General features: G+C 51.2%; 41 protein-coding genes and 3 pseudogenes (2 of these 44 cut by a window edge). 11 read left to right on the top strand and 33 right to left on the bottom strand.

The features are described from left to right. The 4 genes from ABIE48_RS06360 to ABIE48_RS06345 form a co-directional block, all read right to left on the bottom strand. Positions 1–671, bottom strand: partial view of a carbohydrate ABC transporter permease gene (locus ABIE48_RS06360; protein WP_192715363.1) — the 5' portion only. It extends 193 nt beyond the left edge of the window; only the first 671 of its 864 coding nucleotides appear in the window; it begins with the start codon at positions 669–671; the stop codon falls past the left edge of the window. 13 nt (positions 672–684) lie between these two features. Next, positions 685–1,644, bottom strand: a complete 960-nt coding sequence (locus ABIE48_RS06355; protein ID WP_192715039.1) for a carbohydrate ABC transporter permease — start codon at positions 1,642–1,644, stop codon at positions 685–687. A 12-nt stretch (positions 1,645–1,656) separates the two neighbouring features. Then, positions 1,657–4,539 carry an extracellular solute-binding protein gene (locus ABIE48_RS06350; RefSeq protein WP_192715040.1) on the bottom strand — a complete coding sequence of 961 codons (2,883 nt, stop codon included), beginning with the start codon at positions 4,537–4,539 and terminating at the stop codon, positions 1,657–1,659. A gap of 94 nt (positions 4,540–4,633) precedes the next feature. Beyond that, on the bottom strand, positions 4,634–6,028 hold the full coding sequence (locus ABIE48_RS06345; protein WP_145024796.1) for an ABC transporter substrate-binding protein: 1,395 nt from the start codon (positions 6,026–6,028) through the stop codon (positions 4,634–4,636). 285 nt (positions 6,029–6,313) lie between these two features. Between ABIE48_RS06345 and ABIE48_RS06340 the strand changes: the two genes are divergently transcribed. Then, complete coding sequence (locus ABIE48_RS06340; RefSeq protein ID WP_145024799.1) at positions 6,314–7,084, top strand: helix-turn-helix domain-containing protein; 771 nt, start codon at positions 6,314–6,316, stop codon at positions 7,082–7,084. A gap of 127 nt (positions 7,085–7,211) precedes the next feature. Here the strand turns inward: ABIE48_RS06340 and ABIE48_RS06335 are convergent, their stop codons facing one another. From ABIE48_RS06335 to ABIE48_RS06290, 10 genes and pseudogenes are all read right to left on the bottom strand, one after another. Continuing rightward, the gene (locus ABIE48_RS06335; RefSeq protein ID WP_192715041.1) at positions 7,212–9,947 is read right to left on the bottom strand and encodes an endo-1,4-beta-xylanase; all 2,736 of its coding nucleotides are present in this window, start codon (positions 9,945–9,947) and stop codon (positions 7,212–7,214) included. 105 nt (positions 9,948–10,052) lie between these two features. After that, a pseudogene (locus ABIE48_RS06330) lies at positions 10,053–10,947 on the bottom strand (ABC transporter ATP-binding protein). 3 nt (positions 10,948–10,950) lie between these two features. Beyond that, on the bottom strand, positions 10,951–13,833 hold the full coding sequence (locus tag ABIE48_RS06325; protein WP_354518526.1) for an ABC transporter permease: 2,883 nt from the start codon (positions 13,831–13,833) through the stop codon (positions 10,951–10,953). 42 nt (positions 13,834–13,875) lie between these two features. After that, positions 13,876–14,943 carry an efflux RND transporter periplasmic adaptor subunit gene (locus ABIE48_RS06320; protein WP_152401528.1) on the bottom strand — a complete coding sequence of 356 codons (1,068 nt, stop codon included), beginning with the start codon at positions 14,941–14,943 and terminating at the stop codon, positions 13,876–13,878. Beyond that, entirely contained in the window at positions 14,897–15,628 is a 732-nt protein-coding gene (locus ABIE48_RS06315) for an ABC transporter ATP-binding protein (RefSeq protein ID WP_192715043.1), read from the bottom strand. Before ABIE48_RS06315 ends, ABIE48_RS06320 begins: the two co-directional genes overlap by 47 nt. A 337-nt stretch (positions 15,629–15,965) precedes the next feature. Next, the gene (locus tag ABIE48_RS06310; RefSeq protein ID WP_192715044.1) at positions 15,966–17,426 is read right to left on the bottom strand and encodes a glycoside hydrolase family 43 protein; all 1,461 of its coding nucleotides are present in this window, start codon (positions 17,424–17,426) and stop codon (positions 15,966–15,968) included. Positions 17,427–17,530: 104 nt separating this feature from the next. Then, positions 17,531–19,162 carry a response regulator transcription factor gene (locus ABIE48_RS06305; protein ID WP_192715045.1) on the bottom strand — a complete coding sequence of 544 codons (1,632 nt, stop codon included), beginning with the start codon at positions 19,160–19,162 and terminating at the stop codon, positions 17,531–17,533. After that, entirely contained in the window at positions 19,140–20,903 is a 1,764-nt protein-coding gene (locus ABIE48_RS06300) for a sensor histidine kinase (protein WP_354518521.1), read from the bottom strand. Before ABIE48_RS06300 ends, ABIE48_RS06305 begins: the two co-directional genes overlap by 23 nt. Before the next feature lie 18 nt (positions 20,904–20,921). Further along, on the bottom strand, positions 20,922–22,553 hold the full coding sequence (locus ABIE48_RS06295) for an extracellular solute-binding protein (RefSeq protein WP_192715366.1): 1,632 nt from the start codon (positions 22,551–22,553) through the stop codon (positions 20,922–20,924). A gap of 269 nt (positions 22,554–22,822) precedes the next feature. Then, on the bottom strand, positions 22,823–23,647 hold the full coding sequence (locus tag ABIE48_RS06290) for a sugar phosphate isomerase/epimerase family protein (RefSeq protein ID WP_192715046.1): 825 nt from the start codon (positions 23,645–23,647) through the stop codon (positions 22,823–22,825). A 98-nt stretch (positions 23,648–23,745) separates the two neighbouring features. Between ABIE48_RS06290 and ABIE48_RS06285 the strand changes: the two genes are divergently transcribed. Continuing rightward, on the top strand, positions 23,746–24,579 hold the full coding sequence (locus ABIE48_RS06285; RefSeq protein ID WP_260869385.1) for a helix-turn-helix transcriptional regulator: 834 nt from the start codon (positions 23,746–23,748) through the stop codon (positions 24,577–24,579). A gap of 49 nt (positions 24,580–24,628) precedes the next feature. Here ABIE48_RS06285 and ABIE48_RS06280 read toward each other — a convergent pair whose 3' ends face one another. The 9 genes and pseudogenes from ABIE48_RS06280 to ABIE48_RS06240 all read right to left on the bottom strand — a co-directional run bounded on the left by ABIE48_RS06280 (position 24,629) and on the right by ABIE48_RS06240 (position 37,249). Then, positions 24,629–26,002, bottom strand: a complete 1,374-nt coding sequence (locus tag ABIE48_RS06280) for an ABC transporter substrate-binding protein (protein WP_192715047.1) — start codon at positions 26,000–26,002, stop codon at positions 24,629–24,631. Between the two features lie 308 nt (positions 26,003–26,310). Continuing rightward, positions 26,311–27,081 (bottom strand): alpha/beta hydrolase, encoded by a 771-nt coding sequence (locus ABIE48_RS06275; RefSeq protein WP_192715048.1) that lies wholly within the window; start codon positions 27,079–27,081, stop codon positions 26,311–26,313. 65 nt (positions 27,082–27,146) lie between these two features. Next, a pseudogene (locus ABIE48_RS06270) lies at positions 27,147–28,334 on the bottom strand (SGNH/GDSL hydrolase family protein); the annotation flags it as partial. Between the two features lie 232 nt (positions 28,335–28,566). After that, complete coding sequence (locus ABIE48_RS06265) at positions 28,567–30,105, bottom strand: response regulator (protein ID WP_192715050.1); 1,539 nt, start codon at positions 30,103–30,105, stop codon at positions 28,567–28,569. Then, on the bottom strand, positions 30,098–31,918 hold the full coding sequence (locus ABIE48_RS06260; protein WP_192715051.1) for a sensor histidine kinase: 1,821 nt from the start codon (positions 31,916–31,918) through the stop codon (positions 30,098–30,100). The genes ABIE48_RS06265 and ABIE48_RS06260 overlap by 8 nt, the downstream gene beginning before the upstream one ends. A 24-nt stretch (positions 31,919–31,942) precedes the next feature. Further along, positions 31,943–33,481, bottom strand: a complete 1,539-nt coding sequence (locus tag ABIE48_RS06255) for a response regulator transcription factor (protein ID WP_192715052.1) — start codon at positions 33,479–33,481, stop codon at positions 31,943–31,945. Positions 33,482–33,603: 122 nt separating this feature from the next. Then, positions 33,604–34,515 (bottom strand): carbohydrate ABC transporter permease, encoded by a 912-nt coding sequence (locus ABIE48_RS06250; protein ID WP_192715053.1) that lies wholly within the window; start codon positions 34,513–34,515, stop codon positions 33,604–33,606. 14 nt (positions 34,516–34,529) lie between these two features. Then, positions 34,530–35,510 carry an ABC transporter permease gene (locus ABIE48_RS06245; RefSeq protein WP_145024830.1) on the bottom strand — a complete coding sequence of 327 codons (981 nt, stop codon included), beginning with the start codon at positions 35,508–35,510 and terminating at the stop codon, positions 34,530–34,532. 80 nt (positions 35,511–35,590) lie between these two features. Next, positions 35,591–37,249 (bottom strand): ABC transporter substrate-binding protein, encoded by a 1,659-nt coding sequence (locus ABIE48_RS06240; RefSeq protein WP_145024832.1) that lies wholly within the window; start codon positions 37,247–37,249, stop codon positions 35,591–35,593. Between the two features lie 314 nt (positions 37,250–37,563). Between ABIE48_RS06240 and ABIE48_RS06235 the strand changes: the two genes are divergently transcribed. After that, a complete protein-coding gene (locus tag ABIE48_RS06235; protein WP_192715054.1) occupies positions 37,564–38,349 on the top strand; it encodes a helix-turn-helix transcriptional regulator in 786 nt (261 codons plus the stop codon). On the opposite strand, the gene ABIE48_RS06230 is transcribed toward ABIE48_RS06235, so the two are convergent. The 6 genes from ABIE48_RS06230 to ABIE48_RS06205 all read right to left on the bottom strand — a co-directional run bounded on the left by ABIE48_RS06230 (position 38,346) and on the right by ABIE48_RS06205 (position 46,291). After that, on the bottom strand, positions 38,346–39,890 hold the full coding sequence (locus ABIE48_RS06230) for a carboxylesterase/lipase family protein (RefSeq protein ID WP_192715055.1): 1,545 nt from the start codon (positions 39,888–39,890) through the stop codon (positions 38,346–38,348). The two genes, ABIE48_RS06235 and ABIE48_RS06230, sit on opposite strands and share 4 nt — an antisense overlap. A gap of 53 nt (positions 39,891–39,943) precedes the next feature. Further along, entirely contained in the window at positions 39,944–41,710 is a 1,767-nt protein-coding gene (locus ABIE48_RS06225; RefSeq protein WP_192715056.1) for a type 2 periplasmic-binding domain-containing protein, read from the bottom strand. A 39-nt stretch (positions 41,711–41,749) separates the two neighbouring features. Then, positions 41,750–42,658: a carbohydrate ABC transporter permease gene (locus ABIE48_RS06220; RefSeq protein WP_145024840.1), complete on the bottom strand. Its 909-nt coding sequence runs from the start codon at positions 42,656–42,658 to the stop codon at positions 41,750–41,752. Continuing rightward, positions 42,655–43,575 carry an ABC transporter permease subunit gene (locus ABIE48_RS06215; protein ID WP_145024842.1) on the bottom strand — a complete coding sequence of 307 codons (921 nt, stop codon included), beginning with the start codon at positions 43,573–43,575 and terminating at the stop codon, positions 42,655–42,657. Before ABIE48_RS06215 ends, ABIE48_RS06220 begins: the two co-directional genes overlap by 4 nt. Before the next feature lie 391 nt (positions 43,576–43,966). Then, positions 43,967–45,247, bottom strand: coding sequence for a glycoside hydrolase family 27 protein (locus ABIE48_RS06210; RefSeq protein WP_145024844.1), 1,281 nt, complete (start codon positions 45,245–45,247; stop codon positions 43,967–43,969). A 129-nt stretch (positions 45,248–45,376) separates the two neighbouring features. After that, positions 45,377–46,291, bottom strand: coding sequence for an AraC family transcriptional regulator (locus tag ABIE48_RS06205; RefSeq protein ID WP_192715057.1), 915 nt, complete (start codon positions 46,289–46,291; stop codon positions 45,377–45,379). A gap of 513 nt (positions 46,292–46,804) precedes the next feature. On the opposite strand from ABIE48_RS06205, the gene ABIE48_RS06200 reads away from it, so the two are divergent. Genes ABIE48_RS06200 through ABIE48_RS06180 form a run of 5 tightly spaced genes read left to right on the top strand, consistent with a single transcriptional unit; the run spans position 46,805 to position 51,411 of the window. Further along, entirely contained in the window at positions 46,805–47,926 is a 1,122-nt protein-coding gene (locus ABIE48_RS06200; protein WP_260869387.1) for an ABC transporter substrate-binding protein, read from the top strand. Positions 47,927–47,956: 30 nt separating this feature from the next. Then, positions 47,957–48,871, top strand: coding sequence for a carbohydrate ABC transporter permease (locus tag ABIE48_RS06195; RefSeq protein WP_192715058.1), 915 nt, complete (start codon positions 47,957–47,959; stop codon positions 48,869–48,871). 15 nt (positions 48,872–48,886) lie between these two features. Beyond that, positions 48,887–49,732 carry a carbohydrate ABC transporter permease gene (locus ABIE48_RS06190; protein ID WP_192715059.1) on the top strand — a complete coding sequence of 282 codons (846 nt, stop codon included), beginning with the start codon at positions 48,887–48,889 and terminating at the stop codon, positions 49,730–49,732. Positions 49,733–49,766: 34 nt separating this feature from the next. Next, a complete protein-coding gene (locus tag ABIE48_RS06185) occupies positions 49,767–50,456 on the top strand; it encodes a PIG-L deacetylase family protein (protein WP_192715060.1) in 690 nt (229 codons plus the stop codon). Positions 50,457–50,484: 28 nt separating this feature from the next. Next, the gene (locus tag ABIE48_RS06180; RefSeq protein WP_163877909.1) at positions 50,485–51,411 is read left to right on the top strand and encodes an AraC family transcriptional regulator; all 927 of its coding nucleotides are present in this window, start codon (positions 50,485–50,487) and stop codon (positions 51,409–51,411) included. Positions 51,412–51,486: 75 nt separating this feature from the next. On the opposite strand, the gene ABIE48_RS06175 is transcribed toward ABIE48_RS06180, so the two are convergent. The 3 genes from ABIE48_RS06175 to ABIE48_RS06165 all read right to left on the bottom strand — a co-directional run bounded on the left by ABIE48_RS06175 (position 51,487) and on the right by ABIE48_RS06165 (position 53,783). Next, positions 51,487–51,852 (bottom strand): YmaF family protein, encoded by a 366-nt coding sequence (locus tag ABIE48_RS06175; protein WP_105444000.1) that lies wholly within the window; start codon positions 51,850–51,852, stop codon positions 51,487–51,489. Between the two features lie 210 nt (positions 51,853–52,062). Continuing rightward, on the bottom strand, positions 52,063–52,638 hold the full coding sequence (locus ABIE48_RS06170) for a hypothetical protein (protein ID WP_145024856.1): 576 nt from the start codon (positions 52,636–52,638) through the stop codon (positions 52,063–52,065). Between the two features lie 113 nt (positions 52,639–52,751). Next, positions 52,752–53,783 (bottom strand): Cfr family 23S rRNA (adenine(2503)-C(8))-methyltransferase, encoded by a 1,032-nt coding sequence (locus ABIE48_RS06165; protein WP_145024858.1) that lies wholly within the window; start codon positions 53,781–53,783, stop codon positions 52,752–52,754. 481 nt (positions 53,784–54,264) lie between these two features. On the opposite strand from ABIE48_RS06165, the gene ABIE48_RS06160 reads away from it, so the two are divergent. Both ABIE48_RS06160 and ABIE48_RS06155 read left to right on the top strand, forming a co-directional pair. Beyond that, complete coding sequence (locus tag ABIE48_RS06160) at positions 54,265–54,684, top strand: DUF1259 domain-containing protein (RefSeq protein WP_105444003.1); 420 nt, start codon at positions 54,265–54,267, stop codon at positions 54,682–54,684. Between the two features lie 54 nt (positions 54,685–54,738). Further along, positions 54,739–55,159: pseudogene (locus ABIE48_RS06155) on the top strand (DUF1259 domain-containing protein). Positions 55,160–55,268: 109 nt separating this feature from the next. Here the strand turns inward: ABIE48_RS06155 and ABIE48_RS06150 are convergent. Then, a complete protein-coding gene (locus ABIE48_RS06150; protein WP_145024862.1) occupies positions 55,269–56,879 on the bottom strand; it encodes a GMC family oxidoreductase in 1,611 nt (536 codons plus the stop codon). 465 nt (positions 56,880–57,344) lie between these two features. Here ABIE48_RS06150 and ABIE48_RS06145 point away from each other — a divergent pair, with 465 nt between their 5' ends. Next, on the top strand, positions 57,345–57,671 hold the 5' portion of the coding sequence (locus tag ABIE48_RS06145) for a hypothetical protein (protein WP_260869388.1). The gene runs 78 nt beyond the window's last position; the window shows 327 of its 405 coding nt (coding positions 1–327); it begins with the start codon at positions 57,345–57,347; the stop codon falls past the right edge of the window.

Genomic DNA, 57,671 nt, shown 5'->3' with positions numbered 1-57,671 from the left:
CCGTCCGAGCCCCACAGCATCGGAAATTGCAAAATCATCAGCGTTAGCCAAGCGGGCTTCACATTGGGCATGACGATCGTCCAATAAATCCGGTATTCGTTCGCCCCGTCAATTTTGGCCGCCTCCAGCAGGGCATCCGGAATCTGTTCCATAAACTGCTTCATCAGGAATAAACCTAACGGGAACGCAAGTGACGGGACGATAATCGATGCGTGCGTATTGATCCAGCCCAGCCATGACATCACCATATAGTTGGGAATCGCCGTAACGTGTCCGGAAAACATCAAGGACATGACGACGATCGAGAACAGGATCTTGGACCCGGGGAAACGGTATTTAGCCAGCGGATAGGCCGCGGCGGACGACAGCAGAATATGGCCGACGGTCCCTACAATCGTAATGAAGAGCGTATTCACGATGTACCGTGACAGCGGCACCCAGGAATTTCCCATTAACGCCACCAGATCGTAAAAGTTGTCCATCGTCGGATTGTTCACGAAAAAACGCGGCGGAAACAGGAACAGTTCGTTCAGCGGTTTAAAAGCATTATTAACGGCATAGATCAGCGGCAGCGCCATGAATGCGCCGAATACGGCCAGGAACGCGAACAGCATAAAGCTGACGGTAAAAGAGCGGTTCAGCCTTCTCGGCATGCGAAAGGCAGCCATCATTCTCGTAACCAAATCACTCCCCTACCTTTCTTAGTAATCCCTGCGTCAATTTGTTGGCGCCTAGCATCATGGCGAACAGCACTGTGGCAATCGCGGACGCATACCCCATTTCAAAGCGGATTGTTCCGTAATCCATCAAGTGCGTGACGATCGTATGCCCCGCGTAGTTGACGCTCGGAAATCCGGCGAGCGCCACCGAGATATCGGCTACCGCAAACGAGCTCGTAATCTGCATGACTGCGCCGAACATCAGCTGCGGTCTCATGGACGGCAGCGTAATGAACCACAGCTCCTGCCAGCGGTTGCGGATGCCGTCGATCGCTCCGGCTTCAATCAGGGACTTGTCGATTGTCTGCAGTCCCGCGATAAAGGCCAGGAAGCTGGTGCCCAGGCTGAGCCACAGCTGGACGATCATGATGATCGGCAAGATGTACTTCTCGTTCGTCAGCCATTGAATCGGTTCCAGCATAAAGCCGAATTTAATTAAAAAGCCGTTCAAGTAGCCGTATCTGTCGCCCGAAAAAATAATGAGCCAAATAAAGAAAACGTTGCCGGAAATCGACGGCGCATAGAAAACAAGCGTCATGAACGCGCGGACTTTCGGGGACAGCTCATTGATAATCCATGCAAACAGAAAGCAGGCAAGGTAGCTGATCGGTCCGCAAATGACCGCAAACAGCAGCGTATTTTTCAAAGCGATCATAAAGACGTCATCATTCAAAAACAATCTGGAGTAGTTCTGCCACCCGACAAACCGGGGGAATTCCAGCATATTGAAATAAAAGAAGCTGAGAACGATCGAGAAAACGACCGGAACCACCGTAAAGGCAAAAAAGATCAGCATGTACGGACTCATCAGGATGTAATAATGCTTGTTTATCTTCAGCTCTCTCCAAACGTTGGCCAGCCGCGACTGCTTTTTCGGCTGCACGAGGCTCGAAACGGCGGCCTTGCTGGTTGTTTCGGCTTGCATCCGATTCCCCCCTTACTGTTCAGGTAAATTGAATTCCTTCCGCTTGACCGCAATTTCGTCATTGATGTACAAGAGGTAATCCGACAATGCCTCGCGGGGATTCTCGCTGGCGTTGACGACTTTGCGGAATGCGTTGTCCAGATGCCGGCCGGTAAAATAGCCACCCGGGACTTGCGGGATTCCCCGGACCCATTTCCACTGATTCTCCAAATTGCGATAGTCTTTAACCGGCCAAGGCAGCTCCTCGAGCGCTTCGACGTTGGCTGTCGGATAACGGGCAGCCTCGCCCATCAGCCCTTCCATCTCGCGGCCGTATGCGATTTGGGTATCCTTATCCGTCCACCATTTCATGAACTCCCAAGCCGCCTCTTGATCCCGTGCGCCCTCGAGCATCATCACGCCGGTCGTGTGGCTGGCCACTTCATGATGGATCGTGCCGTTCTTCTCCGTGCCGGGCACCATGGTAAATTCCCAGAGCCCCTTGATCTCCGGCGCGAGGACGGTCAGCATGTTGTATGTCGTATAATCCGCGATGCCGATCGGCATTTCGCCGGTACGGAACCGGTTCGGAAAGTCGGCAAGCAGCGGGAACTTGTAGCTCGTATAGAACTGCGTCCATTTCTTGAAGGCATCCATGGAGATTTCGGAATCCAGCGCGCTCTTTCTGCCGCCGTCCCGGTAGAATTCGCCGCCGTTCTGGTACAGCAGCATGGAGAACGTCGGGTTCGGCACCAGGCTCGCGTTGGCGGCCTCGATCGGCAGATAAAATTCCATGTTGTGCTTCTGCAGAACCGAAATCATGTTGTAAATATCCTGCCACGTTTGGGGCGGCTCCAGGTTAAGCTCCTTCAGGATATCCTTGCGGTAAAAGAGCATCGGGAACGACTGCTGCTCCGGCAGCGCATAGACGCCCCCGTCATATTCGTAAGGCACCAATCCGCTGTCGCGAAAGCGGGATGCCACAGTGTCATAATCGGCAAACTTCGACAAATCGGCGGCCGCCCCCCGCATGGCATAGTTCACGGGCACATCTTCGCCGATCTGCATTGCCACGTCCGGCCCTTCCCCGGCGAGCGTCGCGGGCAGAAGGATGTTGGCGGGTACGAGCTTCAGATTGACCGAAATGCCTGATTTCGGGGTAAACGAATCATCGATCAGGTTTTTCAACACCTGCGCCTGATCCCGTCCCGTCGTAATCCAAACGGTCGTCGACCGCTTCTGCTTGCCGGTGTTGCCGATGCTGTCGTAATCCTCGGTATAAGAAGCGGTGAGCGCCCCGGCTTCATGCTTCACCACTTGCAGAAACGACGCATCCGCTCTCGGCAGCTTGTGATCCGGCGAGGAAACGACCAGATAATCCAGCGTAAGCGGCTGTTCCCGGACGGTCAGGATCCAGGTACCCAAGCCGCCGACGTTGGTCTTGAAGGCCTCCAAACGGTTCGCAACCGTATCCGGCCGTTTGGCCATCTCTTGGAGCTGCTTGACCATCGTGTGCAAAATGGCCACCTTGTCGCTCTGTTCGCCTGTCGTTTGTTCCAGGTAATCGGCCACGCTTTGGATCGTTTCGGCTTGTTTGCGGAATACCTCCGCCATTTCCGGGATCCGCTTCTCCAATTGGTAGTCCCGGTACGGATCGGGCGAATTGGACGTGATCATCAAAATTTTGCGGTACATTTCGTTCAGCTGCAGCACGCTTGACTCGATCGTCTGGATCAGCGGGGCCAGCTCGCCAAGGGAAACCGTCATGCGAATCCGGTGCTTGCCTTGGGTCAAGTGAAACAGGTACGGCTCATCCTCTCCCAAGACGTACATGCTCCAGTCCCTGCTGAATTCAAAAGGGATCCGCTTCATCTCCTTGAACGGAACCTTTCCGTCAATCGTCAGGCTCCGCGTGGCGAAGACGCCGCGCAGCTGATCCTGCTTCTCTTTTAAAGCGATCTGGTACAAGCCGTCCTCCGGCGCTTCGAATTCCCACTCGATCCATTGTCCGGGCAGCTTCCAGTTCAGCCCTCCGATCGTGTTGATCCGAATTTTGGACACATCGTATGGAATAACCGTCGGGCTCGATCTGTCAGAAACCGGGTACAAGGTCGGAGAGGACTTATACACCGCATCCTCTGCCTGAATCAGGGTGTATTGGTCTTTGACTGGCTGCAGCCCTTCGGTTGAATAATCGCTCTTGATCTCTGCGTACGTCTTTAATGCTTCTTCCTGGTACAGCTCGATATAATCGATGGCCATAGGCTCACGCAATGCCGTCAAGGTCACGCTTTGATTGCCTTTGTCAAAATAGAACAAATAGGGTTCGTCATAATAACCGCTGCGGTCGGTGACGGATTCGACCTGCCAGATCGGCTTCTCTACCTGACTCGGACGCAGATCGTTCCCTCTGTCATCGCGACCGATCTTGTCGTCCCGGTTGCCCCAGACCCGGTCAAACGTAACCAGGTCGGCGCCCTTAAAGGGCAGCTGTTGATTGATCGTCAATCCGCGTTCGATTGCGGAACTTTTGCCTTCTACCGGCAAATACCGGATTCGGATGTTGTACAGGCCCGCCTGTTCGATGGGCACGTTCCAGCTGATGGAACCCGACTCCGGCGTGAGGACGGCGGTTTCCCCTGACGGATGGACAACCTCGAATCCCGGCCCGTCGGTTTGGGTAAAGCTCTCGCCCTCGATCCGGATAACCTGATCCGGGCGTTTAGCATCCGAATGGGCTTTCACATATGCATCGTAGCCACCGTCATCCCCGCCCGATCCCGTAACAGCCGCAAAATCGGCCATGGCTTGAACGCTCCGCACTTCGGATGAACCGGAAGGGTAGAATGCCCAAATGGACACCAGTATGGCAAGGACGAGCAGGACAGCGACGTAGCTCTTCTTTCGGTTGTTCACGCTTCTCCCTCCTGAAGCAAGAGACATGTCATGTCAATAACAGTCCCCGTTAGAAAAAAATTTCTAATAGGGACTGCTGCTTCAACATGTGAAATTATTTCGATCCGTATACCTCATCAATGGCTGCCTGGAACGGCGCTTTGTACTTTTCCACTACCGTAGACACTGAGGTTCCGCTGGTGATTTCGCCGAGGAAATCGTAGAACTTCAGGTTCGGGAATGTGAAGTGGTCGAGGACAATCAAATTGGCGGCGACTTCCTTCGCATTGTTAATGTCGTTTTCGTCCGTGAACGACGTTTCATAGTAACCCTGATCCGGATAGTCATACATCGAATCGATGTCGTTGATTTTCTCCCAAATATAGAGCAGCTTATCCGGATCCTTTACAGCCTTAGGGATGAACAAGGATTGATAGAGGCCTTCGTAAGAGTGGTACGAGCTTGCACTAGGCCCTTTAGGGAATGGCACAAATCCGATATCCGCGTCAGGCATATCCTTTTTGAAACCGCTAAGTTCGTAGAGCGCTCCCGTGTACATCAACGTGTTGCCTTGGCGGAAAAATTGGCCCGGCTCCGTCCAGTCACCGCCTTCCGTTGGTCTGGCCACTTTTTCGGTCGCAATCTTGGAAATAAAATTAAGCGCTTCGGTCGTTTTCGGATCTTCCAGGTTTTGCTTGTTGTCCTTCGTCAAGCTCGTTTCGTTGGAAGCGAGCGCAAATTCGAGCGGCGCCGGGTTAGCGAGCCCCCAGGAGTCAAGCTTGCCGTCATTGTTTGTATCTTTGTTGGCTTCTTTGGCCACTTGCAAAAACGTATCCCAATTCCAGCTGTCTTCATTGACATAATCTTGAAGCGACTTCAAGCCAAGCTTGCTCATGAGCGTCCGGTTGTAAAAAATACCCATGACATTGTTGCCCTGTCCTTCCGAGAAACCGTAACCCCTACCGTTATATTGCATGTATTGGTTGGTCACACTTTGGTTAAAGGCTACCGGATTTTTCGTATACTCATCGACGGGCCACAACAAGTCCTGTTTCACAAGTGCCGGAATCGTGTAGGTTTTGCCCAATCTGACGATGTCGCCAAGCGGTTCGCCGGCCAGCAGGGAAGCCGTCACTTTTTGCTGGTATTCGCCGTAATCGATCGCGACGTATTCCATTTTGAAGTTATGCTTCTTCTCCAGCTCCTCCAGATTTTTTTTGCGCTGGATGTTATCCGGGTTATCCTCCGGAATCGTCATATCCCACCACGATACGACCTTGATCGTTCTTCCGCCCATGTCGAAATCCATGTCAGGCGTCTTGTACGTTTGCTCGGCATCCTTCTCTTCCGCACCTTTATTGTCGGTGTTGGTTGCCGCAGTCTCGGTACTCGTCTCCGTACTCGTCTCCGCCGTACCGGCGCTTGACCCGCTTTTGGAGCCGCCGCTGCTGCAAGCCGAAAGCACAAGCAACAGTGTGCAGAGCAGCAGCATCATTTTTCCCATACGCATTCCTCTAATCCCCCCGTTAAAGTGATTTGCATCCCAATTACATTCAAAGTGTAGCGCTTACATTGAAAGGGCAACAACCTGTGGTAAGTTAGATATTCTACCCGTCAAAATATAGATTGCTTGTAACCCCTTACATTACAAATGGCCAATAAGTAAACAATGGATAGCAATATAAAGAAAAGCACATTGTTTGGGTACCGGGTTCTTTTTCATAATGAGAGATAAGCAGCTTCACCGGAGCCAATGATCCAATGATTTACGAAAAAGAAACAGGGGGGGAATATCGTGTATAAGGTGCTGCTTGTTGATCCCGATCATCATGCGAAGGAATGGATAAAGCGTATGCTGGACAGACACCAAGCGGAATTTGAATTGGAATGCCATGCCGCTGCAGCTGCCGAGGCGATGTCGATGCTATCCGCCCAGGATCATCAGCTGGTGCTGATCAGCATGAGAGCCTCGGAGGAAGAAGGACTTCAGCTCTGCGGCCGCATCCGGGAGAAAAGCCGTGTCCCGATCGTTCTGATCGGCGGGCGCAATGAGTTTCAGCTTGCCCGGAAGGCTTTGTATTATCAGGTGAACGACTACCTGCCCGACCCCGTATCGCCGGAGGAGTTCGCGGCTAGCCTGAAGACCGTGAAGCGGGAAATGGATGAAGCGCCGTATTCCGGACATCAACCGGTCTCATGGGCAGGAACCGTTCAGGAAGCTGCCTCCGCCATCTCTTCGGCCGGTATCATCGACAAGGTGAAGGCGTATGTGGAAGAGGCCCTGCATCAGAACATCACGCTGAAGGAAATCTCCCATGTATTTCACTTCAACTATTCTTACCTCGGCCAGAAATTCAAAGTTGAAGAGAAGATGACCTTCAAGGAATATCTGCTTCAGCAGCGCATGGAGAAGGCAAAGTTCCTGCTGGAAAATACCGACATGAAGGTGTATGAAATCGCTAATGAAGTCGGTTATACCGAGATGGACTGGTTCTATAAGAAGTTCAAAACGTATACCGGTGTAAGCGCTAACAAATATAGAAAGACACTGATCATAACGGCGTGATTTAAGCATACTTCGGCGTACATGGCGCACATTCGATGAAGCCTGACCACCTGATCCCTTAAACCAAAGGCCGCTTCCCGGTTGTTTATCCGGGAGCGGCCTTTATTCGTTCCCCCACTCGCTGGGGTTATTCCAATGTTAACATTCCGATGTTAGACAGGTTTTGCCACGTTCTGTCCGACGTATCATTCCAGATCGCCACGCTGTCGCGAACCCCGTCGTCATTCCCGTCATTATTGACCTGCACGTCAAACCCTATGAGGCTGCCCGCCTTAGGAGGTATTCCGACCCAATCGACAGCGGCCTCAATAATGTAGCCAGTCGAGGTCCGCTTTGCGGCGGATGTCAAATTGGCGCCGAGCGATCCGGGGCTGACAGACGGCTCGTTATCGAAGTTCACACGATACTGCCCGTCGTCGCTGTCATAAGAGGCGGCTCTTGCGTTGTTCTGATCGATGAAGATTTCGACCGAATCCTGCTCCCATGCATTGGCGCTCCGCTTGGTCACCAGAGAGTCGGTCACCTCGGCCAGCACGTACAGACGGTGATCGTCCCAGAGCGTCCGGACCTTGGCCGTTGAACCCGAAGATCCGCTGACCCAGCGGTCGGTTACGATCTGCTCGGCCTTGTTCCAAATGTCATCGATGTCTCCGTCGATGACCGCCGTTCCTTTTACAGCCTTAGCGGTTCGCGGACCTTCTACCATGGTCAATACGCCAAACCCGGACGTATCCGTATCCTGCCTGTGATGAATATCGTTCCAGGACGCCAGCTCTTCCGCTGAACCGGACCGGTCGCGAATACGGACGTCAAAGCCGATTTCCTTTCCGGTTTGCGCACCGTCGACCGGGATCGAGGCTTCGATCCGGTATCCCTTCTCCGTTTTCACCACGTTATACTCGGCCGGTTTATGCGGATTCGCGCCGCTGCGCCGAAACGTATACTTTTTGTCGTCCGCTTCATAAGCATTCGTTTTGCCGTTATTGCCGTCAATGTACACTTCGACGGAGTCGTTGCCGTTCACCGTGGCATCATCGACATCGACCCATAGGTATAGATGTCCTGCGTCCCATAATGTCTTATATGTGGCTGCCGCTTTGCCGCCTGTCTGGATCGGTACCGCCTGCGCCACATTCCAAACTGCTTCCGCCTGGCCGTCAATCTTTACGCCGGCCTCCAGGGCTTTCGTGCGCTTCGTTTCAACCGGAACCTTCGCCGGATCGACGAGCGCCCAGTATGCGTATTTGGCTTGCAGCCGTTCATCGAACAGCAGCGGCCAATTGTTGCGAACGACCGGGAACGTGCGCAGCCAGGTGTTCAGGTCATCCTTGCCCCAGAATATGACGGCGCTGAGCTGATCCGAGTGCTTCCTGAATACGTCGAAGATCTCCCTGTAGCGGTTGGCCTGCTTGATTTGCAGCTCGATTGGGAACGTCTCATAGGCCTCCGTGTCATTCGTATAGATGCTCATGTCCATTTCGGTGATTTGCTGATCGATGTCAAGATCCCGGAACGCCTGAATCATATCATCTAATTCCTGCACCCGGGGATATTCGATCCCGATATGCGTCTGATGGCCGACGCCGTCAACCGGAATCCCCTTGGCCTTCAAACGCTTAATCAGATCATGCAGAAACTGCCGTTTCACGGGATCATTCGTGTTGTAATCGTTGATGAACAGCTTGGCGTCCGGATCGGCCTCATGTGCATAAATAAACGCCTTTTCAATGAATTCCTCGCCTGCAATTTGATACCATAAGCTGTTGCGGAGGCCCCCCGGTTTCTGATCGCCGGGCTCAATGACCTCGTTTACAACGTCCCAAGCGTAAATTTTTCCCTTGTACCGGCCGACGACGGCATCGATATGCTTTTTCATCCGCGCATATAGAAGCTCCTTGCTGGCGAGGTTGCCGTTGCTGTCGTAAAACACCCATTTCGGCGTCTGGGAATGCCAGATGAGCGTGTGGCCCCGCATGGCGATCCCGTTATCCATAGCAAAGCTTACAATTTTATCGGCTGCCATAAAATTGAATTGACCCTCCGTGGGCTCGGTGGCGTCCCATTTCAGCTCGTTGCCGGCCGTCAGACTGTTGAAATGCTTCCGGACCAGCTCCGCATCAGGGCTGTTCGGATTCTGGATTTCATTGACCAGCACAGCCGTCCCCAGCTTGAATTGGCCGGCAAACACGTCCTTCAGGCTCGGAATGTCCTTCTGAATCTCGATCGGAACCGGATCCGGAGCGCGCTCAATCACGACATCGTCCACGTAAAAATCAAGCGTCGGAACATCGAAGGATTCGATATAAACGGCTAGGCTTTCAATCGGGTGTTGCAAGGTATATTCTCCGCTGAGCTTGACCCATCCGCTGTCGCTCGCCTGGACCGATTTGACGAGTTCATAGGCATTGGCGCCGTCCGTCGTGCGTTGGACCACAATCGATACCGGCGAGCTTGCCGTGCCGGCAGGCAGCTTGACCCAAGCCGATAAATGGTACGTCTTTCCCGTTTCCATGATTGGCGTCACGTCGAGCTGCGGTCCGTTCCAGCCCTGGGTTCTACCGGTGACCTGCAACCCGTAAGACCCCGTATGGGCTGCATTCGGGGAAACCGTCAGGACTTCGCTGCCGCCCCGCCCGTACCAGCCTTGAAGCGTCCCGTCCTCAAAATCTTTTGAAATGCTTACCGGAACGCTTGCTGCCGCATCGCTCGTCCCGGCTGTTCCCATGCGGCCTTCAGATAGCGGGCCGGCCGACTCCTGCTCAGCACGGGCCAGACCCGGGCGTGTACCGAGCGATAAAGGGGCCAATACGAGAACAAGCGCGAGCATCAGCAGGATGGAACGTTTGATTCGATGCTTTTTCATGAATCCACCTCTCCTCATGTCATCTATTCCATTAAAACGCCATTTAACGGCGTTCTATGGTCATGTTATGGATCGCTTCATTCCATAAATAAAACCAGGTTAAGTTCAGACCGTCTGCCTTTCATTTGCCGGGTACAGAACGATTCGCCCGTCTTCAAGCTCGACACGCACCTTATTGCTGTCCTTGAAGCTCCCCGTGTCGAGGTAACCGGCAGGAATTTGCAGCCGGCCAGCCTTGTCGAGCACTGCATACTCGATATGGCTCTCGGCTTCCCGCCGGGCGGTGTCGGCGTCCATTTGCGTCAGCACATCGGAATAAGAGATCCTGCGGATCATCTCGGCCGACGTCTTGCCGTCGCGAATCTGAACAACCCGGTCCACCTTGCGGGCCAACTCCGGATCATGAGTCACGATCACAATCGTGATGCCGATCGCCCGATTCAACGTCCGGAACAAATCGAGAACCTGATTCGAAGTGCCCGTATCAAGTGATCCGGTTGGCTCATCGGCCAGCAGCAGCCGCGGTTCGTTCGCCAGCGCGATGGCGATAGCCACCCGCTGCTGCTCACCGCCGGACAATTCGCTGAGCTTGTTCTTCACCCTGTGGCTCAGGCCGACCGCTTCCAGGAGCTCGTGCGCGCGGGCCCGGCGTCTTCGGCCCCGCAGGAGAATCGGCAGCTCGACATTTTCGATCGCGGTCAAATAGGGAATCAGGTTGCGCGCGTTATTTTGCCAGACGAACCCGACCGATTCCCGTTTATATTGCACCAGGTCGCGCTCGCTGAACGCGAGCAGGTCCTTGCCGTCTACGAACAGCTTGCCGCGCCGAAGGTTTGTCGAGGCCGCCCAGCATGTTGAGCAGCGTCGATTTGCCGCTGCCGGAATTGCCGATGATCGCCATGAATTCACCGTTCTCCACCTGAAGGTCCAGGCCCTGAAGGGCGACGACTTCCAAATCCGCCGTTTTATAGATTTTGACGAGCCCTTCGCATTGAATCATGCTCTATTCCTCCCCGAGCTTCAGCGCCTGCGCGATGCGGATTCGTGTCAGCCGGTACCCCAGAATGAGCAGCCCGGCCGCCAGCGTGAATCCGATAATGCCGTACAGCTGCAAATAATCGCTGAGCTGATATGTAATCGTGAATGGAGGGACTTGTTCTTTGGACGCAAACGACATTTCGAACAGCGGCACGAATTTCATGCTCGTGACGTTGCCGATGAACACGCCGGTAAGGACCGCGGCCCCCGACGTGAGCAGCTGTTCGCTGACGAGCATGCCGATCATTTGCGGGAAAGAGATGCCCATGGCCCGCAAAACCCCGTATTGAAGCGTCCTGCCGGATAAGGTCAGAACCCAGAACAGCAGGAACCCGATGAAGCTGACCAGCATTGAAATGGAAAAACCGAGTGTCATTACGCCGTTCATCGCTAAACGGAAAGGATCATTTCTGGACTGGACCAGCTCCTGCGTTGCGTCCCGCAGGCTCGTCACCTGCAGCTTCTTCTCCTGCAGCTCCCTATAGATTTGTTCGCTGTTCGTGCCGTCCGCCAGCTTCAGCCACACCTCATACGGCTCGACGGCCAGCCTGTTCTGAATCGTGCCCAGATGTCCGACAACGAGATGCGGCTGCTCGGGTTTTCCGCTTCCTTGATCGGACGGCAGCGGGTTCCAGCTGGGCCAATAATCGATGATGCCGTACACCGTGAACGTCGCTCCGTCCAGGCTGTCCCAGTAAACCCGGATCGGATCGCCGGGCTTCAGCTTGGCATCCTCTGCGAGCGACCGCGAAATGAGCACGGCCTCCGGATTCGGGGCGATCAGATTCAGGTAGCTGTTGATCGGATACTGCAGCAGCCCCTCCTTCATCCAAGCGGTACTGCCGAAATCCTTTGTGTCGATGCCAAAGAGAGCCGTTTTGCCGGACTTTTCATTGCCGCCGGAACTGAACCGGGCCTCCTGCTTCTTGAACACCTTTGCTGTCGCTTGCACGCCGTCCAGCTCCTCAAAGGGCTCGAAGGGCGGCTCCGTATACTGAACCCGTTTCTGCACGGTTGTCGTTGCCGGCTCAGACTGAGGCTGCCCTCCCGCACCCGGGGATACAGGTGGAGGCGCATCGCTTTCCCATTTTGTCGTCAGCGCAATGTCCGTGCCGACCGCATACCGAACCTTGCTGTCCATGTTGTCGTTGATCGTCCTGGCCGCGTTCGCGCTGAACAGGCCCGTCGCCACCGTCATGATCAGGAACACCTGAATGGTCAAATACTGCCCGGACGAGCGGCTGATCTGAACGAGCGTATGATACAGTGCAGGCGGCCATCCGTTCCGGCCCAGCCAATAAACAAGCCGGACGAACCAGGGGTATATCCGCAGCACCAGCAGGCCGCCTCCAAGCGCGAACAGAGCCGGGGTCAGGAACAGGAGAGGATCGACCTGCAGGTCGGCAGATCCCAGTGCAAGCCTCCGCAGATCTTCCTGGCGCTGGTTGAAATTGTACAGCAGGTAAGCTGCCAGGCAGACGAGAACAAAATCCAAACCTGTCCTGTGCCAGATCGACAGCCGGGTGAGACGCGCCGTCTGCTGTTTGTGGCTTACGATGCTGACCCGCGTTGCGAGGAAGGCCGGAATGAGGATCAGGATGATCGCTCCCGCCACAGCGGCTGCAGCCACTTGATAGGCGCTGCTCGTCATGCTGACCTTCAGCGCGGAGCGCTGCACGAACTCCAGAAACCCATTGGAAGCGCCAAGCAGTTTGGTAAACCATACGCCGAGAAAAGGCCCGGCGGCCAGCGCGCTCAGCCCGAGCAGCAGGCTCTCCAGCAGGTAGGCAGCCATGATCTGCAGCCGGCTTGCTCCCCGGCTGCGTAGCACGGAAATTTCCGTCTTTTGCCGGTCAATGATCAGATTGGCGGTCATATATAAATAGAATGCCAGCATCAGCATGACAGGGGTATACAGCGAAAGCGTCACCGTATCGAGCTTCTCCTGTTTGCCCTGGTACGATGCGATGGTCGGGCTCGCCGGAATTTTGATTTCGGCTACCCCAAGCTTGCCTTTGAAATAACGCCGGACCTCCCGGTCCGCCTGGGTGAACGCATCGACCTTGCCCAGCGACAGCTGTTCGTAATTGAGCGCGAGCCGCCATTCCATGCTGGAGACCCTGGCTTTTCCGCCCTGCGTAAATTCGCGCTCGAACTGCTGGAATGGGATCAGGAATCCGTCCTCGTTCTCCGTGGTCAGAAACGGCAAATACCGGTCCGCCTCCGGATTCGTCTCTACGATGCCGACCGGGATGACCCGAAAGCGGGTACTTCCGCCATCCTGGGGCTCTACGGTCAGTTCTTCACCAAGCTTCCGCTTGGTCGCCAGCTGAAACTTCTGCGTGACCAGCGCCTCGATGATCCCGTCCGAACGATCCGCAGGCATCCGCCCCTCGATCAGCCGGACCCGTTTCTCCAGATCAGACAGCGACATAAAGCTTCCTAACGTCTTTTGCGATTGCTTCTCTTGAGCCGAAGCATCGGCGCCGTATACCTTCATCTTCGGCGTGAACCGCTGCTGATAGAACGACAGTGCTTCCAGCCCCATGCGCTCCGGAATCGTCTTCACGAACCGGTCGGCGTTTTCGACGGCTTCCTTCGTCTTTGCGTCCATGGATGATGCCGAGACCGTCGTGCTTATCCGGAGAAAGCCCGGATACACGCCGTTCCCGGTCTGCACGGACTGCAGCTCCTTCAGTAATGTCCGCTGCAAAATGGCCTGCGAGTAGAGCGGCATGGAGCTGAACAGGGCCACGCATACGGTAAGGCCGATCCACAAATTCAGCTGCAGCCACTTGTTGTTGGCCATCTTGCGCAGGATCATCGTCCACAAAGCCAATACATACACCCCATCCCTCATGCCCGGTCGGCCCGGGCTATAGCTCTTCGGTTAATTGTTCAGAATGACCTTCTGGCCTTCCTCAAGTCCTTTGACAATCTCGACTTCCGTCGGCGTCGTCAATCCGATCTCGATGTCAACCTCCTTGCGGCGTTCTCCTTCGGCGATTTGAACATAGGAACGCCCCATATAGGAGCGGATTGCCGAGCGGGGTACAATGATGGCGTTATCCCGCTTCTGAAGCTCGATCGTCAGCTCGGCGCTGTCGCCGACCTTGACGTCTCCCGGAGCGTTGTCCATGCTCATGAAGATCGTTACCCCGTTCTTCTCGGCCTTCGAACTGTCGGCGGCTGCCGGCAAATCCGAAGGGGCTTGAAGGACCTTTCCCTTATAGTCCTTGCCTTTATACTTGAGGCTCACAGGCATGCCGGCTTTGACCGGGTTCAGATCCTTGCTGTCCGCTGCAACATAAGTCAGCTGCACTTTGGACGGATCGGAGACAGTGACAATCGCTTGATAAGCGTTCACGTTGTCTCCCGCATTCAGCTTCTCGACAAACGTCACCGTTCCCGAGACGGGAGCGTACAAGCGTGATTGGCCAAGCTTGGCCTTCATCTCCTGCAGCGACATCCGCTCGCGCTCCAGGTCGATTTCCTTGAGCCGCAGGTCTACGGCGCCTGCGCCGGCATCGCGTGCCTGTTTGTACAGCAACTGTGCGCGCTCTACATTCAGCTGCTGCAGACGCACCTGAAAATCGAGGTCGCCCGTCTCCAGCTCGGCCAGCAAATCGCCCGCCTTCACCTCCTGGCCCACCGTCACCGGAATCGATTTGAGCCTTCCGCCCATCTCCTTGAAGGACAGCGCTTCGGATTGGGCAGACACAAAGTAAGCCGTCCCCTTCAGGAAGGTCTGAATCTTCCCGCGGCTGGCCTGCACGAGGTTAAACTGTTCTTTGGCCGGCTCGACCAAGGGCGGCTGCAGCGTTTCCGGTTCGACCGGAAGGAGCGAACAGCCCGAGAGCAGCATCAGCGTCGTCAGAAGCGCGGCTATTCGCCGCAGACGCCGGTCTATTTTAGATAAGGGGAGATTCGTTCGTTGTCTGCGATACAATATTTCCATCCTCCAATGCGATAACGTGATCGACAAGCTCCATCATCCCGGGGTCATGCGTCGTGAGAACGACCGTCATCCCCGATTCTTTTACCAGCTCGCGAAAAATGCGGACGACCTGCAGCCCCATCCGGCTGTCCAGTTCGGCGGTCGGCTCATCCGCAATCAACAGCTCAGGCTGGTGCACGATTGCGCGGGCAATGGCTACGCGCTGCTGCTCGCCGCCCGACAGTTCGGACGGCCGATGCTTCATCCGCTCCCGCATGCCGACACGGTCAAGCGCATGCTCCACCACCTCCCGGTTACCCTTCAGTCCCGCGATACGCAGCCCGAATTCAACATTTTCGTAAGCCGACATCAGCGGAATCAAGCCATACGACTGGAACACGAGGCCGATCTCCTTGCGCCGGATCTGGCTGCGTTCGGAGCCGGATAAACCGGTGATTTCCCTCCCTTTGAAATACACCTGTCCCTCCGTCGGATCGTCTAATGCGCTGAGAATGTTCAATAGCGTGGTCTTTCCGGAACCCGAGCGTCCTCTCAGAGCCACGATTGTTCCAGGCGGAATGTTCAGATGGATATTTTCCAAAGCGGTAACGGCGGTATTCCCCCTGCCAAAAATCCGTGTGATCCCGCTTGCCTGCAGAATCGGTCCGCCGCCCGTATCCTTCGTCTCCGATTCCTTACCGGTCATTGCACTCGCCCCTTTGTTCTGACCCGATTCACTTTCACCAACCTCATTGTAGCGCTTCCATTCAGGGGGAAGTACCCGCCAGTTCCCGTTCGTTTACCTGAGAAAATGTAGATATGTGCAGGCTGCAAATTGTGCGGCCGCGTGTTTGCAATAAGAAAAACGTCTATCGACGTACTCTCAAAGGAGACAGACCGCGTTTAGATGTTGTTTTTCTTGCGATATCAGGAAGGTCTCGCTTCGAATTTTATACTTTCTGATATCTTAAAAAATGCCGCCCGATGAAACGGACGGCATTTCTTACAACGACCTTACCTCTCACATCTTCATTACCGGCGCATTATCGAAATTGCCAATAGTCGATCTGGAACAGCTCGATATCCGGCTTCCCTTTGAAGATCAGGAACAAATCATGCACGCCCTCAGCACCGCTGACGGGCGCCGCCATTTCGCTCCACTGTCCGCCGGTCGAAGACACTTGAAGCGTACCGATCGATTTGCCTTCAGGGCTGTCCAGGCGGAGCTCGATGACTCCGCCGTCATTCGCGCACGATACAGACGCCGAAAACGCTGAGGCCCCGGCGCCGAAATCAACGCCGGACACGGCGGTCCAGTCCCCATGATGAATGTCTGTCAAAACCATGAGGTCTTCGGCCTGTTCCAGTCCATCCGTCTGAAGCTTACGCACATTCACGCCTGCGCACCATGCGATCGTCTCCGCTCCAACGCGGTCATATGGATTCAGCGGCTTGATCTGCTCAACGCCGGTCATGTCCGCTTCAATGGATTGGATCGCACCATCTTCGTCCAAGATCACCCGGTTAAGGTGGGTCGACCGATACCCCTTCACCACGCCCATGGCCTTCGACAAGGTCTGGGCGTGATAAGCGATATACCAATCCCCATGAAACTGGAACATGGCATGGTGGTTGTTGCCGCTGACACCGAAAAAATGGCCGGGATTTTTAAGGATCGACCCCTGGTACGTCCATGGCCCCATTGGACCGGTGCTGGTCATATAGGCAATCTCCCCTGCCGGAGGACTTCCCTCCGGCCGAACGCCATTGTAGAAGTTGGAGCAATACGAATAGTAATATTGGCCGCCTTCCTTATGAATGCCGGCATCCTCAAACATAAACGGAGCCGGGATCGGCTCGGCTTCGCCGATCACGCTGATCATATCGTCACCCAGCCGCATCATCCGAGCGGTCCCGGGATTCTCATCCTGGCCTTCCGGAACGCCCCCGCCAAAGTAAATATAGCCTTTGCCGTCATCGTCCACCAGCACGGCCGGATCGAAGAGCCATACGACGCCTGGAACGCCCGGCGTGTCCCTTGCAATAAGCGGCCTGCCGATTGGATCGATCCATGGGCCGGTCGGGCTGTCGCTCGTCAGCACACCGATGCCGCTGGCGTTGTTCGCAAAGTACAGGAAGAAGCGGTCTTTGCCGTCTATTCTTTTGTGAGCCGCTGCAGGGGCCCAGGATTGCGTCGCCCATTTGGCTGCTCCATCCGGACCTGCCACTTGAATGGCTCCATGGTCCGTCCAGTTCGCCAGATCATCCGAGGAAATTACCGATATGCGGTTGATGGAGCTATAGCTGTTGTCCTTGACCGCTCCTTGCTCGTCATACTCTAATACATCGTCTGTATTGTAGAGGTATACGCGCCCGTCGAACACCAGTACATAGGGGTCTGCTCCAAATTTATGGGCGACAAGCGGATTTCCGTTTCGCGGCAGCTTGCCGATCGGTGCATGTACGAGTTCATTCATTTTTGTGTCAACTCCCGTATTCAGCATTTTTTGTATAACCAAACTCTCTTAAAAAGAGTAAGGCTTGCGTTCAGCGGGAACAACCTGTCTGATCCGTCCGGATCACCCGCCAAACTCTAGTTCCCAGAGGTTCAATTCAAAGAAAGTGTATCCCGGTATTCCTGTGGCGTGAGCCCCGCTGCTTTTTTGAAAAAACGGGTGAACGAATGGGCCGCCTCGTAACCGACGGATAACCCCACCTCACGCACTTTCAAATCGTTGTCCCGCAGCATCTCCTTGGCTTTCTTCACCCGGCACTTGTCGATAAAATCGGATAAGTTGATTCCTTTCTCCTGCTTGAAGAACCGCGACAAATACGAGGGATTGAAATAATGGATTTCCGCTAGGCGCACCAGGGACAAATCCTCACTCAAGTGCTCTTCGATGTACTGGCAGATCCGGTCGACAATCAGCGAGGCCCTGTCCCTCTCCTGCGTTTGTTTGCTTAGAAAAATGGATTCCGCCACGCGTTTCAAATAACCGAAGGCCTCCTCCATTGAGAGATGATCGTTCAGCCGCATCAATTTTCCGGTATCGCCGATATGCCCGTGCATTCCCATACGGCCTATGCAGGAATGCAGCATCAGCGCAATCGTATAATACGTCTCGATCGTTAACTGAACCTTACAGCTCATCTTCAGTGCACTGGCCGTTACCTCCTCAAGCGCTTGGATAAATTCATCGTGTCTCCCCGACCCCAGATAAGCCCTCAGCACCTCCGCTGCCTGACTGTCCGCAAAGCTCGCTTTGCAGTCCATTCCATCGAGCGGCTCGAAGCCGTCGCGTACAATGATGGCTCCCCCGCTGCCGCTCCTTAACTGCTGCAGCTCCCGCAGCCTTTCGTATTGGCGCGTCAAGCTTTCCCACCTGCATGCTTCGCTGCTCAGCGCCAATCCGATGCTCAATCCAAGAGTACCGATGCAGGATTCCTGAACCAGCTCCAAGGTCCCCTCCACGAATCGGATGAAATGGCTGTCGGTCCCGCCCTCGGCCAGTTCAGACGGTTGCAGAAACCAAAAGGCGTCGCCATGCTTGTCGGTGATCCCCATACTCCGGGCCCTGCCCGAAAAATAGGTATCCCATATCCTTCTGACGGACGACAGGATTTCGCCTCTTTCCGTATACGTCCTGCCCTCCGGATACGAGATGCGGCCAAGGACCAGCACGACAGGCTGGGCGGGATCGAGGCCGATGTCCAGCTTGCTGAATTCGCGAGCCAATATGTCTGTATCCTCGCTCAATACACGGCTGTTCTGAAGAAGGTGCCTCATATAATCGCCCTGCGCCATGAATTGGAACGCCAGCAGCTGCTCGCGGGACTGTTCCAGCAGCAGACTGTCGTGATGCGCGCGTTCTATATCGTCCAAGACATCCTGCACGGTGTCGGTCACCTTGGCGTACCCTTCCGTCTTCAGCACATAACGGGCATTTGTCATTTGGATCGCGCGGTACGCATATTCGAATTCACTGTGGCCGGTCAAGAACACGACTCTGCATCTGGGCCAGTACTTCCGGATTTCTTCGGATAATTCCAGCCCGCTCATGCCGGGCATGGCTATATCGGTCAAGACGATGTCGATTCTCGTGCGCGACATCCAATCCAGCGCTTCCTTGGCGGAATAGGCTTTGCACACATCTAGCCGCTCCGGCTGATAGCGGTTGAACACTTCATACAGTCCGTCCGTAATGATATCTTCATCGTCAACGATTAGCAGTCTGTACATCCCCGTTCTCCTCCCTGATCTTGATACGAATGGCGGCCTGAAGCCCGCCCAGGCTGCTTCTGGACAAGAACAGTCCGCTGCCTTCGCCGTAAGTAAGCAGAATCCGCCGATGGATGTTGATCATCCCGGTCATTTCGTGGGATTCGGCAGGACCTGTTACCCGATGCTGGAGGGCTTCGAGCCTGGCATCGTCGATGCTGTTCCCGTTATCCTCCACCTTGATGACGCATTCGGAGCCGGTTCGCTCAAACGTAACGCGGAGAAACCCTTCGTTCGGCATGCTCTCCAGACTGTGCTCATAGGCGTTCTCGATCAACGGTTGGACGATCAACCTCGGCACCTTGATGCGCTGCATGTCCACAGGTAATTCGTCGAACTGGACACGGATGCGCCGGGAGAAGCGGAGCTGCTGGATTTCCGTGTACATTCTCGCATGCTTGATTTCTTCCGACAGCGTGGCATGGTCCTCGCCGTTGCGGGCGATGAACCGGTAATACTCGCCGAGCATAATCGTAAACAGCTCGATCCGGTCCGTATCGCCCGTCTTGGCCAGCGAATTCAGGATAAAGAAGCTGTTATACAGGAAATGCGGTTTGATTTGCGACTGCAGCTGCTTCAGTTCCGCCTTCTGCATCATCAATTTCTGTTTAAAATCTTGATCGATCAACGTCTGCAGCTTGACGAGCATCTGATTAAACCGGTCATATAAATAGCCGAACTCATCCTTTTGCTCATGCTGGATTGGAATATCAAGGGTCCCTCCTTCCATCCTGCGAAAGCTTTGGACGAGCGACAGCAGCGGACGATGAACGTAACGGTAAGTGGAATAGGCATATACGATAATGGCAAAAACCGAAGTTACCGCAAACACCCATGCCCACAGGTTGAATTTGATCAGCGGTCTCTTGACCGTTCCCTCCGGTAAGTACGAAACGAGCGAGAGGGCCAGCTTGTCGGAATTGGCGATATTGAAATGGTACTCCCTTCTCCCGATATCGAGCAGCATCGTACTGTCATCCAAGCCCTTGGCCGCCTTTATAAAATCCTCCAGCAGCTCTGGCGGCGTGCCGGTGCTGGACAATGTGAATCCAGCTTCCCTCGCGATCAGAATCGAGCCGCTTCCGGGATACACGCTGAGCGGTTTCAATGAGTCCTTCAGCTTGTCGTTATCCAATTCGATTTGAACGAGGTACAGCGGATCCTCCACATTGTTCCCGCCAAACTTCGAGGCGGTGAGCTGAAGCGAATCCCCCTGCCGCATCAGCCGGGCGCCGCTTCGTTCTCCGATGGAGCGTATTTCATCATATCTCTGCTGGTCCAGCGTACGGACAGCATTACTGGCCGAAATCGTTTTACCGATCGAATGAATATGGACATAAATATCTTTGATGTACGGGCTGCTGTTTTTTATGGAAGTCAGACGGTGGAGCAAGTAATTTACGCTGGACCTTTTCTCGGCGCTGTCCATCATCCCCCAAGTGACGGCAATTTTATGGAGCTCGCTTTCCTGCAAAATGTCGAACTGCTGAATTTCAAGCCATTCGATTTCCCGGTTCAGCCCCTCGAGATAGGACGATAACTGCGCCAGTGAATTTCTTGATATTTCTTCGCTTGCGTTGGTATAGCTCCAATTGTACAGGTATACGCCGAGCAGAATAATCGGGAGGATCACCACCAGATACATCAGAACGAGCCTGGCCAGGATGGTATGACGCAATGAATTCACAGGAATCCTAATCAAAACAACGCCTCCGATGCACTAATCTTTCTGTTTGTTCGAGTACCATTCATTGACTTCGGCTGTCATTTTATCACCGCCCAGACGATGCCATTCGTGGGCGAAACGGTCAAATTCATCGATGGGATGCCCGAGGATAATGTTGGTGAACGTATCCATCGTCAGAGAGTCGAGAATCGATTGTTTTTCGATCATCGTATCGGTTGGCGCACCCACAAAGCTCTCATACAATAACTGGTTGTTCCTTTTATACTGGTCAAGGATGGAAAACGCTCCCGACGGGCCATAGGTTCGTTCCCAGCCCCAGCCGGACGGATTGCCACGGGTCAGATAAGCCTCGATGTTCTTTTGAATCGACCTTGCCTCATCCTTAAGCACATTAGGGTTTCCGGTTCGGCGTGCCTCTTCAATTTGGTAGTAGGCGTCCAGATTCTTCAGTGCAGGGTACGGAGTAACCGGAGAAAGCTGCCAAGCCGGATAAGGGGTGCTGTAATAGATTTCGTACTCGGCCGTCGCTCCCCAGTTCTTTTCCAGATGCAAATTGAACAGCTTTACGATGGCCTCAGGATGCTGGAATCCCTTACGGACGGCAAGAAATTGATGGGTAGCGAAGCGGAGCGGCACTTTCGCCGGTTTCCCTGTGGCCGAAACAATGGGAAAAGCCTGCCATCTGGCTTCCGGGTCCTGCTCATGATTGCCCTGCACGACAAACGATCCCCACTGTTCGCCGTACATCATCCCGTATTTACCTGCCGTAAGCTCTGCTTTGGCCTTGATGCCGTCTTTAAACATAAATTCCTCGTCAATTTCTCCGTTCCGATACATGTCCTGAAGGACTTTCAGCGCAGTCTTGACTTCAGGTTGAACAGCTCCGTATACGAGCTTGCCGGATGGATCGCGAATCCATATATTGGGGAAGGCGTCGTAACCGGCCATAAATGCCGACAAGCCCATCACGGGATCCCACAAATATTGGGTTACCGGGAGCCCCAATGTATCGTTTTTTCCGTTTCGGTCGGGGTCATTTTCTGTAAACGCTTTCGAAATGTTCAGGACGTCATTCATCGTTTGTGGCGGCTGTAATCCGAGACGGTCCAGCCAATCCGTCCGGATCCAAATATACTGTGCTCCCTCGATCGATGCGCTTGTCTCGGGAATTCCCATCAATTTGCCGTCTACCGTAGCCGCTTCAAACGGCCCCGTCCCCTCCTGGCCTAAAATTTCCTTCGTGAACGGCGCCGCATATTTCTCATAGGCTTCGGTCAAATCCTGAATCAGGCCTGCATTGCTCAGCTGACGCAGCTGATCTGCATCGACTCTCACGACATCAGGCAGGTTTCCCGAGGCAAGCGCAACGCCCAGCTTCTGGTTATAGAGGGCGCCTTTGGCTGTCCAATCATATTTGATCTGGATGCCCAGAACTTGCTCATACAGCCGGGTCCACCGGTTATCTTCCAGCGTTTCTCCCGAAAACGTTTTGATCAGGTTGTCCAAATCATCGCTCGTCTCCCGCACGAAAGTGAGCTCAATCGGGGGATCATACTTCTCCAGGCCGGGTTCCGAGTAGATGTACTGACCATCGGTCTTCCCTGTTACCTCCTCACCGTCAGACACCCCGACCCGGTCGCACGACGCCAGCATGGACAAGGGCATCGTGACCGTCAGGACTAGACCAACTACACTCCATTTGGGAATACGCAATGCGCCAACCCCATTTCGATTAGATTCATTAAAGCGTATCAAGACTATTATCTTGATGTCGTACGCACACAAGCAACCCGCATCTTTTTACTTGCTCACCCGTTTTTTACTTTTCAATGTAAGCGCAAACATTTTCTCTATTTATTTTAAATCAGTTTTTATGATCCCTCCTATTCATAAACTAAAGAAATACCCCCAATAAATGCAGGACTTTGCGTCAGTCAATTCCACTTCATTTCCTGCTCGGCCAGCAGTTTCTTAATTGCTTTCGCGGCTACTACGAATAGTTCAGGTTGGCTGAGCCCCGCAAGCTTTCCGGTTGCTTGCAGGTGCGGTTCCAAAGACATAAATCCGGAATATCCCGTCTGTTTCAATTGCTGGAGAAGCAGACGCAGCTGCCCGTCTCCCTCACCGGCAGGAACCACTGAACCATTGTCCATCCGTGCGTCCTTCACATGAATATAAGAGATGTAGCCGGCGAGCAGCGGGTATGCCTCAGACATGGGGTGTACCCTGCATTGCACAAAATTTGCGGGATCAAAGGCCGCTCTCATGCCGGGCGACGAAACGGCCTCCAAAATGTCCTTGCAGCGTTCTCCGGTATCGCCGTAAATGTGGCTTTCATTCTCATGCAGCAGTACGATTCCGGCATCATTCGCCAGCTGAACGAGCCGCTTCATGCGACGGAATACTTCCTCTCGGAATCTTTCATGTTCTCCCTCCGGAATATAAAAGGAAAAGATGCGGACAAACTTGGTTTGAAAAAACGCTGCCAAACGAATGGCGTGCTCGGCCTTCGTAAAATGCGGATCAAAGTCATCGGTGATCTTGATTTTTCCCAGAGGAGAGCCGATCGCGGAGACGCCGAATCCCCGCCGGGTCAGCCGTTCTTTAATCTTCACCGTTTCCTCCTCGGTTAAATTCAATACATTTTTCCCCCAGACTCCCCGCAGCTCCAGATAACGAATATTTTCCGATTCGAGGACATCCAGCTGTTCTTCCAAATCCGATGAAATCTCGTCTGCGAATCCAGTTAATGTAATCATAATTAATCCCCCTTCATTTGCTGAACTGAAATGAAATACTTCATCATGTATGAGTCATACAATCTCGATTTTCTCTTGAAATTTCTGGAGCGAAATCTATGATTAGCTTAAAGGAGGCGGTGTACTTGGAAATTGAGCATCATCCTCATCTTGTTCCGAATATCTTTCTGTTCATCGACCGTAGATGCTTTCCCGAGTGGACGATCCAGAAAGCGAAAATCGGCTTCCACGATCTAACGTTTGTGGTTGAAGGCATGGCGAATTACTATATTAATGGAGAGAAATTCACAGTGGAAGCAGGTGACATGATCTACGTCCCCGGGGGAAGCATCAGGGAAGCCCATACGTTCAAGGAGTCCCTCATGCATTCGTATCCGTTCAACTTTTTTTGGGCCGAACCGCATAATCATATCCATCTCCCGTTTAAAGGCGTCACCAAGAAAGTGATCACCAAGGAGATTCTGGGGTATATTCGTGAATTCAACCATGTATGGATGAGCAAGCAGCCGTTTTACCACATCCAGGCACGCGCTTTGTTCGAGCTTATCCTCCACCGTCTGCTCACCAACTATTACCGGAAAGCGCCCATGCCGATCGATCCGCGGATCAAGAAATTAACCGAATACATTTCAGAGCATTATTCGGAAAATCTCTCGATCGCCGAATTGGCGGAATGGCTGCATCTGAGCCCCGTCTATTTGGGCAGGTTATTTAAGCAGAATACCGGTACGACACTCAAGGAGTACATCAAACGCATTCGCATCAACAATGCCGAAATGATGCTGTCATCCGGTGACTTTACCGTGAAGAACGCAGCGGAAATGTGCGGGATTGACGATATTTACTATTTCAGCAAGCTGTTCAAGGAAATGAAGGGCTATCCTCCATCCGCTGCAAGGAAGCAGGCAGGGCAGAAGCACCTCCTTGAATAAGGCGTCCCCACTTCGGATATTTTCTTCGTGGGGACGGTACATATCACCGCTACTTTTTCCAAACCTCATCAATCGAAGCCTGGAACGGCTCTTTGTATTTTCCAATGACCGTGGAAACGGAATTTCCGTCAATAATGTCTCCGACTAGCTCGTAGTAAGGCATGGAAGGATACCCGTCTTTGCCGTCGACGACGTTGATGCTTTCCCCTGCCATTTTTGCATTGTTGATGTCGTCTTCGTTCTTGAATAACGTTTCGAGCGAAGCTTGTTTCGGGTAGTCGTAGATGGAGTCGATATCGTTGATTTTTTCATAAATGTAAACCAATTGCTCGGGGTGTTCGACCGCCTTCGGGATCGTCAAGTAATTCGGAATCGTAAGATGGGAGTGGTACTCTGTCGCGCTGGGCCCTTTAGGGAAGGGCAGGAAGCCTATATCCAAATCAGGCATATCCTTTTTGAATCCATCCATCTCATAATCGCTCCCGGCATACATCAGCGTGTTCCCTTGACGGAAAAATTGGCCGGGTTCGGTCCAATCACCGCCTTCGGTCGGTCTGGCGATGTTTTCCGTTGCGAGCTGGGATATGAAGTTTAAGGTTTCTTTCGTTTTCGGATCCTCCAGATTTTGCTTATCTCCCGACACGATATTTGCGTCGTTGGCCGCCAGAGCCTGAACTAAAATGGAAGCGGAAGCGAGCCCCCAGGTGTCCAGCTTGCCGTCATTATTCGTATCTTTGTTCGCCTCTTTGGCTGCCTGGATGAAGGTCTCCCAATTCCAGTCGTCTTCGTTGACGTATTCCTGCAGCGGCTTGAGGCCCAGTTTCTCCATCAAGGTTCGATTATAAAAAATACCTGATGAAGCACCGTTGATGCCTGCCCTGAACCCGTAGCCCCTGCCCTCAAACTGCGAATAATCGTTCGTGTACTGCTGAATAAATACGTTCTGATTTTTTGTGAATTCATCAACCGGGGAGAATAAATCCTGCTTCACGAGCGTTGGAATCATCCAAGGTCTGGCCATCCGGATCATGTCGCCGAGCGGCTCTCCCGCGAGCAGCGATGACGTCACTTTATTCACGTACTCGCCATAGTCGATCGTAACGTATTCCATTTTAAAGTTATGCTTCTTCATGAGTTCGTCCAGGTTCTGCTTCTTTTTAATATTGTCCGGATTATCTTCCTTGATCGATTCGTCGTACCAAGATACCCATTTGATCGTCCGGCCACCCATGTCGAAATTCATTTCCGAAGTACCGCTCTCTTCTTTTTCGTCCGTCTTCGCGGGTGCATTCGTGCTTTCCTCAGCGGCATTTCCGCCGCTCGAACCCGTGTTGGATGCGCCTCCTCCGGAACCGCTGCTGCAAGAGGCCATCAGGATCAGAATCAAACACCAAACCAGCACCATTGACTTACGCTTCCTCATAAATACCCCCCTTTGGATATCGCTGCACCTCAAAATACAGCGCTTTCAAAACATGAGCTTGCACGCGTATGCCTCCGTGATGACCGAAAGAATCGGTTTTCGATGCCGGTGGTTCCTGATGAACGGCAAGCACACGGATCATGTTAAATGGATTTCCGGCAAACGACCATAGATAATCTAAATGGCATTTGTAAGTTTTAAACATCATTTCGGATTTTCAAAAATCCATGTTGGAATATGCGCTCAAAAAAAAAAAAAAAAAAAAGAAACCTATCCGTAAAGGAAAGGCTTCTTCCTGATCCATGATGCTAAACTCGAAACAGCAGCTGCGAGAAATGGTACAGATCGTTTTTCCAAACCGGCCAATCGTGACCGCCGCTTTCCTCGTACCAGACATGAGGAACTCCGTGATTTGACAAATACGAGTGCGTCCGGTCACTGATATGCTTCAGGTCATCCTGGTCTCCGCAGGATAGCCAGAGCAGTCTAAGCAGATTTGCTGCCTCTTCGGGATTCGGTACGAGCAGCTCGGGTACCTTGGTATTCGGGGCCGGAGAAAAAGCTCCTACCCAGGCAAAGCGGTCGAGATGATTCAATCCGATATTCAGCGCCTGCCCTCCGCCCATGGACAAACCGGCGATACTATAATTCTCTCTGCCTGTTAATACCGGGTATTTCGATTCAATAAAAGGAATCAGATCATGAAGCAAATCGAACTCGAAGGTCTCGAAGGCTTTCACCTTGTCGGGATCGAATATGTCTCCTTCCGCCCTGTCGTTCGGCATCGCGCGGCCATTAGGGAGTACGACGATCATGGGCTCAAGCTTGCCGTCGGCGTAAAGATTATCGAGCAAGACCTGTATACTGCCGTGATTCTTCCATTCGGCTTCATCCCCGCCTATTCCGTGCAGGAGAAAGAGCACGTTATACTTGTGTTGCTCTGAGTACCCGGGTGGGGTGTATATGAACATATTGCGGTCACAGCCGACTGTTTCTGAATAATATTTCACAAGTTCGATTTGTCCGCGGCTGATATTTTCCCTATATTGGTCAAAGCCCGTTGGCGCTGTTTCTATCAATTTCGTTTCCTCCCCTGTTATGGACTCACATGATTAAATAGAACTGTACCAAGTACAAACAAGCTTTACAGCACGTAACCAAACCCAAGAATAGTAAACCGTTTATGTTCGCTGCCCGCCGCCATACTGATCTCGACGGTATGCTGCCCTGATTCCGGCTCATCGTACAAAATAACCGCACTGCAGTGCGTCCAGTTCACTTCATGCGGATCAGCGGTCAGCTTGTGCTTTCCGTCCACCCGAATCTCCGCGGATCCGAAATCGCTGCTTCCCGAGTCTTTAAATACGAGAATGAGACGCTTGCTCCTGATGGTCATTGTAAAATGGCCCTCTCCCGATCCGGCTGTATGCATCCAGTTATGAGGAAACTGGGGCGTGCCATAATCGTGATCGTCCATTTCCGCGAGCTGCAGATCGGTATCGGTCTCCCAAAAACCACCAGTATCGATCTGAGCGATACGGTCACCGTTCTGGCGATCCAGCAGCCGGGTGTGGACGTAATCGTTGCCGATCAACGGCGGTTTATCGGTCAGGACATCCTCCTCATCAGGTGCGGACCGGTCCGTGACTTCGAACAGCCAGTCCAAACAATCCGCCATGATCTGATGGCCGCTATTCGTCGGATGATAGATATCATAGAAGAACTGCCTTTTGGAGATGACGCCTCCTTGGTCCCTGGCCAAACTGAACTGTTCGACGACGGCATCCTTTATGCTGACCATGGGAAGGTCGTAGTGCCACCCGACCGGAGCCAGCCGATCCTGAAGATTCCAGTCGTTCAGGAACACGCTGAACAGCAAGATCACCGCAGGCCGGCTATCGCCGCCAAGCGCCTTGAGCACCAGGCTTTCGTAGCAATTGCCCCGCGTCTCATCGCCGGCGTCATTGACGGCAAACTCCACGACCACGATATCGGGATTCTCCGTACCGTCCCGGAGCACATCCCGATCATAACGTACGATCCCCAGCTCTGACGGCGTCCCGCCTACTCCCGCTTTGATCAGACGGATCGGACTGCCTTCAGAGGAGGCGAACCGCTTCCTAAAAAGATCGTACGACCTGTAGGCGTAACCATTTGCAGGAAGCGGGATAGCCCCAGCTCCATGGGTGATGGAGCCGCCGATGTAGGCGATGGTGACCGGCTCCCCTCTCTTCGCTTTTTCGATGGCCGCTTTCAATCTCTTGTTGTTGCCTCGATTCAAAAGAGATTTGGCGACCATGTTACGGTAGGACTGCCCTTCAAAGTCAATCGGAGGATCGATCATGTCTTCGGCAGCTTGATCATCTTCACGCCGGTTTTCGGGGTCCCGCGGGGCCGCAGGGCCGCGAGCTTCGTTCGTGGATGCAGCTGGATGGTCTGTCATGGAAATCCCCTTTTCACTGTGATTAGGAATTTGCGTTTCGATTTATCAAACTTCATTATCCCTGCAGCGGACGGATAAACTCAATCCGCATCTCTTTACATACCCACCCGATGTTTACTGCTTACGGGGCAGAAATACCTAACCGATCTCCCGGTTGATGCCGTTTTCTGTAAGCTACAGGTTTGAGAGACGTCCGCTTCTCGAATTCTCTTAAAAAATGGTGATAGTGGACATATCCGAGATCCTCTGCGATCACCCGCACCGTTTCTTCGGTGTCGCACAATCTTCTTTTGGCTTCGGCAATCCGCAGATCGTGGATGTATTCCAGAATGCCGACACCGTTCTTTTTGATAAACGCCTGCCCTAAATAAACCGGATTGATAAAAAATCGCTCCGCAATCTTCTTGATCGTCAGATTCTGATGGAAATTCTCTTGCAAATAACGCTCGATTTGCACCAAGGGATGCTCGGAATTCATTTCTTTGTAGTGCTTGACGGTTCCCATGCATAATTCTAAAAACGTGTGCAGCGACTGCTTTAACGCAGCAACGGAACCCGGCTTCGTTTTTAAAAAATGGAACACATCCCGCCATAAATCCATGGTCCCGCCGAATTCCCTGAGCAGCTCGATACTTTTCATGACGATCTGAATGCTTGCCATGTACGCCACTTCAGGGGAAGTCTTGTTATCCTTAAATGTTTCGAACAACTGATGGAGCATATCGCAAACTTTCTGCTCCTGTGATCTCTCAACAGCGATGAGCAATTCATCCAAGACAAGGGACGGAGGAAGAACGTAACTCATTTCAAGCGAGGAATCCGGGTCACCGTCAATCACCCCTCCCTCCTCCGAACGGAAGAAGTGCTGAAGGGAAGCCTTGGCTGCCCTCATATAAGACTCAGGCAAGTCATGAAGGGTTTGAACCGGAGGACCGACGGACACGGAGCAGTCAAGGCCATGCTTCAGCAGTTCTTCATGCACGCGTCGCGCAAGCTCTAATGGTTTACGGGCAGTATCTACGATAAGACCGGCTTGATTGCAGTACATATCTACATATAACGCATGCCCGGACTGGGACAGCGACCGGCAAATTTCCGTTCCCTCGCATGTCAGCCCTTCAATGTGGATATACCGCCAGCCGGTGGCTTGCTGATTCATCTGATCCATCAAATGTGCAATATCCCCGTCGACTTCGGTCAGTTCTCCGCGAAGCATTCGAGAAAGGGCGATGGCCAAGACTTGTTTGGAGGTGGCCTCTTCTTGCTCCCTGGTGCGTGATTTGGCGTCAAGTTCACTAACAATCGTCGCGATCATCGTATCCCACTCAGGCTCAATTACCGGTTTGAGCATATAAAATCTCACCCCGTACCGAAGAGCCGTGCGGGCATATTCAAAGTCGCTGTACCCGCTGAGAACGACAAAGATCGGATCATAATGTTCCATGGAACCGACTCGGCGTATCAATTCCAGTCCGTCGATCCCCGGCATGCGAATATCGGTGACCACCAAATCCGGCAGCGTGTCCATAATCAGAGACAGGGCATCTTCGCCGTCGTCGCATGCTCCGCAGATTTGAAAACCGAGTCCTTCCCAATCGCTCAACATCTTCAGCCCCTCGAGGGCAATCGCTTCGTCATCAACAAGAAGCACGCTATACATGAATTTCACCTCCCGCTTGTGCATGAACCTGGTTCAACGGGATTTGGATTACGATCGCCGTACGTACATATGGATCGCTTTCAATGACAAGCTTGGCTTGACCGTCGTAGTACACTTTCAGACGCTTATACACGTTGCGCAGTCCGATATTTTTTCCGGTGTCATCGTCCGAATGAAGATTGCGGTTGATCCAATCCAGCTTGTCCTTGTTCATGCCGATCCCGTTGTCTTCAACGGTAATGATAAGGTCCTCATAGGACCGATGGATCCCGATCCGGATCAACCGTGCTCCTTTGACCGATTGGAGTCCATGCTTGCAGGAGTTTTCCACGAGCGCTTGGATGCTCATTTTAGGGATCCGGTACTTCATCAGGCCGGGATCAACGTCCAGCTCATAGGAAAACCGGTCCTGGAACCGGAATTTTTCGATCTGGAGGTACATTTCAATGAACATCACCTCCTCCTCAATCGTCACCAGGTCATCTTTCCAGCTTAATAGTCTGCGCAGGATCTGGGCCAGATTACGAATAATATCGGTCACCTGCTCGTACTTGTATTTTTTGCAGATGACCAGCACCGCATTTAATGTATTAAATAAAAAGTGGGGGTCCACCTGGCTTTGCAAATAGTTCAATTCCGCCCTGACCCGTTCCAGCTCGAGATCCTTCTTCTGGATTTCCAGCTTGTAGACGTCGTTGATCAAATTGCGGATTTTTTCGGTCATCATGTTAAAGCTCCGCAGGAGTCCGCCGATTTCGTCTTTGCCTTCGTACATATGAATCGTTTCGAAACGCTCATAATTCACAAGTTTCATGTGCTTGTACAGCTGCTTTACTCTTAGATTATAGGAACGCAGAATGACTACAAACAAGATGGCCGGGATCAGCGTGGTGATCAGAGCCAAGATCAGGATAAAACGAAGGATATGACGAAGCTCACCGTTGATATTTTTCCTTTCGGGCGTTCCGACCAGATTCCAGCCCTGTGTATAATTTGCCGGTCCTAATGGCCTGATAATATCCTTTATCGCCCCATCTCCGGCAACTCCGCTCTCAATAGGAAAGGTCAACAGTTGACTGTCATCCGTAGCATCATGCGACTGGTCGGATGCCAGAACGATTCTGTGTTTGTCATCGACCAGCTTTAATGTCATATAATCCCGTTCCTTGGCGAACAATTCCTTCAGACTGTCCAATCTCAAATCGATCCGCAGATACTTCGTATGCTTTAATAGTCCGGGGTAATTGTCCATTTTCCGAATAATGCTGATGTATACCTTCTTTTGATTCGGGTACATCGGGTTCGTATCCAAATACGAAGTGAGCAGCACTTTTTCCTTGCTCCCGGCGATTTTTTGATACCACTCGCTGTTCTTATCGCTGTCTTGCAAGACAAAATAGCTGTTGCCGCTTTGAATGGTCGGATTCGTCGTATATACGCCAAGCCATAAAATATAGGAATGCAGGTTACTGTACTGACGCAGCCGATCTCTTAATATATTGTCGTAATTTTCATAGTACTCATCATAATCCGCATAGTTATAATCCAGCATTTCATTCAACGTCCGGTCCGCAGCTACCGTGTTGCCGATGGCAACGCATTCATTAACCATCTGCATAAAATCATAGCCCGCCCGCTCTACCGAAATTTGCAGATTTTCCTGTTCGCGGGTTTCGGCATTTTTGCTGGTCTGCAAATAGAACAGTGTATTGATGCTGATGATCGGAATAAGCACACCGAGCAGGATGATTAAAAACTTGTATCTTAAAGGGATATCGTCCATGAGAGCTGAGGTCTTCCACTTCACGTTCATGCACCTGTCTCCTGCATCATATTTTCAACCCTTCTTATAAACCGAAGGGGATATGCCGTTGATGGCTTTAAATTTGGCCGTAAACTGATCGGTATCGGCATAACCGACCCGAGCCGCAATCTCGCAAATGTTCAAGTCGGTTCGCCGAAGAAGCTTCATAGCTTCTTCAATCCGCACGGCATGATAATATTCGTTAAAGGAAATGCCGAGTTTCTTCTTGAAGCGCTGTCCCAGATAGGCCGCATTGACATGCAGAACCTCGGCGATATCCTGCAGCTTCAGTTTCTCGGGATAATGATCACGGATGAATTCTATCGCTTTCGATATGTTTTGATCCGTCTGAACCCCATCTTCTTCAGCAAACCACTCCGCCGCATCGCGAAGCTCGGTTAGGGTTTGTTTTTCAAGGTCGCTTTGCATCGTCAACGCCGGTGAGCCAGTAAACCATCTCTTCTCCCAGTCCGCTGTGCTGCCTCCCCTTCTCCCGATTTCATGGAGGAGTTCAACCTTGATATTGGCTGCATAAGCGCTGATCCACGGTTTTGAAGCGTGGTCTCCCGAAATGACGGCGAAAAACTCGCGCACACGACCGGGCAGCTCATCCACCTTGCCTGCCACAACCGCCTTTGTGAGCGATTTCATAAACGCAGAGGGAAGAAGGAGCTGCTGTTCCAGATTCTCCTTCTCATAATAGTAAACCTCTTGATGACGATTATCGAGACGGGAAACCCCAGCGGCAACGGCTTCTTGGAAAACTGTGTTGAGGGAATACGGTCCTCTATGCTCATCGCTCACCGAGAAGGTGACATTCTCCTCATAATCGTTTCTAATGCATCGGATGAACCGAGTAATAAGAAGGGAAGTCAAATCCGGTCCGTCGGGGCCGGATATCAATACGTAGCCGTGCTTGTCCTGCCCGATCACGAAAGGAAGCACGGTAATATGCTCTATTTGCTGTTCGGCCAGACGGCTCAGCCGATCCAGCAGCCGACAGCCGCGAACATTTCCGTGCTCCAAAGTAGCTCCATACACGAGCATACAGCGAATCCGCGAATCATCGCCGATGGGGAGCTGCCTAACCGCCTGCTCCAGCTCTTGCGGAGCGTATTCTCTTGTGAGAAGCTGCGAGAGCAGTTCTGTTTGGACATAGGCAGTCTCGGCTCTGCGGTACGCATCCGATTTCCGCTCGGACCGGATCTCTGAAGCTATGTTTTTCACGGCCGATTCCAACTCGCCCTCATCCAGAGGCTTGGTCAGATAGTTGCAAACGCCATATTGAATGGCTGTCTTGGCATATTGAAAATCAGCATATCCGCTTATAATAATAAATTTCGGTTGGAGAGACCCGCCCTGCACCTGCTTAATCAGCTCTAATCCATCAATGACGGGCATACGAACATCCGTAATGACCAAATCGGGATTGAGACTTTGGATTAGCTGCAAGGCGTCATCCCCATCCATGGCCGTACCACAAATCTCAAAGCCCAATTCGGTCCAGTCGACCAAAAAACACAGACCTTCCAGCATCAAGGGTTCGTCGTCGGCAAGTAAGACTTTAAGCATTTGGCATCACCGCTCCACCGATTGAATTTGCTTCATCATGCATCCATGGAATAGGAGAAACCGTTCCGGCAGGCTGCCGGAACGGTACTGTTCTCGTCTGAAACGAGCACCCGAAAATTTTTTTATTCTTTGACACTTCCCAAGTTCAAGCCTACCACAAAGTACCTTTGCAAAAAAGGATAAACGAATAATATCGGCATCGCGGTCACGATCGTGATTGCAGCCTGAATGGACGCCGGCGTTACCATGGCCTGGGTTTGGTTAGTATTAGCCCCTGCCATCATGGACGGATCGTTATTCGTGCTCATGGTCGATCCAAGCAGCTTCATCATTTCGTATTGCAGTGAACTAAGGTTCTGATCGGAAGAAGCGTACAGGAACGTGTCGAACCAGGAATTCCAGGAGCCCACGGCGATGAACAAGGCAATGGTCGCAAGGACGGGTGTACACAGCGGAAATACGATCCGCCAGAAAATCCGGAAATCACCGGCTCCGTCAATTTTAGCGGATTCAACCAGGCTTCCCGGGAGCGACCTGATGTACGTTCGGATCACGATCAGGTTAAATGCGCTGACCAAACCCGGCAGGATATAGACCCAGAAGCTGTTCCGCAAACCCAGGTCTTTGATCAAAAAATAGTTGGGAATCAAGCCTGCGTTGAAGTACATCGTCAATATAAACAGCATGCTTATTTTTTTGCGAAAAATATAGTGAGGCTGGGCCAAGGTATAAGCCAGCATGGTCGTCAGAAATACGCCGAGCACGGTCGAAATGACGGTACGGGACACAGAAATGAACGCGGCGTGATAGATCGTGCCCGATACGAATACCGCTTTATAATTTTGCAGGGTCCATGTGTGGGGCCAAACGTACACGCCCCCCTTCAGCGAATCGCTTCCGTCATTCAACGAAATTGCCAGCGTATGAAGGAAAGGGTACAGTGTGACAATGACGACAATCAGCATAAACAGGGTATTCAGCGTATGGAAAACGACGGGTTCCAGGCGAAACTGACTCTTGACTTCTGTTTTCATTTCCCCGTCCTCCTCTATACCAATCGTTCTTCGCCAAGACGCTTTGCGATGGAATTCGCAATAAATACGAGTATGACGCTCACGATCGTTTTAAATATGCCTGCTGCCGTGGCAAGAGAATAATTCCCCATCGATATCCCGTACTTCAGCACGAAAATATCAATCGTTTGCGACCAGTCCACGACCAGGCCGTTTCCCAGCAAATACTGAACCTCAAATCCTGCATCCAGGATATGCCCGATATTCATAATGAGCAGAATGATAAAAGTGGACTTGATCCCAGGGAGCGTCACATACCTCATTTTATGAAACCTGCCTGCACCGTCGATGGAAGCAGCTTCGTACAGGGACGGATCGATCGAGGTAATGGCAGCCAAATAGATGATCGTATTCCAGCCAACCTCTTTCCAAACGTTCGACAGCCCGACGATCCCCCAAAAATAGTGTCCTTTACTCAGCCACATCACGGGCTGATCGATCAAATGCAGCTTCATGAGCACCGTGTTGACGATGCCGTCATCCACAGACAATGAAGTCGCCACGATGCCGGCCGCGATCACCCATGACAGAAAATGCGGGAGATAGGATATGGTTTGTACCGTCCTTTTAAAGAACCGCACCTTGATTTCGTTCAGCAGCAGCGCCAAAGCAATCGCCGTTACAAAACCCAAAACCAGGTTGATAAAACTCATGGCAATCGTATTTCGCAGCACTCCCAGGAAGGCATCGTCCTGAAAAAGAAAGCGGAACTGCTGCAGTCCAACCCAATCCTGTTTCCAGAAGGACAGGGCCGGACGATAGTTTTGAAAAGCCATCAGCCATCCCCAGACGGGGACATATGAAAAAATGATCAAATAAATGGCAATTGGAACCGACATGAATATCAACTGTTTTTGGGCTTTCAGAGTTTTCCAGCTCAGGCTGACGCCAATTTCCGGGTCTACTCTCCGTTTCTTCTTGGTTTTGACCTCCCCGGTCAGCAAGATCTCAGACATCTCGTTGTTCCCCTTCCGTATGACATTTCCAATACGGGGCGGGGAATGAATTCCCCGCCCCGTTTGGATTTCTACAGCTCTTACTTGCTGCTCCAGTTCTTAATCCGCCATTGAATTTGTTCATTTATGCGGTCTTCGTAAGCCTTAATATCCAGCTTGTGGATCTGATTCACATAATCCTGCCATACACTATCAAATTCCGACGGGGAAGCCATAATCGCTTTCGGCAGATATTTGACCGATAGGTCGTTTAATTTGGTGCTGGCCAGTTGAGCGGCAGAGCCGTCCTCCAGAATGATGGAATAAGCCGGGAAATATACCGGGTTCGGGCCGGGCTCCTTGAAAAATTCCGCCCAGGTTTTATGATGATACGCTTTCAGAATTTCTTGGTCGTAAGGCTTCAAGCTATCGTAAAATTCCTGCGGCTGGGTTCCGGGATCCGTTGCGTTGCCATCGCTGTACGAACCTTGCATTTTGGGCATGTAACCAAAGAACGAATCCGCCCTGTTGGCTAACTTCCAGGTATTATTGTCCGCATTGGCCCGCTGCTCCGGAGTCCGGTAGAACGTGCCGTCGTCTTTTACCTCGTAATCTTCTCCCTTGATTCCCCACTGGAGCGTCTTCTGCCAATCCTCTGTCATCAATGCATCCATAAACTTGATGATCCGGACCGGATCTTTGGCTTTCACGGAAATACCAAATCCACGATTGAGGTTCACGCCTCCACGATCACGGTAATATTCCTTTGCGCCGGGATACATGAGCGGAAAGCCGACGTAAGTGCTTCCAATTTTCCCTTGGGAAATCAGGGAATTCTCACCATCTTGGAAGTTCCAATGCTGATCGAACATGCCGATCACTCGCCCGCTGGCGATTTTGGCCAGGTACTGGTCATAGTTCTGCACGAAGGCTTCTTTATCCAGCAAGCCCTGCGCGTTCACTTCATTCAGCTTCTTGTAGTAGGTTTTCGCAATATCTTTATCCGCAAAGATTTGCGCTTTGTTGTTGTCCACGATTACGCCGCCGTCATTAGGGTGACCGGATAAATGCTCCGGCGCGTTCTGGAGCGGAAATACCCTCCAGTCAAAATTCAGGGTTTCAAATCCGATCATATCCGGATGCTTTGCCTTATATTTCGCGATAATATCAAAGTACTCTTCCAATGTTTTCGGCGTAGGGTAGCCCATTTCTTTCAAAACATCTTTTTGCAAATAGAACCCCGGTCCTTGATAGGTCGTATCGTGAACCGAACCAGTGTACACGCCGTAGTTTGGGAGTACGTAAATATGTCCATCCTTCGGATCTTTCATTTGGTTCCATACTTCGGCATAATGTTTCTTCAGATTCGGTGCGTATTTCTCGATCAAATCTTCCAGCGGAATATACGCCCCCGCATTGATCAGTTTGTCATTGCCCGAGATGAGATCCGGGTAGTCACCGCCTGCGATCATGACGCCCAGCTTCTGCTGCAGGTCCCCGACCAGAAATTCCATATTCAGGCTAACACCTGTCTTTTCTTTAATCAATTTATAGATCTTGTTGTCGGCCGTAGGCTGTTGACCTGGGCTATCCAAAAATACGGACAGCGTGATCGGTTTCGTATCGTCCCCGCCGGATTCCGCCGCCGTCGATCCCCCGCCGCTCGTTTTTCCTGATCCGCTGCAGCCAGATAGCAGCAGTGCCGTAGAAATCATGCCGATACACAAAACGATGAGTGAACGTTTTACCTTTTTGCGCATTTCTTTGTGCCCTCCCCTTTTTCATCTATTGTCACATATTTTCACCCGGTGATAACTAAATTATATCTTTCTAGAAATCGCTTACAATTCACAAACTCAAGATGTTCCCCCTAAAAATATAGTCGCCCAAGGTTTGACACAAACAAGCGCCCCGCGGCAAATTGACGGCAGCCGCGGGGCGCTTGTAAACGGTGGATCATCTCATGACCCGGTCACTGAACATATTTCCAGATGCTAAGGTAGAACTCATAGGGTTTCGTTCATATTTTCCTTGTTATAGTATAGTAGAGACATCATTCCAAGGAGGGATAAGGATGGCCCATATTCATTTTGTTGAGTATAACACGACGCACCCAAGCAACTTTGTGATCGATGTTCCCGTGGGTCATCACTGGCTTCTTGTCATCACCAAGACTCCCGCGCAGTTCTGGGTCAATGGTGCGCTGAAGGAATATCCTACGCACAGCGTTATCCTCTACCGCCCGCAGCAGAAAGTGTATTATCGGGCCTGCGCCGATCAATTCATCAATGACTGGATCCGCTTTGAATCCAATGAACCCTATATTACGGAATCGCCGCTGCCGCTCGGAATCCCCTTTTCCCTGGATGATCCGGACTACTGCCGCAAGCTGTTTGAACTGTTGACCATCGAACACAACTTTCATCGGGATTACAGGGCTTCGTCCATCGACTGCTTGCTGCGGACGCTGTTCAACAAGCTGTTGGAATCTTATTTTCATGAACCGATTACGCCTCAGTATTATAACTTGTTGAAGCTTCGAACCGCGATCCAGAACGATCCGGGCGATTACTGGACGATTGCGAAAATGGCCGAATATCTCGGAATCAGCCCAGGCTACCTGCAGAGCATCTACAAAAAAACCTTTAAGGTCACCTGCATGGAGGACGTCATCAATAGCCGAATCCGGTTGGCCAAAGAATATTTAATTCACAGCACCCAAAACGTTGCTGAAGTCGCCTCCCGATGCGGGTATCAAAATGTGGAGCACTTCTGCAGACAGTTCAAACAGATGACAGGCTATTCGCCAAGAAAATTCCAGGAGCATAACAAGCTTGATATCCATATCACGCCATGCTAAGCCTCTGGTTGCAAGACGGGTCTGTTCTTCTTGAAATATTGGCGCACCAGAAATTTCATGATCTCGCTCGGCTGCTCTTGGGAAAATTCGGCCTGATCAGCAAAGAGCATTCCATAGGGGGCTTCCGGGGTATAAGGCTCCCATCGCGGCAGTTCCTCTCCCGTTGCATCCAGCCCGTTCGGATCACCGTTACGGATGAAGTTCGCCCAGTAATTACACATCTGGCGGGCCAAATCGTAATGCTTGCCGACAAACGGCCGCCAGCATTTAGCCAGCGTTTCGAAGAAAAACCAGAGATCTACCGAGTGGAAGGTGCCCGGATGATCCCAGCCGGGGATCTCGGCATCAAAATTGTAATAGTACAATGGGGTACCGGCGCCGGTCTCGGCATTGGCCTGTGCGGCGATGCGGATCGCATATTCGATGCCGCTCACCGCAGCCTTCTGCCGGCTCTCCTCCACGTTGGCCGATGGTGCGCCACACAGCTTCAGGAACGCCTCTGCGTCGTCTCCGAACATGTCCTCGGCCAGCTTCTTGAATTCTTCAGGCGTATGGACGTCCGGAACGCTGAAAAATTCGGAGGACGTGTGGCCAAACATGACCGGCACCTTCCAGCGCTTGTTTTCAAGAAACAATTCAAACGGGCTGCCTACGCTGAACACCTGATCTGCGACGGTGCCCCAGAATCCCTTGTACTGCACAGCCTTGTCGCGGAGAGTGACGGCATCCAGCTGCCGGGCTTCCGCAAGTGAAGATACGCCAAGGTACTCAAAAAATTTCACGCCATCCTGTTCGGCCTCAGCCAACTGACTCCGAAGCGGAGGCACGCGAGTCCCCGGATACAGCTTCGTATAGATTCCGCTTTGAATGATCGCCTTCTGAAAAAGCCCCTCATTCTGAGGCGAGGTCAGCTGGGTCATCACGCTGCCGCCGCCGGCGGACTGACCGCCGATCGTGATGTTGTCCGGGTCGCCGCCGAAAGCCGCGATATTGCGCTTGACCCATCTGGTGGCCGCCTGCTGATCGAGATTGCCGAAGTTAGCCGGAGCTTCGGGCGCTTCCGCCGTAATTTCGGGATGGCATAAAAATCCGAACACATTGAGGCGGTAGTTGATCGTGACGACCACGATCCCTCTTCTGGCGATGCGTTCACCGTCGAACTCCATTTCAGCCGTATGGCCGACCTGAAGACCTCCGCCAAAATACCATACATAGACCGGCAGCTTCTCATCGGTACGTTTGGCCGGGGTCCATACGTTCAGGTAGAGACAGTCCTCGTCCATGGCAATGTCCGGTTCCACGGCCCATTCCCGGGTATAGATATTGTTTTCGTCGATCTCCTGCCTTACCTGCATCGAGATCGGCGCGAATTCGTACGCCTTAAGCACGCCATCCCAGTCCTGGGCAGGCTGCGGGGCACGCCACCGGTTGTCGCCTACGGGCGGAGCGGCGAATGGGATTCCTTTAAAACTGGTGATTCGGGGGTCGGCTGCCGGCAGTCCCTGCACCAACCCGTTTTCAACTTGTACGATTCGAAGCATGTGTAACGTCTCCCTTCATCATTAGAATTCACCGGCCTTCACAGCCGCTGCTCTCATTTGCCGGCCGATGCCTCGGAACGCATTTGAACGATTTTTTGAGCTTTTGCCGTATCCGCAGCAAGTACGTCATTCCAGCCGAGACCTGCCACATCGGTTTTCATCTTTGCCCACAGCTGGTCAAACTCCGCCTGATCCTTCGCAAACACCATTTTCCATGATGCATTTTTTACATAGTCCGAAATCTGGCTGCGTTTATTTTTGATATCCGACGAGTCGACGCCGAAGCTTGTATTGATGTTCGGCACGATGTCGATCATCTTATTTTTCAAATAGTAGTCTGTTGCGTTTGTTGCGTTATAGTTTTTTTGCCAGTCCGTGGTCAGGGCGGTCTTGTTCGCTTCTATAGTGGAACTCCAGTAATTGCTGTTATAAAATTCGCCAGTGTCCGGGTCCTTGACAAAATCGCTCATGATCATGCTGTTGATCTTGCTCTGTCCGTCCTGGTATCCGCCGCCTCCATATTGATCCGGTACGGGGGTGTTCTTCTGGAAAGCGGTTTGCCCTGTTTCGGTCAGCTTAAACTTCCCGTCATCCGTCTTTTCGTAATTGAACCCTTCAAAGCCGTTCGTGTAGTAGCGCAGGCCCTCGGGAGAAACCGACCAATCCAGGAATTCCATAATCCTTTCGGGATTTTTGGCCTTTGAACCGATGGCAAAAACCCTGCCGTTGCCGTAATAGGCATCACTGGACTGAATGATCCGGGAATCCGCGATCGGGACTGAAACATAGCCGTCGCCGTTTTTGCCCCTTTCAATGGAATTGTAGAACCCTCTCTGCCAGGAATACCATAAGAGGAGCACCTGTTTGTTGGTCAGTTTTTCGGAGACTTTGTTCCAATCCTGCGACGCGGAATCGGGATCGATTAACCCCATTTGATTGGCCGTAAAATAAAATTGCAAAATCTTTTTGTACATACTGTTGTCATCGATGAGCGGAACGATATCGCCTTTTGCATTCAGCTGTAAGGTTGTCGTTCCGTCGGGCTGCTCATAGCCGTACCAGTTGCTCAGCCAGCGTACGTTCTCCATCCCTCCGCCATCCCAATCCTTCCACAGGGTGATCGGAACGATCGGTTTACCGTCCGGAGTCTTGGGATACTTCTCCTGCATTTTTTTCAGTACATTCAGGAGGTCGGTCAGATTGTTCAGCTTGGGTGCCCCTACCCCCTTGTAATAATCCCAGGGCAAAATGGGGCTGGAATAAGGCTGGTCTTCCGAGAAGGTTGTTGGCGAAGTATCGGCTGTAAACGTCGGTAACGCGTAAATTTTGCCGTCCGGATTCACTTTATCAAATGCCTTGTTAAAAGGTTTGAAGTGATTATCCACATACTGGGACAAGTACTTGGTGTTCTTGACCCTATCCGTCAAGTCCATAATCAGACCGGCCGGGATGAGTTCTTCCAGCTGACTGTTGTCGATGATCAGGAGATCCCCCAAATTTCCTGCTGCGGATCTCGTCTTGTATAACTGGTCCCCGGCAACCTGCGGAGCAAGTATGTTCAGCGTCAGATTAAACTTGTCTTTAAGCAGCTTGCCATACCATCCGGTCTGCTCGCCCTGGTAATTCGCCGCGTTATCGAACACCGTAATCGTCAGCGGCTTGCTGTGATCGATGGCTGTGTTATTCTGGGAAGTCTTTGTATCGGTACCCGACTCCTCATTGGATGCGCTACCACAGCCGGCCAGCCCGACCGAGGCGATGAAGAGGCAAGCGAACAATAGCATGACCGATTTTTTTGCTGCTTTCCTGCTTTTACTCATTGGCCATCCTCCTAAATCCATTTTAATATCAAGTGAAAATCAACCTTTGACCGCCCCGATCATAATTCCCTTGACGAAAAACCTCTGGAAGATCGGGTAGACGAGCAATATAGGGGCAACGACGATAATGGTAACGGTCATGCGAATGGAAGTCGTGGTTTGCTCTGTGGCTAGACTGGCTATGGCCGTCGAACCGGCATTTTGCAGGTTAACCATGGTAGATAATGAGCTCGCCTGATTGATATAGTTATAGAGAATAAATTGCAGCGTGTATAATTTACTGTCCGTAACGAGCAGCAGCGTATCCTGAAAAGAGTTCCACTGATCCACTGCAGTGAATATCGCGACGGTCGCCAAGATCGGCTTGCTTATCGGCAATATGATCCTGAAGAAGATCATCATCGTTCCCGCTCCGTCGATGCTTGCCGCCTGCTGCAATTCCTTCGGCGTCGATTCCACGAAGGTCTTGACCAGAATGATGAAGAACGGGGCGACGATCGTCGGCAGAATGTATGCCAAAAAATTGTTGGTCAAATGCAGGGAGCGCATGGTGAGATACCACGGAATAATGCCGGCGTTAAAGAACATGGTGATCACGGTGAACCGGTACCAGAATCTTCTTCCCCACATATCCTCTTGGGAGAACATGAATCCCAAAAAGGCGGAGGCCCCTACCGTCAGCAGGGTTCCGATCACGGTTCTGCCCAGGGAGATCAAAGCCGCATTCCCCAATCCCGGTATTTTAAAAACGTCCAAATAGTTCTGGAAATGGATGTGCCGCGGATAAAAGACGACGTCCCCCCGGGCACTGATATCGTTTGCGCTTATCGTATTAATGATGATGGAGTAAAACGGATAGACGCACACGCAAGCAAACAGGGAAAAAAGGACGTAGATCAATACGGTGATCATTTTGTCGGTCGGGCTTACCTGAACTGCTTTTCTCATACGATACTCTCTCCTCTTAACAATTTGGAGAATCCGTTTACCGAAAAGAGAAGAACAACACTAATCAAACTTTTCAGCATACTGATTGCGACCGATACGGAGTAGCTGCCGCCCCCCATCGCCAGGTTATAAACATACAGGTCCAGAACTTGTATATTTTCCTTGTTGAATGCATTCTGGAAAACGAAATATTGCTCCAAGCCATTATTCAGAAAGCTGGCGATCTGCAGCATCAGCAGAACAAAATACGTCGGGAGCATGCTCGGCAGGATGACGTTCCATATCACCTGCATTCTCGTTGCCCCGTCCACATGGGCCGCCTCATAAAGGGAATCATCAATTCCCGTAATCGCCGCTATGTACAAGATGGCGGACCAGCCTAACGTTTTCCAGATCGTCCACAACCACATGGTGATCCAGACATGATCGGAGTTCTGAAGGAATAAAATCGGGGAATCGATCAGTCCCAGCTGCTTCAACAGACCGTTGACGATGCCTTCGCTGGAAAACATGGAAAACGCCAAAGAATATACCAGTACCCAACTGATAAAATTCGGCAGGGTCGTTACCGTCTGCACAAACTTCCGGAACCGCACGGCCTTCATTTCGTTCAGGAATATGGCAAAAATCATGGGGAGCCAGGAGAACAGCAGCCCCAATCCGCTCATCCCGAACGTGTTCTTGATGACCTGGAGCAGCTGGTCGATCTTGACCTGGTTTTCGATCAAGGAACGAAACCACTGTAAACCGACAAACGGAGATTGGGACAACGGAATCGGCGGCGAGTAGTCGAAGAATGCATAGACCCATCCGTATAGCGGATAGTAGGCAAAGACAGCAAGCAAAAGCATGAACGGAAGTATGTAGAGGAATTTCCTAAAAGATATGCCTTTCGTGCTGTACTCTCGTATGCGCATTGTGTCACCTTCCCTAAAGATTCGTAGATTTGACGGGGGACCACAATATCCACTCCCAGCCAATCATTCGAAAACGCTTTCAATAATAAGCAAGAAACGCTCTGACCCCGTCGATTTCTCCTATCAAAATGGTCTCATCCTTTATGCGGAACACCTCCATACATCTCTCGAGATATCATTGTATCTCTATATGACTTGCACTAAATTTAAAAAAATTGTAAATGACTCCCCTGATTTAAACAATGATCTATACCAACATCTAATTGATATATCGTCACATCGGGCAGCCAGGGCCGTACAGAGCTTTATGAATTTGATCATCTTAACAAAAAGGAAGCCTATCTATAAAAGATAGACTTCCTCTGATATGTCTGCATCAACAAAAGTGTTGTTATTCCGCTATAAGCCGGAACAAAGCGGCTCCATGCGGCGGAACGGCAGAAGCCAATGTGCCGCCCAGTTCCCTGCGCTCCTCTCCGGTCCACAAATTTCGCGCATGCGCCGAGCCGGAAATGCCCAGCTCAGCCAGCGATACGGAAACTTCGGCAGCCTCCTCGCCGGTATTGAACAGCGCGGCGTAACGCTCGCCGTGAGGACCCTCAGCAGTCCATATCACTCGGCCTTCGCTCCGGCTCACCTGGCGGGCGCCGAAGCTGTGCTGATGCATGTCCAGCACGTCCCGGTTCGTCAGCAGCGATAACGTCCACTCGTCGTTGTCGCGCATCTCCCCGCCGAACATAAGCGGCGAGCGGAAGATCATCCACAGCGTCATCATCGTCAGCTGCTCGTCACGCGTAAAGTTCGTCATCCGGTCGGGATGACTGCACCGGACGCCGATGCGGCCCAGCGGGAGCATGTCGCAATCCGGCCAGCAGCCGGGCTTCGGCCGACCCTGCCAGGTCTCGCAGCGGTCGAACATATCAAGCAGCAGCGGCCAGCGGTCCCAGAAATCGTCGGTCATCCGCCACATGTTGGCATTGGCTTCAAGGAAATCGGCCTGCTTCACAGGTGCGGGCCCGGGCGACAGGCTCAGCACCATCGGCCGGCCGGCATGGTCGATCGCCTTGCGGATCAGCTCAATTTCCGCCAAATGCGGCCCTCCGTGCAGCCAAGAATCCGCAATGTCGTCCACCTTGACGTAATCGACGCCCCATTCGGCGTACAGTTCAAACAAGGAATTATAGTATTCCTGAGCCCCTTTCTTGCCCGCGTCGACGCCGTACATGTCCGTGTTCCACCCGCAGAAAGAACAGGTATGGGCGATATCCCGAGCCGTAACGTTCGTGCCCTTGATCGGCGTATTATCATGTACGGCCTGCCGTGGAATGCCGCGCATGATATGGATGCCGAATTTTAGTCCAAGGCTATGTACGTAATCCGCCAGCGGCTTGAAGCCCTGGCCTCCCTCCGCAGACGGAAAGCGGTTCACTGCTGGAATGAGGCGCGAGTAGCCGTCGGTTTCCAGCCGGACGAAGGGCCTGTACAGGTCTGAGACCGCTCCCGGCTCGTACCACTGAATATCGACGACAATGTATTGCCAGCCGTAATCCTTTAAATGATGCCCCATATATTCGGCATTGCCCCGAACTTCCGCTTCCGTAACGGTTGCGCCGTAACAATCCCAGCTGTTCCATCCCATAGGGGGTGTTGGTGCAAACGAATGATGCTGCATGACGTTCCTCCCGAATTGATTTCGTATAATAAAATTGCTTTTACGCCTCCTATATTACGTCTGGGAAGAACAACGATTCCATAGTAATCTTTCTTCTATTACAGCAAAATATTGCGGTTTAATAGCCGCCTAATCAGAAAAACGTCTGTCGACGTTATAATCTTCAAAAAACATCCGGCTGAACGTCAGCTGCCCCTCTTCGGAGCGGAAGCCCCCGGGTGTCAGCCCGGTCATCTTGCGGAACACCTTGATCAGGTAACTGCCGCCGGAATATCCGACCTGCTCCGCGATCTGTTCAACGCTCATATCCGTCTGCCGGAGCAGCCGCATCGCTTGTTCAATGCGGACCCGGTTTAAATATTCGCTCGGCGTCTGGCCGACCGCGGCCGCAAACGTGCGCAGCAAATGGTATTTGGACCACCCGAGCCGGTCCGACAGCTGGTCCAGGCTGATCATCGAGCGGTAATTCGCATCCATATACTCGGCGGCCTGGCGCACTTTCTCCGGCCAGTTCCGTCGCTCGTCATGCGGCGCTACCGCATACCGGCACAGCTCCGAAATGAAAGAGTATACACAGGAAGAGGCCGTGTAAGGGTCGGTAATCCGGCCGTGGCCCGCCTGATCCCAAATCTCCAGCAGCGCGCGGACAGGCCGGCTTGTGGGCGGCAAGTAGGGCGCCTCTCCCAACCGCAGCTTTGCTTCCTCCCAATTCGGCAGGATAAGCGATGGGCGTATCAAAATAAACACGAAGGACCAGTGCGACCCGTCCGCCGGAAAATAGTAGCGGTGATCACCCGGGATCTCGGTCATGATCGCCCGTCCCTGATCGATCCGGTACGTCTCCGTCCCCGACTCGAACATGCCCTCACCCTCCAGTGTATACTGGAACAGCAGCAGCGGACCGTCTTTCCGCTCCTCCCCGTCCCATCGGTACGACGGGTGCCTGATCTCGTCCCGCCCGACCGCAAACAATTCGCACAGCGCCAAGTGCGAAGGCGCCGTGAAACGAAAGCCGTATGTGCCTGTCTCCGTACCGGATGCCATGCGTTTCCCTCCTATTCAAGCATGATCTTTTATATGATAGGGCTTAGTTATAACTATAATCCTACACCGTTCATGCGCATATAGAAAAAGACCGCCGTACTGGCAGTCTTGGTCTTATTCTTTTAAAATCAAGCACTCTTAACAACCAATTGAAGAGGCTTCCCTCAATTTCCAATGCTATATTCTTCAAAAAAATAAATTAGCAAAAGGTAAAAATATCTAATGTTTCACGCAAGGAATCATTTGAAAATCACGATAGATTATCCTAAGATATTAAATATCATTAAATCCTAGTGGTTTACACGGATTTATTCTATTTAATTCATAGGGGAGTGACAAACGGATATGAACAAAATTTATGCATCCATCCTCATTTTTACGGTTATGCTCACACTTCTTCTTTCCGGGTGCGGAGCCGGAAATTCAGCCAGCGATTCGTCCAACGAATCAGAGTCCGCCTCCGGCAATGTCACGCTGACATACGGACTGTGGGATCAAGTCCAACAGCCGGCCATGGAGAAAATTATCGCGAAATTCGAGGAACAGCATCCGGATATCCATGTTGAGATCAAGTTAACCCCATGGAATGAATACTGGACCAAATTGGAAACGGCAGCTACCGGAGGCAACCTCCCCGATGTATTTTGGATTAACGGAGCAAGTTTGCCGAAGTATGCATCCAACAATCAACTGCTGAATCTGGATGACTACGCGAAAGACACAAGCCTCGATTTCGGAAATTATCCTCAGGGCCTCGTCGACATCTATACATACGATGGCAAACATTACGGGGTACCCAAAGACATGGACGCTATCGGTTTATGGTACAACAAAAGTTTATTTGATCAAGCAGGCATCCCTTATCCGGATGAAACATGGGATTGGAACAAGGCTGTCGAGGCCGCGCAGAAATTAACTGATCCGGCCAATGGCATATGGGGGCTTCCCGCTCAGTTCCAGGGACAAACAGGATATTACAATACTATACTTGAGGCCGGGGGTGGATTCTATACGGATGACGGAAAGAAATCCTTGTACGATTCTCCGGAGAGCATTCGCGGCCTCCAGCTTCAGACCGATCTGATTCACAAGTATAAGGTTTCTCCAACGCTTGCCCAAATGACGGATACGTCGCCCAAAGATTTGTTTAAATCCGGAAAAGTAGCCATGCTGATAGATGGATCTTGGAATGTCAAAGATTTTGCCACCAATGAGTATGCCAAGAACAATGTCGATGTTGCTCTTCTACCTAAAGATAAGTTGAGAACAAGCGTCATTCATGGGCTGGCTAATGTAGGTGCAGCTAATACGAAGCATCCTAAAGAAGTCATCGAATTCCTTGATTTCCTGGGTTCCAAAGAATCTGCCGATATCCAAGGGGAAGACGGAACCGCACTGCCTGCATTTCATGGCGGACAGGAATTGTGGCTCAAATCGGTACCCCAGTTCCACCTGCAGAACTTGCTGGATATGGCTAACGCTGCAAAAGCATTACCGCGCGGACCGCAAAATGCCAAGCTCGACGGTTTGGAAGAAGAGTACCTGAAAAGTGCTTATACAGGTGAATCCACTCCTGAGGAAGCCGCCAAAGCGTATGCCAAGGCCGTGAACGAAGCCATCGCATCCAATCCATAAACGTCATTGCATCGGAGGGAAACTCATGTGATGAATGCAAAACAACCATCCTCTATCAACGCCAAGCGTTCAAAGCTGAAGAGAAGGGAATATGGGTGGGGATACGCCATGGTATTTCCCCTTCTGTTCGGCATGAGCGCGTTGTTCATATGGCCGGTACTGCGGACCATTTATTTATCCTTCACGGAATGGAGCGATTTTGGCAATTATCATTGGACAGGTCTGAGCAATTACATCAGGCTGATCCGTGATACGGCCGTATACCATTCCCTTCTGCACACGCTTCAATACGTGATCATCTATGTGCCTGCGATTGTCATTCTGTCCACCTTGGCGGGTGTTCTGCTGAGCAGCAAAGTGCGCGGCATATCGGTGTATAGGACTATTTTTTTCCTGCCGTCCGTGTTGATGCCGGCTGCCATCGCCATGTCTTGGAAATGGATATTAAATGGCGATTACGGGCTGCTGAACGCCGGCCTGAAGCTGCTTTCGATTCACGGCGTTAGCTGGCTGACGGATTCCCGAACCGTTCTCATCTCCGTCGTAGGCGTAGCTGTATGGGGAGCGGTTGGTCTTCAAGCCATCATTATCATATCGGGAATTAAGGGAATTTCCCCTATGCTTTATGAAGCGGCTTCCATCGAAGGAGCAGGCCGAGTGTCCCGATTTTTCCGGATAACGCTCCCTCTGATTACGCCGACCTTGTTTTTCGTATCAGTTACTTCGCTCATCGGAGCCATGCAGGTATTCGATCTCATTTATATGATGGTCGGCACAGTAGCCATCGATCATGTCAATACGGTTGTCTACTTGTTCTATCAACAAGCTTTTATTAAAAATGATAAGGGATATGCATCTTCAATTGCCGTTCTATTATTTATCATTATCCTGATCGTGACGGCGCTCCAATTCAAACTGCAGAAAAAATGGGTGCATTATGATTAAGGAGGGGCCGCAAAGATGACCACAGTCACGCATGCAAAACAGAAACGAAGATTCCAGCCTATGATCATCCATATCGTGCTCATGGTCGGGTCGTTCCTTATGGTTGTCCCCGTATTATGGTCACTCCTTACTTCCTTAAAAGCTCCTGATGAAGTTACCCGGATCCCGATTACGATTCTTCCGGGCAAGCTGCATTGGGACAATTTCAAAAAGGTAGCCGACTTGCTTCCTTTTATGACGTTTTATTGGAATACGGTTGTAACGACGCTCGTCAAGGTGCTGTTCGGTTTATTAATCAGTTCCCTGGCCGCCTACGCCTTTGCAAGGATTCATTTTCCCGGCAGAACCCTGCTGTTTTTGCTGGTTTTATCGGTTATGATGGTGCCCGGCCAAGTCTTTTTGATTCCCCAGTACTTATTAATGAAAGATTTGGGGTGGCTGAACTCCCTGAAAGCCATAACCGTAACCGGTATGTTCAGCGCGTACTCCACTTTTCTGCTGCGTCAGTTTTTTCTTGGGCTTCCTTCGGAACTCGAGGAATCTGCCAGGATCGATGGGTGCAATCCCTTCCGCATTTACTGGAATATCATGCTCCCGTTAGCAAAGCCGGGATTGATTTCCGTGGCGATCATCTCCACCCTATGGTCGTGGAACGACTTCCTCTGGCCGCTTGTGGTCAACGATTCGATGGGCAAAATGACGCTGGCCGTCGGACTTGCCTCCCTTCAGGGGCAGTTTACGACAAATTATCCGGTATTGATGGCAGGCATGCTCTTGGCCGTATGGCCCATGACCCTTATTTTTTTTCTGCTGCAAAAGCAGTTTATCGAGGGAATTACCCTAGGCGGGTTAAAGGGATAACGATTCAAAACCTAAATGAACTGGAGGGTTTCAGATGGAAAAGTGGAACGTACTTGTAATCACGGCACATCCCGATGACGAAGTATCCTGCGGCGGCACGCTGGCCAAACTGGCCGAACAAGGCCATTCGGTAACCATCGCCATCGCGACGAACGGGAATCGGGGAACGCAGGATACGTCAGTGAAGCCGGAACAATTAGCCCAGACCCGCGAAAAGGAAATGGCGGATGCCGCCCGCATTCTGGGCGTGAATCAAGTGATCCAGCTCGGATTCGATGACGGAACCTTAAGCGAACAGCCGGACTTGAAGGAACGCATCTTCCGCCTGATCCGGAACGAAAAACCCGATGTGGTGATCACTCTGGACGCCTGGAAAAAATGGGAATTCCATCCCGACCATCGCACACTCGGCCTAGCCGCTGCCGAAGCCGCTTATTTGGCCGACAGCTACGGTTATTATCCGAAGCATCTGGAAGAAGGCATTCAGCCGTGGAAGCCGCGCGAGGTCTACCTCCTCTGGTCGGATGAACCTAATTATACGGTGGATGTCACTGACACATGGGAGGCCAAGCTTCAAGCCGCTGATTCGCATGTCAGTCAAGGTTCCGGAGGCAAAACGTTCAAGGAGAATTATTTGAGACATGTCCAGTCCGCTTCGAAAGATGGCGAGCTTCGGAAAACCGAATCCTTTCGCAAAATCTATGGCAGCTCATATCTCATATAAACCAATAAAACCGGGGGAGGATGAAGAGATGGATAAGCACAAGAACAATATCTCCCCAAAGGATGGTCTGCCCGATTCATTAAAAACGTTTCAGGGATTCGATGAATTTCAAATATTTACGAATCTAAACGAGGAAGAGTGGCGGATGCCCTTTGAATGGCATGAGCAGTTGGAGGTGTTCTATGTCTTATCGGGACGGGGGCAGTTTTATATCGATAACAAAACCTATGTGTTTGAACCAGGCGACCTGTTCGTCATCGGCAATCAGGAGCTCCATAAAAGCCAGCTGATCAACAACGAACCGTTTGAAGCCAAAGTACTTATGTTCAACCGGCAGCTTGCCGAAACCGATCCGCTGCAGGACGAGGTCAATCTGCTGTCATTGTTCGAAAAACGCGAGCCGGGGTTCTCCCATTGCCTTAGAGTCAATGAACCTTTAAAAAAGAAGCTCGAATTCGGCTTCAGTCAGCTGCAAGAGCATTACGACCATCAAAACCGTTATTCAAGCCAAAAAATCAAGTCACTCCTGCAATGGATTTTACTGGAGATCAAAGAAGGTTATGAGGACAATTCCCCATATTCTAAGATGGAGGACGCGTCGCATGTTCATTTCAAACCCGTTGTATCCAAAGCCATGGAATACATCGCGCAGTACTATGCCGAAGAAATCACTCTGGACCGTATCGCCGATTTTATCGGGGTGAATTCATCCTATCTGAGCCGCGTATTCAAGCAAAACTCAGGCTTTTCCGTCGTGGAGTTCATTACCTTCAAACGCATTTGGCGGGCCAAGGAAATGCTCCTGTATACGAACCAGCGGATTACGGATATCGCTCATTCGGTCGGGTTCAACAACGTCACCCATTTTCAATGGACTTTTAAAAAAATGTTCGACATGAGCCCTGGGCAATACCGCAAATCCCCGCGCAACTATTACCACTTGGAGAAATACTGAGCAGATCACGTATGCATTGTATCCTATTTATGGATCAAAAAAAGCCGGAAACTCCGGCTTTTTTCCATGCTGATTTCAATTAACGAGCGGGGATTGAATTAGCGTGGCGAATTTAAATTTGTGGACGTGACCATCATTTAATGTCGTTTGGCCGGTAACAAAGTGGACGTGTTTCCCATTCCCTACTGAAATCGCTGGTCCGGTTCTAATTTTTTTCAGATTATGAAAATGATCAAAAAAATCGGTTCTTGTCAGATCAATTTCATGCACATGGCTATTCCCTACAGGAATGGCTTGACCCGTAACCCCGGCAAAACGATGGTTATGACGTTCTTCGCCTTCTTCAGCCAGTTGGGTACTGCCTTCAAATTCATGTACATGCCGCTGCGGCTTTTTGGAAGATGTTTTTTTCGTTGAGATTACAGCCTTTTTTTTCGGCATCTGTAAATTCCTCCTCCATTCTAACATTGCTAAGGCTAACAACATCTTATTAGGGCAAATGCATAAACGTTCTAGGCGAATATCACGACTCTCGGTTCGGTTTGTCTTAACGAGCACCACGTGAAGAAGGCACTCCAGGTTGGAGTGCCTTCGCATAATGAACATCGGAGAAAGTCCGGACAGACGGAACGGTTACTTGGTTGAGTCACTTCATTTTTTCTTCAAAGTCCGCCGACGGTTTGCGGCGGGTCTACAGCATGGCTTTCTTGCCTTTGAAATGGCTTTCGCGGTGCGTCTGCGTCGGCTTACATCCGGTTTCATTCTTCTCATTATCGCAGTCAGGGTATTATTGAGCTTTTTCACCATTGGCCGGTTGTTCTTCTTCCGGGCGCTCCCTAATTTCTTGTTTCTCAGATAAGAACTCGCGGCATTTTGTGCGATCACTTTACTCTGCTTGGCAACCGAGCACTGAGCCGAATTAATGATTGGATCACTTGATATGGCGGTCGCATCATTAAGAGTGTTTCTCGCTTGAGTAATAAGATTCGCTACTCTTGGGTCATTGACGTTAGACACGGTACTCGCATCGATCGTGACATCCGGATGATAGAATATTCTTAATGAAGCAAATCGAAGCCCGCAGCTTACACCCGGAGCAAAACCGGTTCCCCATGCTGCATTTGCGAGGGTTAAATCGTTATTAAACCTGGCTTGGCGTTCTTCGGCCGTTGTACTCGACCGTGCACCGTTCGTAAAAATACCTACGACACGAATGGTAGAAGCCATCTATCGTCATCTCCTTTTAACTGAAGTCATTCTAGTAGATGAATAAGGAGCATAGATGGCCTGGATCAATAGATTAGGGAACCCGGCTCAATTTTTAGATTCGTCCATGTTTGCTACTGTGATCCGTACAGTTGACCGCATGCTGCGTTGATATCGGAACCGAACTGGGTTCTGACGGTAACATGGACTCCTTTGGTCTTTAAGATTTTAAGGAACATGCTGATTCCGCTGTGATCCGATTCTTTATAACTTTGCGGGGTGGCCGTGGTGGCATTGTAAGGGATGAGATTGACGTGATATAAATGATCCCATGGTCCTCTTCCCCGCAGTAAATCAGCAACCGCTTCAGCGTGTTTGGCCGAGTCGTTGATTCCCCTCAAAAGGATATAAGCAATGTATACCTTTCGTTTCGTCGTTTGAATATGCTCATCAAGCACCTTCATCACTTCTTCCAGCGGAAAATGATGATTGATGGGCATGAGCTCGCTTCTCTGATCCGGAAATGGGGAGTGAAGAGAAAAGGTTAGATTCATCTGCGGAAAATCCTTCATTAATTTCTTTACTCCAGGCAGTATGCCTATGGTAGACACCGTAATTCTCCGATGCCCCAAGCCAAAAAGCTCAGGATCCGTCAGCACATGTAAGGCATCAAACACATACGGATTTGCAAGGGCTTCGCCCATCCCCATAAAGGACACGCTGTCCAATGGGTAGCCGTTCAAGTGGAAATAAAGAAGCTGGTCCGTGATTTCATCCGCTGTGAGATTTCTCTTCAACCCCAGCGTTCCCGTAGCGCAAAAGGTACAGCCAAACCCGCAGCCGCACTGGGATGAGATACAATAGGATTCCCACCCGTCTTTATAACTTAACTTTACGGATTCGATATGCTCGTCGCCAGAGATGGCAAAAAGAATTTTGCTAACTTGCTTGGACTGCTGCACGATTTTGGGCGTAATACTCAGCACAGGGTTGCCAATCTCCTTGATTAATTCGTTTCTTACGGCTTTTGGCAAGCTCGTCATTTCTTCAAAATGTCCGATTTTCTGCTTGAAAATAGCCTCTGTTATTTGCTTGTATCTATAATCCGGTTGTTTCAGGATAGACAGGATCTGGCGGATTTTTTCATATTTAGTGATGTGCTTCAACGTTAACGATCTCCTTTTACACGGAGACAACGCAAAAAAAGCACCGGCTTACCGGTGCTTTCTTGCGATACATTAACCAAGCTATACACAAACAAGCGACTATCTTAAAAACAAGTCACCTGCGATATTTATGCATAGAAGGATAAAGCTCCGGTATCCGATTTGTGATTTGGTGAACCTTGCCCAGCATTGCTCTCGAAGACAGGTTCACCCGATCATCTACAATCTCAGAAATCGTCATCGCTTTATCCCTCCCCGTTCATTTGATATGGATGAAACTATCACAAAATGCCTCTCCCCGTCAAGCATTTGTCATGCTGCTCTGGAAGAAAAAGCGATACGGGTTCAGATAACGGACCGGCCTGCTCATGATGCAGCATCGATCGTTCATTTTTTTATGCTAGTACCCTACGCTATCAGTCCATACCTCTTTCCTATTTGATCATAGGATACATAGAACTTGATTAAAGGAGGACTTATGATGGCGGAACAAGTAAAGGTTAGCCCGCAATTCAAAAAGCTTTGCACCCAATTCGGAAAAATATTGGGGGGCGAATCGGAAATTGAAGCAGGTCCGGTTTGTTTTGTTACGCGGATGACGAATTTAAGAGAAACCATTCTGGGAAAAAGAACACGCTCCCCTTTGGTCCAAATGCAAATGTTTTCCTTCGAGTCTCTCGATAAGTCGGGACGCGCGCTTTGTTTGGGTGAAACGGCCGTTCACCAAAACCAGGTGAATCGATTGATGTCGAACCTCCGTAAACGCGGGATTAAAGTAACCGCAGTTCATAACCACTGGCTGAAAGAGCAGCCTCGCTTAATGTATATGCACTGGGAGTCTATTGACAATCCGGTTGCATTTGCCAGAAAAACAAAAGAATCCATTAAATTCCTGGGCTAACACGGTTAAACGGGCAGGTTGTATTTATATCATTTCACGGGAGGATGATTTCGGATGGCGCAAGTTAAAGTAAGTCCTCGCTTCAAACAAGCTTTGTGACGAATTCTCAGCTATTTTAGGTGGAACGGAGCACGAAATTACGAAAGGTCCGGTTTGTTTTGTCTCCAGAAATCGGGTCATTAGAGCCTCGATTTTAGGAAGACGTACCACTTCTCCTTTGGTCCGCTATCAACTTTTCTCCTTCGAATCCCTGAACAGTTCAGGCAAGGCACTCTGTTTAGGCGAAACCGCTCTCTTCCAAAGTCAAGTCAACCGCTTGCTGAGCAATCTTCGCAAAAACGGGATTAAAGTAACGGCCGTCCACAATCACTGGTTGTTCGAGAATCCGCGCTTGATGTACGTTCACTGGGAGTCGGTCGATGATCCCATTGCATTTGCCAGAAAAACCAAAGAATCCATTAAGTTTTTGGGCTGAGGAACACCAAGGAGCAAAGCGCTTCATGATACTGGCTGCCCCCCAAATAAAAGTCCCCGGGTTTTCAAACTCGGGGACTTTTGCGTTCTTGATACATATGATGGGGCTGTTATTCTTCGTCGCCCTCGGAGGGCTGTCTTCTTTTTTTATCCGGTGAGATCAATTGCCTGGCAATCGTATAACCAATAAGGAAAGTAGCGGCGGATGTATTACCGTCCACCGTAAATGGAATGATGGAAGCGTCGGCAACGATCAAATCCTCTACCCCATGCACATGGCCCGTTCGATCCACTACCCCACCCTTTTTTAACGGAGCCATACGAAGGGAGCTTTGCTGGTGATGATTATGGTCGAAATTCTGTTTAATATACTCCACCAATTGGACGTCGTCCTCAATTATATCCAGTGTCGGTGAAACAAGCTGGTACGACGGATCGATGGATGCGAGTTCTGCCGCTATATTTTTCACATAGGTTCTAAAAATATTTTTAACGGCTTCCATGTCATCCGGATTGGCGAGAAATCCTTCATCCGCAAGCACGATTTTAAGCGGATCCTTGTTTTGTATCTTAATCGAGCCGCGGCTCTTGGGGCGCAAGTAAAGAACCGCTAAAGTTAACGTGCTGTCAGAACCAATGCCAATCAGTTGAACCGCCCGGCGATTGCTGTTTACACCCGTCGGATCGGGCAAAAAGGCTCCCCCTGTATAAAGTGCATCCGGGTCATTCGCAGGCAGGGCAGAATCGTTCGGATTCGTGGTGAACACCGCAGTGTTAAGCGTGTGATTTCTCAATCTCTTCCCTACGTTCGGGTTATTAAAAACCACTGGGATCCCAGCTTCTTTAAGTAGAGCAGCCGGCCCAATTCCGGACAGCATTAATAGTTGAGCGCTATTGATGCCCGCAGATATAATGACCTTTTTTTGGGCGTAAGCACGAATGCGTCTTCCTTCTTTCAGGAATTCCACTCCTGTGGCGCGTTTCTTGTCAAAAAGCACGCGCAGAGCCGTTGAATTAAAGAACACTTTTAGTTTCCTGCCGTTTACACCGCGGCCGGAAGGCGTCATGATGTCCGGGGAGAGAAAGGCTGTGGAGGAATTTTCCCTTCGGCCATTGGGATTTTGATACAACTGCCAGCGGGTAAATGGACCCAGGGGAGTTTTAGGATCGTTGTAATCAAGGATCTCCGGATAGCCCGTAGCCTTCTCAATAGCTGTACTGAGCTTTTCCGCCATAGATGTGGGGTTTTCCGGGGCCTGCCTGATATCGATCCGTCCATTGAATCCACGGGCGTTTAGATCATCGGTTTCTCCGTTATACTTCTCTAATTTCTTGAATCGGCGAATGGCCCGTCTAGGTGACCACAGCGGACCTAAGAGCTTTTCCCATTCCCTGAAAACGGCTGATGTAGGACGTACATACTGCTCACCGTTAATCGATGACCCTCCGCCTAAAAGGCGTCCCGTTGTCCATTCAAATGCCCGTTCATCCAGCTCCTCTTGCGGAACCCCTTCCCCCTGCCAAAAATATTGGGGAAAGAACTGTTCTTCCAATTCCAGTGCGAATGTAGAGTCCCTGATGGGGGTGTCTTTATCGTTGTTCCCACCGGCCTCCAGGACAAGAACCGATACTTCTTTATTATCACTTAATGTTTTGGCAATGACAGCGCCAGCAGGACCAGTTCCTACGATAATATAATCAAAGGTTAATTTCCGGCTCATCTAAGCTCTCCTTGTTATATGGTCTAATGTAAGGATATTACATTGACCTGTACCATGTTCCTGAGCGGAATTATAGGAAAGCTCGAACCTCTATTTACTAAAAAAGGCATCCGAACATATTGATGTAACGAACCAAAAAATAACGTTGCAGCGTCAGTATTTCAAGAGGCTAACTACTTGGATATCTTGAATCTGATGATGAACTAAAAACAGAAAGGCGTAGATCAAACGTGAACCCAACAAGCTCCGGTCGCATGAAAATATCGATTCTCGTCATGGCTCTGACACTTACGGCATGCTAGGCACAGCGGAACCTTCCGCCACCCCTGCGTTCCCCTCACCGGTCATCAGATCAAAACTCTCACTCGGAGGACGAGTGGCTTCAGTTTTCTGCTCATTCTTGCTTTCTGGAACTGTGACTTCCTCATTAACTGGCGGCGATGCTTCACGTCGCACACCGCCAACTTGCAGCAAGGCGAAGGCTTTTCCTTATACGTATTTGACAAGTTTGCCTTTGACGCAGCTAAAGGACGTCTGTCACTTAGCAGCCACCCGGAGTACTATGTCGATATCGAAAAGCTGCCTGCTAATTACGATTTAGCTCAGCTTGCAGCTGCAGGTAAAAAGGAGTTGGCTTCGTTCGGCGAAGTATCCGATCATAGCGGAGAGCTTGTCGAGCATCCGCTGGGCTTTGCCGAGCTCTATCTTCAATCCTCGGGGGTGAAGGGATTCACGATTATATCGTGTGGAAGTCAGAAGCAGGCGACGCCTTCAGGTTTCGACTTCGGAATC

This window comes from Paenibacillus sp. OAE614, assembly GCF_040546645.1.
GTDB classification, from domain to species: domain Bacteria; phylum Bacillota; class Bacilli; order Paenibacillales; family Paenibacillaceae; genus Paenibacillus_AQ; species Paenibacillus_AQ favisporus.
Note: the sequence above shows the minus strand (reverse complement) of the source record. Positions and strands in the feature narration are given on the sequence as shown.

Coding starts and splice junctions, on each gene's coding strand:
- ABIE48_RS06335 (WP_192715041.1), bottom strand. CDS start 9,947: ATGAAAAAGCATCGAATCAAACGTTCCATCCTGCTGATGCTCGCGCTT.
- ABIE48_RS06230 (WP_192715055.1), bottom strand. CDS start 39,890: ATGCTTCGAATCGTACAAGTTGAAAACGGGTTGGTGCAGGGACTGCCG.
- ABIE48_RS06175 (WP_105444000.1), bottom strand. CDS start 51,852: ATGCCGAAAAAAAAGGCTGTAATCTCAACGAAAAAAACATCTTCCAAA.
- ABIE48_RS06280 (WP_192715047.1), bottom strand. CDS start 26,002: ATGAGGAAGCGTAAGTCAATGGTGCTGGTTTGGTGTTTGATTCTGATC.
- ABIE48_RS06290 (WP_192715046.1), bottom strand. CDS start 23,647: ATGATTACATTAACTGGATTCGCAGACGAGATTTCATCGGATTTGGAA.
- ABIE48_RS06200 (WP_260869387.1), top strand. CDS start 46,805: ATGGAGAAAATTATCGCGAAATTCGAGGAACAGCATCCGGATATCCAT.
- ABIE48_RS06180 (WP_163877909.1), top strand. CDS start 50,485: ATGGATAAGCACAAGAACAATATCTCCCCAAAGGATGGTCTGCCCGAT.
- ABIE48_RS06160 (WP_105444003.1), top strand. CDS start 54,265: ATGGCGGAACAAGTAAAGGTTAGCCCGCAATTCAAAAAGCTTTGCACC.
- ABIE48_RS06295 (WP_192715366.1), bottom strand. CDS start 22,553: ATGCCCTTGTCCATGCTGGCGTCGTGCGACCGGGTCGGGGTGTCTGAC.
- ABIE48_RS06240 (WP_145024832.1), bottom strand. CDS start 37,249: ATGCGCAAAAAGGTAAAACGTTCACTCATCGTTTTGTGTATCGGCATG.
- ABIE48_RS06205 (WP_192715057.1), bottom strand. CDS start 46,291: ATGGCATCCGGTACGGAGACAGGCACATACGGCTTTCGTTTCACGGCG.
- ABIE48_RS06260 (WP_192715051.1), bottom strand. CDS start 31,918: ATGAACGTGAAGTGGAAGACCTCAGCTCTCATGGACGATATCCCTTTA.
- ABIE48_RS06215 (WP_145024842.1), bottom strand. CDS start 43,575: ATGCGCATACGAGAGTACAGCACGAAAGGCATATCTTTTAGGAAATTC.
- ABIE48_RS06220 (WP_145024840.1), bottom strand. CDS start 42,658: ATGAGAAAAGCAGTTCAGGTAAGCCCGACCGACAAAATGATCACCGTA.
- ABIE48_RS06225 (WP_192715056.1), bottom strand. CDS start 41,710: ATGAGTAAAAGCAGGAAAGCAGCAAAAAAATCGGTCATGCTATTGTTC.
- ABIE48_RS06355 (WP_192715039.1), bottom strand. CDS start 1,644: ATGCAAGCCGAAACAACCAGCAAGGCCGCCGTTTCGAGCCTCGTGCAG.
- ABIE48_RS06185 (WP_192715060.1), top strand. CDS start 49,767: ATGGAAAAGTGGAACGTACTTGTAATCACGGCACATCCCGATGACGAA.
- ABIE48_RS06170 (WP_145024856.1), bottom strand. CDS start 52,638: ATGGCTTCTACCATTCGTGTCGTAGGTATTTTTACGAACGGTGCACGG.
- ABIE48_RS06235 (WP_192715054.1), top strand. CDS start 37,564: ATGGCCCATATTCATTTTGTTGAGTATAACACGACGCACCCAAGCAAC.
- ABIE48_RS06195 (WP_192715058.1), top strand. CDS start 47,957: ATGAATGCAAAACAACCATCCTCTATCAACGCCAAGCGTTCAAAGCTG.
- ABIE48_RS06190 (WP_192715059.1), top strand. CDS start 48,887: ATGACCACAGTCACGCATGCAAAACAGAAACGAAGATTCCAGCCTATG.
- ABIE48_RS06265 (WP_192715050.1), bottom strand. CDS start 30,105: ATGTATAGCGTGCTTCTTGTTGATGACGAAGCGATTGCCCTCGAGGGG.
- ABIE48_RS06285 (WP_260869385.1), top strand. CDS start 23,746: ATGATTAGCTTAAAGGAGGCGGTGTACTTGGAAATTGAGCATCATCCT.
- ABIE48_RS06150 (WP_145024862.1), bottom strand. CDS start 56,879: ATGAGCCGGAAATTAACCTTTGATTATATTATCGTAGGAACTGGTCCT.
- ABIE48_RS06305 (WP_192715045.1), bottom strand. CDS start 19,162: ATGTACAGACTGCTAATCGTTGACGATGAAGATATCATTACGGACGGA.
- ABIE48_RS06345 (WP_145024796.1), bottom strand. CDS start 6,028: ATGCGTATGGGAAAAATGATGCTGCTGCTCTGCACACTGTTGCTTGTG.
- ABIE48_RS06320 (WP_152401528.1), bottom strand. CDS start 14,943: ATGGAAATATTGTATCGCAGACAACGAACGAATCTCCCCTTATCTAAA.
- ABIE48_RS06315 (WP_192715043.1), bottom strand. CDS start 15,628: ATGACCGGTAAGGAATCGGAGACGAAGGATACGGGCGGCGGACCGATT.
- ABIE48_RS06310 (WP_192715044.1), bottom strand. CDS start 17,426: ATGCTGAATACGGGAGTTGACACAAAAATGAATGAACTCGTACATGCA.
- ABIE48_RS06245 (WP_145024830.1), bottom strand. CDS start 35,510: ATGTCTGAGATCTTGCTGACCGGGGAGGTCAAAACCAAGAAGAAACGG.
- ABIE48_RS06250 (WP_192715053.1), bottom strand. CDS start 34,515: ATGAAAACAGAAGTCAAGAGTCAGTTTCGCCTGGAACCCGTCGTTTTC.
- ABIE48_RS06210 (WP_145024844.1), bottom strand. CDS start 45,247: ATGCAGCATCATTCGTTTGCACCAACACCCCCTATGGGATGGAACAGC.
- ABIE48_RS06255 (WP_192715052.1), bottom strand. CDS start 33,481: ATGCTTAAAGTCTTACTTGCCGACGACGAACCCTTGATGCTGGAAGGT.